This is a genomic window from Pseudomonas sp. Z1-14, from assembly GCF_051132005.1.
Taxonomy (GTDB): Bacteria; Pseudomonadota; Gammaproteobacteria; order Pseudomonadales; family Pseudomonadaceae; genus Aquipseudomonas.
In genome coordinates this window covers 1-57,468 of the sequence record NZ_CP071646.1, presented here as the reverse complement: position 1 = coordinate 57,468, position 57,468 = coordinate 1, and the positions used below count along the sequence as shown (strand labels likewise).

The 57,468-nt window shown below is 62.3% G+C and carries 50 protein-coding genes (1 of these 50 only partly in view); 30 read left to right on the top strand and 20 right to left on the bottom strand.

Annotation, left to right across the window (positions count from 1 at the left end; translation table 11 throughout):
- From J3P89_RS00250 to tagH, 10 genes are all read right to left on the bottom strand, one after another.
- Window positions 1-827 carry the 5' portion of an FtsX-like permease family protein gene (locus tag J3P89_RS00250; RefSeq protein ID WP_434696419.1) on the bottom strand. Its footprint begins 370 nt before the window's first position, so 827 of the gene's 1,197 nt are visible here — the first part of the coding sequence; it begins with the start codon at window positions 825-827; its stop codon lies beyond the left edge, outside the window.
- Entirely contained in the window at window positions 827-1,543 is a 717-nt protein-coding gene (locus J3P89_RS00245) for an ABC transporter ATP-binding protein (RefSeq protein WP_434698073.1), read from the bottom strand. The genes J3P89_RS00250 and J3P89_RS00245 overlap by 1 nt, the downstream gene beginning before the upstream one ends.
- Window positions 1,543-4,629, bottom strand: coding sequence for a protein kinase domain-containing protein (locus J3P89_RS00240; RefSeq protein ID WP_434696417.1), 3,087 nt, complete (start codon window positions 4,627-4,629; stop codon window positions 1,543-1,545). The genes J3P89_RS00245 and J3P89_RS00240 overlap by 1 nt, the downstream gene beginning before the upstream one ends.
- Window positions 4,626-5,357, bottom strand: coding sequence for a PP2C family protein-serine/threonine phosphatase (locus tag J3P89_RS00235; protein ID WP_434696416.1), 732 nt, complete (start codon window positions 5,355-5,357; stop codon window positions 4,626-4,628). Before J3P89_RS00235 ends, J3P89_RS00240 begins: the two co-directional genes overlap by 4 nt.
- Window positions 5,358-6,011, bottom strand: a complete 654-nt coding sequence (gene tagF, locus J3P89_RS00230; protein ID WP_434696415.1) for a type VI secretion system-associated protein TagF — start codon at window positions 6,009-6,011, stop codon at window positions 5,358-5,360.
- A complete protein-coding gene (tssM, locus tag J3P89_RS00225) occupies window positions 6,008-9,508 on the bottom strand; it encodes a type VI secretion system membrane subunit TssM (protein WP_434696414.1) in 3,501 nt (1,166 codons plus the stop codon). Before tssM ends, tagF begins: the two co-directional genes overlap by 4 nt.
- Window positions 9,505-10,815 (bottom strand): DotU family type VI secretion system protein, encoded by a 1,311-nt coding sequence (locus J3P89_RS00220; protein ID WP_434627072.1) that lies wholly within the window; start codon window positions 10,813-10,815, stop codon window positions 9,505-9,507. The genes tssM and J3P89_RS00220 overlap by 4 nt, the downstream gene beginning before the upstream one ends.
- Window positions 10,816-10,821: 6 nt before the next feature.
- Window positions 10,822-12,156 carry a type VI secretion system baseplate subunit TssK gene (gene tssK / locus J3P89_RS00215; protein ID WP_434696413.1) on the bottom strand — a complete coding sequence of 445 codons (1,335 nt, stop codon included), beginning with the start codon at window positions 12,154-12,156 and terminating at the stop codon, window positions 10,822-10,824.
- Window positions 12,157-12,171: 15 nt separating this feature from the next.
- Window positions 12,172-12,678 (bottom strand): type VI secretion system lipoprotein TssJ, encoded by a 507-nt coding sequence (tssJ, locus tag J3P89_RS00210; RefSeq protein WP_434627070.1) that lies wholly within the window; start codon window positions 12,676-12,678, stop codon window positions 12,172-12,174.
- A gap of 68 nt (window positions 12,679-12,746) precedes the next feature.
- The gene (gene tagH / locus J3P89_RS00205) at window positions 12,747-14,189 is read right to left on the bottom strand and encodes a type VI secretion system-associated FHA domain protein TagH (protein ID WP_434696412.1); all 1,443 of its coding nucleotides are present in this window, start codon (window positions 14,187-14,189) and stop codon (window positions 12,747-12,749) included.
- 404 nt (window positions 14,190-14,593) lie between these two features.
- Between tagH and tssA the strand changes: the two genes are divergently transcribed.
- From tssA to J3P89_RS00150, 11 genes are all read left to right on the top strand, one after another.
- Window positions 14,594-15,619 (top strand): type VI secretion system protein TssA, encoded by a 1,026-nt coding sequence (gene tssA / locus J3P89_RS00200; RefSeq protein WP_434696411.1) that lies wholly within the window; start codon window positions 14,594-14,596, stop codon window positions 15,617-15,619.
- A gap of 81 nt (window positions 15,620-15,700) precedes the next feature.
- Window positions 15,701-16,216 (top strand): type VI secretion system contractile sheath small subunit, encoded by a 516-nt coding sequence (gene tssB / locus J3P89_RS00195; RefSeq protein ID WP_186633609.1) that lies wholly within the window; start codon window positions 15,701-15,703, stop codon window positions 16,214-16,216.
- Window positions 16,217-16,228: 12 nt separating this feature from the next.
- A complete protein-coding gene (tssC, locus tag J3P89_RS00190; RefSeq protein WP_305497874.1) occupies window positions 16,229-17,725 on the top strand; it encodes a type VI secretion system contractile sheath large subunit in 1,497 nt (498 codons plus the stop codon).
- A gap of 228 nt (window positions 17,726-17,953) precedes the next feature.
- On the top strand, window positions 17,954-18,442 hold the full coding sequence (locus J3P89_RS00185; RefSeq protein WP_186615146.1) for an Hcp family type VI secretion system effector: 489 nt from the start codon (window positions 17,954-17,956) through the stop codon (window positions 18,440-18,442).
- An 82-nt stretch (window positions 18,443-18,524) separates the two neighbouring features.
- Entirely contained in the window at window positions 18,525-18,977 is a 453-nt protein-coding gene (locus J3P89_RS00180; protein WP_434654680.1) for a type VI secretion system amidase effector protein Tae4, read from the top strand.
- Window positions 18,977-19,402, top strand: coding sequence for a hypothetical protein (locus J3P89_RS00175; RefSeq protein WP_434654678.1), 426 nt, complete (start codon window positions 18,977-18,979; stop codon window positions 19,400-19,402). The genes J3P89_RS00180 and J3P89_RS00175 overlap by 1 nt, the downstream gene beginning before the upstream one ends.
- Window positions 19,396-19,908, top strand: a complete 513-nt coding sequence (gene tssE, locus J3P89_RS00170) for a type VI secretion system baseplate subunit TssE (RefSeq protein WP_305497870.1) — start codon at window positions 19,396-19,398, stop codon at window positions 19,906-19,908. Before J3P89_RS00175 ends, tssE begins: the two co-directional genes overlap by 7 nt.
- On the top strand, window positions 19,905-21,764 hold the full coding sequence (gene tssF, locus J3P89_RS00165) for a type VI secretion system baseplate subunit TssF (RefSeq protein WP_434696410.1): 1,860 nt from the start codon (window positions 19,905-19,907) through the stop codon (window positions 21,762-21,764). Before tssE ends, tssF begins: the two co-directional genes overlap by 4 nt.
- Entirely contained in the window at window positions 21,728-22,780 is a 1,053-nt protein-coding gene (gene tssG / locus J3P89_RS00160) for a type VI secretion system baseplate subunit TssG (RefSeq protein WP_434696409.1), read from the top strand. Before tssF ends, tssG begins: the two co-directional genes overlap by 37 nt.
- Entirely contained in the window at window positions 22,773-25,463 is a 2,691-nt protein-coding gene (gene tssH, locus J3P89_RS00155) for a type VI secretion system ATPase TssH (RefSeq protein ID WP_434627058.1), read from the top strand. The genes tssG and tssH overlap by 8 nt, the downstream gene beginning before the upstream one ends.
- Window positions 25,464-25,619: 156 nt before the next feature.
- Window positions 25,620-27,560 (top strand): type VI secretion system tip protein VgrG, encoded by a 1,941-nt coding sequence (locus tag J3P89_RS00150; RefSeq protein WP_434696408.1) that lies wholly within the window; start codon window positions 25,620-25,622, stop codon window positions 27,558-27,560.
- A 192-nt stretch (window positions 27,561-27,752) separates the two neighbouring features.
- Here J3P89_RS00150 and J3P89_RS00145 read toward each other — a convergent pair whose 3' ends face one another.
- From J3P89_RS00145 to J3P89_RS00135, 3 genes are read right to left on the bottom strand one after another with little or no spacing between them, the layout of a single operon-like run.
- A complete protein-coding gene (locus tag J3P89_RS00145; RefSeq protein ID WP_434654671.1) occupies window positions 27,753-28,016 on the bottom strand; it encodes a hypothetical protein in 264 nt (87 codons plus the stop codon).
- A gap of 19 nt (window positions 28,017-28,035) precedes the next feature.
- Window positions 28,036-29,301, bottom strand: a complete 1,266-nt coding sequence (locus tag J3P89_RS00140) for a PAAR domain-containing protein (RefSeq protein WP_434696406.1) — start codon at window positions 29,299-29,301, stop codon at window positions 28,036-28,038.
- A 54-nt stretch (window positions 29,302-29,355) separates the two neighbouring features.
- Complete coding sequence (locus J3P89_RS00135) at window positions 29,356-29,790, bottom strand: DUF1795 domain-containing protein (protein WP_434570845.1); 435 nt, start codon at window positions 29,788-29,790, stop codon at window positions 29,356-29,358.
- A gap of 245 nt (window positions 29,791-30,035) precedes the next feature.
- Here J3P89_RS00135 and J3P89_RS00130 point away from each other — a divergent pair, with 245 nt between their 5' ends.
- Window positions 30,036-31,967, top strand: a complete 1,932-nt coding sequence (locus J3P89_RS00130) for a type VI secretion system tip protein VgrG (protein WP_434696405.1) — start codon at window positions 30,036-30,038, stop codon at window positions 31,965-31,967.
- A gap of 31 nt (window positions 31,968-31,998) precedes the next feature.
- Window positions 31,999-32,433 (top strand): DcrB-related protein, encoded by a 435-nt coding sequence (locus J3P89_RS00125; protein WP_434696404.1) that lies wholly within the window; start codon window positions 31,999-32,001, stop codon window positions 32,431-32,433.
- Window positions 32,434-32,611: 178 nt separating this feature from the next.
- Here J3P89_RS00125 and J3P89_RS00120 read toward each other — a convergent pair whose 3' ends face one another.
- The 3 genes from J3P89_RS00120 to J3P89_RS00110 all read right to left on the bottom strand — a co-directional run bounded on the left by J3P89_RS00120 (window position 32,612) and on the right by J3P89_RS00110 (window position 34,220).
- On the bottom strand, window positions 32,612-32,821 hold the full coding sequence (locus tag J3P89_RS00120; RefSeq protein WP_305497851.1) for a hypothetical protein: 210 nt from the start codon (window positions 32,819-32,821) through the stop codon (window positions 32,612-32,614).
- Between the two features lie 114 nt (window positions 32,822-32,935).
- Window positions 32,936-33,586 carry an HAD family hydrolase gene (locus J3P89_RS00115; protein WP_434696403.1) on the bottom strand — a complete coding sequence of 217 codons (651 nt, stop codon included), beginning with the start codon at window positions 33,584-33,586 and terminating at the stop codon, window positions 32,936-32,938.
- Between the two features lie 88 nt (window positions 33,587-33,674).
- Window positions 33,675-34,220, bottom strand: coding sequence for a gamma carbonic anhydrase family protein (locus J3P89_RS00110; protein WP_186643364.1), 546 nt, complete (start codon window positions 34,218-34,220; stop codon window positions 33,675-33,677).
- A gap of 99 nt (window positions 34,221-34,319) precedes the next feature.
- Between J3P89_RS00110 and prlC the strand changes: the two genes are divergently transcribed.
- From prlC to J3P89_RS00090, 4 genes are all read left to right on the top strand, one after another.
- Window positions 34,320-36,371 (top strand): oligopeptidase A, encoded by a 2,052-nt coding sequence (prlC, locus tag J3P89_RS00105; protein WP_434696402.1) that lies wholly within the window; start codon window positions 34,320-34,322, stop codon window positions 36,369-36,371.
- Window positions 36,368-36,646 carry a YheV family putative zinc ribbon protein gene (locus tag J3P89_RS00100; protein ID WP_018600854.1) on the top strand — a complete coding sequence of 93 codons (279 nt, stop codon included), beginning with the start codon at window positions 36,368-36,370 and terminating at the stop codon, window positions 36,644-36,646. Before prlC ends, J3P89_RS00100 begins: the two co-directional genes overlap by 4 nt.
- 118 nt (window positions 36,647-36,764) lie before the next feature.
- Entirely contained in the window at window positions 36,765-38,777 is a 2,013-nt protein-coding gene (locus J3P89_RS00095) for a M3 family metallopeptidase (protein ID WP_434696400.1), read from the top strand.
- A 286-nt stretch (window positions 38,778-39,063) separates the two neighbouring features.
- Window positions 39,064-41,076: a M3 family metallopeptidase gene (locus J3P89_RS00090; protein WP_434696399.1), complete on the top strand. Its 2,013-nt coding sequence runs from the start codon at window positions 39,064-39,066 to the stop codon at window positions 41,074-41,076.
- Here J3P89_RS00090 and J3P89_RS00085 read toward each other — a convergent pair.
- Window positions 41,052-41,732, bottom strand: a complete 681-nt coding sequence (locus tag J3P89_RS00085) for a phosphatase domain-containing protein (RefSeq protein WP_434696398.1) — start codon at window positions 41,730-41,732, stop codon at window positions 41,052-41,054. The two genes, J3P89_RS00090 and J3P89_RS00085, sit on opposite strands and share 25 nt — an antisense overlap.
- 183 nt (window positions 41,733-41,915) lie before the next feature.
- Here J3P89_RS00085 and J3P89_RS00080 point away from each other — a divergent pair, with 183 nt between their 5' ends.
- The 3 genes from J3P89_RS00080 (at window position 41,916) to J3P89_RS00070 (ending at window position 45,527) form a co-directional block, all read left to right on the top strand.
- Window positions 41,916-42,974: a PA0069 family radical SAM protein gene (locus J3P89_RS00080; protein ID WP_434696397.1), complete on the top strand. Its 1,059-nt coding sequence runs from the start codon at window positions 41,916-41,918 to the stop codon at window positions 42,972-42,974.
- A 201-nt stretch (window positions 42,975-43,175) separates the two neighbouring features.
- Window positions 43,176-43,907, top strand: coding sequence for a carbonic anhydrase (locus J3P89_RS00075; protein WP_305497838.1), 732 nt, complete (start codon window positions 43,176-43,178; stop codon window positions 43,905-43,907).
- 90 nt (window positions 43,908-43,997) lie between these two features.
- A complete protein-coding gene (locus J3P89_RS00070) occupies window positions 43,998-45,527 on the top strand; it encodes a SulP family inorganic anion transporter (protein WP_434696396.1) in 1,530 nt (509 codons plus the stop codon).
- 170 nt (window positions 45,528-45,697) lie between these two features.
- On the opposite strand, the gene J3P89_RS00065 is transcribed toward J3P89_RS00070, so the two are convergent.
- Complete coding sequence (locus J3P89_RS00065) at window positions 45,698-46,348, bottom strand: hypothetical protein (protein WP_434570825.1); 651 nt, start codon at window positions 46,346-46,348, stop codon at window positions 45,698-45,700.
- Window positions 46,349-46,722: 374 nt separating this feature from the next.
- Here J3P89_RS00065 and coxB point away from each other — a divergent pair, with 374 nt between their 5' ends.
- The 4 genes from coxB (at window position 46,723) to J3P89_RS00045 (ending at window position 51,103) form a co-directional block, all read left to right on the top strand.
- Window positions 46,723-47,850 carry a cytochrome c oxidase subunit II gene (gene coxB / locus J3P89_RS00060; RefSeq protein ID WP_434570823.1) on the top strand — a complete coding sequence of 376 codons (1,128 nt, stop codon included), beginning with the start codon at window positions 46,723-46,725 and terminating at the stop codon, window positions 47,848-47,850.
- 82 nt (window positions 47,851-47,932) lie between these two features.
- Window positions 47,933-49,525, top strand: a complete 1,593-nt coding sequence (ctaD, locus tag J3P89_RS00055) for a cytochrome c oxidase subunit I (protein WP_305497829.1) — start codon at window positions 47,933-47,935, stop codon at window positions 49,523-49,525.
- Window positions 49,526-49,639: 114 nt separating this feature from the next.
- Entirely contained in the window at window positions 49,640-50,191 is a 552-nt protein-coding gene (locus J3P89_RS00050; protein WP_434654645.1) for a cytochrome c oxidase assembly protein, read from the top strand.
- A gap of 24 nt (window positions 50,192-50,215) precedes the next feature.
- The gene (locus tag J3P89_RS00045) at window positions 50,216-51,103 is read left to right on the top strand and encodes a cytochrome c oxidase subunit 3 (protein ID WP_305497825.1); all 888 of its coding nucleotides are present in this window, start codon (window positions 50,216-50,218) and stop codon (window positions 51,101-51,103) included.
- 24 nt (window positions 51,104-51,127) lie between these two features.
- On the opposite strand, the gene J3P89_RS00040 is transcribed toward J3P89_RS00045, so the two are convergent.
- Window positions 51,128-51,331 carry a twin transmembrane helix small protein gene (locus J3P89_RS00040; protein WP_305497823.1) on the bottom strand — a complete coding sequence of 68 codons (204 nt, stop codon included), beginning with the start codon at window positions 51,329-51,331 and terminating at the stop codon, window positions 51,128-51,130.
- A gap of 70 nt (window positions 51,332-51,401) precedes the next feature.
- Here J3P89_RS00040 and J3P89_RS00035 point away from each other — a divergent pair, with 70 nt between their 5' ends.
- The 5 genes from J3P89_RS00035 to J3P89_RS00015 are packed head-to-tail and all read left to right on the top strand — an operon-like array spanning window position 51,402 to window position 55,307.
- A complete protein-coding gene (locus tag J3P89_RS00035; protein ID WP_434696395.1) occupies window positions 51,402-52,139 on the top strand; it encodes an SURF1 family protein in 738 nt (245 codons plus the stop codon).
- Window positions 52,105-52,698, top strand: a complete 594-nt coding sequence (locus J3P89_RS00030; RefSeq protein ID WP_434654641.1) for a hypothetical protein — start codon at window positions 52,105-52,107, stop codon at window positions 52,696-52,698. The genes J3P89_RS00035 and J3P89_RS00030 overlap by 35 nt, the downstream gene beginning before the upstream one ends.
- A 10-nt stretch (window positions 52,699-52,708) precedes the next feature.
- The gene (locus J3P89_RS00025) at window positions 52,709-53,788 is read left to right on the top strand and encodes a COX15/CtaA family protein (RefSeq protein ID WP_434696394.1); all 1,080 of its coding nucleotides are present in this window, start codon (window positions 52,709-52,711) and stop codon (window positions 53,786-53,788) included.
- Window positions 53,776-54,675, top strand: coding sequence for a heme o synthase (cyoE, locus tag J3P89_RS00020; RefSeq protein WP_305497816.1), 900 nt, complete (start codon window positions 53,776-53,778; stop codon window positions 54,673-54,675). The genes J3P89_RS00025 and cyoE overlap by 13 nt, the downstream gene beginning before the upstream one ends.
- Window positions 54,672-55,307: an SCO family protein gene (locus J3P89_RS00015; RefSeq protein WP_434696393.1), complete on the top strand. Its 636-nt coding sequence runs from the start codon at window positions 54,672-54,674 to the stop codon at window positions 55,305-55,307. Before cyoE ends, J3P89_RS00015 begins: the two co-directional genes overlap by 4 nt.
- Before the next feature lie 233 nt (window positions 55,308-55,540).
- On the opposite strand, the gene J3P89_RS00010 is transcribed toward J3P89_RS00015, so the two are convergent.
- Window positions 55,541-56,314, bottom strand: a complete 774-nt coding sequence (locus J3P89_RS00010) for a helix-turn-helix domain-containing protein (RefSeq protein WP_434696391.1) — start codon at window positions 56,312-56,314, stop codon at window positions 55,541-55,543.
- An 88-nt stretch (window positions 56,315-56,402) separates the two neighbouring features.
- Here J3P89_RS00010 and J3P89_RS00005 point away from each other — a divergent pair, with 88 nt between their 5' ends.
- Entirely contained in the window at window positions 56,403-57,287 is an 885-nt protein-coding gene (locus J3P89_RS00005; protein WP_434696390.1) for an alpha/beta fold hydrolase, read from the top strand.
- Window positions 57,288-57,468: the final 181 nt, after the last annotated feature.

Sequence of the window (57,468 nt, the reverse complement as noted above, 5' to 3'; positions counted from 1 at the left end):
CCGGCGATGATCCAGAACACGATCGACAGGTTGCGGCTCAACGATTGCACTTGTGCGATGGTCTGGGCCTGGGTCGACACCAGCAGGTTCTGTCCGGCGAAGTACTGACGCAGCGGCTCGACATCGCCGAGGCTGCGGGCATACAAACGAAACGCCGGATAAACCCGCTGCCCAGCGTCGCCCAGCGCATCGCCAGGCCAGCCGAACGCGGGCACGGCGCGGCCGTCACGGTAATCCTCGGCCGCCTCGAGCAATGTCAGTGGCGCGAACAGACCGTCCCGGGCGAAGGCTTCCAGCGGCAGCACCTGCAGCACCTGCACCCGTGTGCGCTGCGCCTCGCTGCGACCGGCCACCTGCCGGCCGAAACTGGCCTGCAACCAATCGCCAGACCTGGCGCCGAGTTTTTCCGCGGCGGTCTGGCTGAGCACCACTTGCTCCAGGCCTTGCGGCACCGGCAGTTGATCGAACAGCGGATCGCCCAGCGCCGTGGGAATCATTTCGACCGTGACCGCCGAAGCCTCGTTGCTCAGGTCCGCCGTGGCCGCGATCTGCCGGGTGCGCGGCAAGGCGAAAGCCACGTCGTTGCGCTGCCCCAGTTGTTCGACGAATCCGGCGCTGAAACGGCCGCCGCCCAAGGGGATAATTTCCCGGGTCGCGGGGTCACGTTCCAGGCGCTCGGTCAGACTGCTGACCAGACCGAACTTCAGGCCGAACAACACCAGCAATGGCGCCACCACCGCGACCAGCGCCAGCACCGAACAGGCCGACAGCCAGGCGTCGTTGCGATAATCCTGCCAGGCCAGGGAAGCCACCAGCGCGCCGCGCATCAGCAAGCCTCCCCAAGGGTGGCGGTGACGCCGCCGTCCGTGTCGCGACGGCAGCTGATGCGTCGCACCTGCAAGCCGCTGGCGCGGGCCAGTGCCTCGTCATGGGTGGCAACGACGCAGCACACACCCTGCTCGCGGGCCTGGGTCACCAGCAACTGCATGACGCGCTCGGCGTTCAACGGGTCCAGCGCGGCGGTCGGCTCATCGGCCAATAGCAGGCGCGGGCCATGGGCCAAAGCGCGGGCGCAACTGACCCGCTGGCGCTGACCCACGGACAGGTCCGTCGGTTTCTTGTCCAGTTGATCGGCGATGTCCAGTTGTCCAGCCAGGCGCGTCACGCTGCCGTCATCCTTCAAGCCCAGCAATTTGCGCGACAACGCGATGTTGCCGCGCACGTCCAGGAAGCCCAGCAGGCCTCCGGTTTGCAGAACATAGCCCAGGTGACGGCTGCGCAGCTCGGCCAAGGTGTCCTGTTGCGACGCACGCCACAGTTTGGCGATGTCCAGCGGTGTATTGGCGGGCGTGAAATCGAATTGCCCGGCCTGATCCGGCGCCAGCACCAGCGCGAGCAAGTCCAGCAGAGTGCTCTTGCCGCAGCCGCTGGGGCCGACCACCGCCAGCTGTTCACCGCCACGCAGTTGCAGCCGTGGAATCACCAGGCTGTAGCGCTGGCTGCCGGAGCCCCGGCTTTTGTGCACGGCGTTCAGGTTCAGCATCACGGCAGCGTCGACAACGGAACGCGGTACAAGGCATCGCCCGGCTCGGCATCGCCGAAACGCACCCAGTTGGCGAGATCGTTGTGGAAGGTTTCGTAGAGACGGATCTTCGACTCCAGCTCGTCGATGAAATCTTCCTGCTCGGCCACGCTCAAGGACAGCCACAGGTCCTGGGTCATGTTCAGCGATTTGCTGCGGTACGGCAGCCCTTCCAGGTACTCGCCGAGGATGCCGCCGGTGGCGAGATTGCCGCCCTTGCGCAGGGCCGACGGGTCGCGGCTCATGTAGGCGCTGGCACTGGCGATTTCCTGGAAGAAATCCTTGGGCGAACTTTGGGTCTTGCGGGCCGCGTCGACGATCAGCTTCAGCGATTGCTGCAGGTCGTTGAGCTGCAGCTTGGTCAGCATCACGCAGACCTGGAACGCCGGCAGCGCCGGGTTGGTCAGGTCGCGGTCGGCGGTCCAGGCGCTGACCAGTTGCGGCGCCTGGCTGGCGCTCTTGCGGCCGAGGAAATCCATGTGCATGGCGTAACCGACCGCCGCCGACTTGTCCGCCAGGCTTGGCGCGGCGCTGAGCAGCGGCACGCTTTGCGGCTTGTTGCTGCGCACCTGGTGCACGAGATCGGCGAACACCGAACCGATCTCGTCGACCCGCTCGCCGAACTTGCGCACGTCGGCGCCCGGCACCGGGATGTACAGGTCGCCGATCTGTGGATTGGCGTCGGCCGTCAGGGTGCGGTACTGGGTCTGGGCGCCGGCGTGGGTTTTCTTGCCGGCGTCGCTGAGCAGGTGCAGGGCGTAGATCTTGATCTGCTTGCCCAACGCGGCCTGGCGCACTTCGGCCTCGTTCATCTGCGTCGCGGCAAACGGGTCGTTCTTGCGCAGGGCACCGGCATCGGTCACCAGCAGGATCAGGCGCCCGCCGTAACCGGACCAGTCCATGCCTTCCACGGCTTCCATGACCCCGGCAAACGCATCCTCGTTGAACGAATGGCTCGACACGGTAGACGCCTTGACCTGCCGCGCCATCTCCAGGAAGCGTTGCGGGTCGCGACCCTGCTCCAGCGTGATCAGAGTCTTGGCGGTGTACTCCAGGCCTGGGGTTTTCTTGATGCTGCTGCGGAAACCGACCATGCCGAAGCTGACGCTGTCCAACTCGCCACGTTCGCCGATGCGGGTCTGCAACTGATGCACCACGTCGCGGACCTGATCGATATAGGGCTGCATGGACACGGTGGTGTCCACCACCAGCACCACGGCGGTACGGAACGCGTCGGCATTGGCGGAGGTGATCGGCGTGTTGGTCGCGGCCTTTTGGGTGTTGCCGGGGTCGATGGAGGCAACGTTCAGCAACTGCACCGGCTGGCCGTTGTCGTCGAAGCTTTCACGCGAATCGAAGATCGGCAACAGGTAGAACTGGTTTTGCGGTACGGCGCTGGCGGCCGGTTCCAGGGCCAGCACTTGCTGGTTGTCCTGAGGGCTTTGCTGGGCCTTGAGCAACGCATTTTTCGCGGCCGAAGGGTTCGCCAGGAGCTTTTCCACTTCGCCGGGCTGGCGCAGGAACATCACCGGCGCACGGCCGGAGCGTTCGGTGAACTTGAGCACCAGGCTCTGTTTCCAGTCGCTGACCTGGGCGGCGGGCAACCAGCCGTCGCTGCGCCCGTCGGTGGCCGCGCCGACCCGCACCCAGGCGCTGCCATCCACGTCTTTGCGCTGATACACATACAACACCGAGAACGCCGGCAGCGACTTGCCCGCTGCGGCGCCCGGCGCGTCGGCGAGTTTCGCCCCCGGCTTGCTGAGCACACGCTGAAATAGGGTTTTCTTGCCGGCCATCAGCAATGGTCGCTGGCCGCCATCGGCCTCGGTCGCCACGGGGGGCTGAGCCGGAGGGGCGACGGGTGGCTTGACCGCCGGCACTTCCGGGGCCTTCGGTGGCTTCACTTCCGGTGGTTTGACCGAGGTGGTCGTAGCCACCGGCGTCTTCACTTTTTTGCCATTGTCACCGGCCAACCACCAATAACCTGCGCCGCCCAAGGCCAGCGCCACGGCGACCGCAACGGCGGCCAGGGCGAACACCGGCCGCTTGCGCTGCTCCGGCACCGTCGACTGAGGCGTCGGTTTTACCGGCGGCGGGATCGGCTTGGGCTGCGGTTGTGCGTAAGCCGGGCCACTGGGAATGTCGATGGACATAGGCGTCAGGCCGGCCAAGTCATCCACCGGAGGCGGCGCGGCAGGCAGTTCAAACGACAACGGCCGGATCAGCGTCGCTTCCGACGATTCCTCTGGCAGGTTATCCAACGCGCGCAGCAACGCAGTCGCATCCGGGAAACGCTCCGCCGGATCCTTTGCCAGCAGTTTGCGCAGCACTTCCTGGTAACGACCGTGGTGCACCGGCAACTCCGGCAGCGGTTCGGTCAGGTGGGCCAGGGCCGTGGACAGCGCGTCGTTGCCGATATACGGCAGCTTGCCGACGAGGATCTCGTAGAGCACCACGCCCAGGGCGTACAGGTCGGCTCGGCCGTCGATGTCTTGCCCACGGGCTTGCTCAGGGCTCATGTAGCTGGGCGTGCCAACCGCGAAACCGGCCTGGGTGAATTGGGTGCGATCGTCCAGGGACTTGGCGATGCCGAAGTCCGACAGTACCGCCGTGCCATCGGCGCGAAACAGGATGTTGGCCGGCTTGACGTCACGGTGCACCAGGCCCAGCCCATGGGCGTAACCCAGGGCCGAAGCGATCTGGCGGATGTAGGTCAGGCCCTGCTCCGGCGTCAGGCCCGCGGCGATGCGTTCCTTGAGCGTGCCGTTGGGCAGGTATTCCATCGCCATGTAATACAGCTCACCGACATTGCCGATGTCATGGATGGTGACGGTATGCGGGTGCGACAGGCGCGCCAGGGTCTTGCCCTCGCGCAAGAAGCGCTCGCAGAAAGTCGGGTCGGCCGCCAGCGCCGCGGCCATGACTTTCAACGCGACCTTGCGCTCAAGCGAACGCTGGGTCGCCAGGTACACGCTGGCCATCGCGCCTTCGCCGATCTCGCCATCGATGTCGTAGCCGGGGATGACAATATTCAGGGGCAAGCTCATGACGGCACCTTCACAACGACCACGGTGATGTTGTCCGGCGCGCCGCGCATCAGACCCAGGGACACCAGGCTGCTGGCGATTTCGCCGGGCTCGTCGTGGCTCAATACTTCTCGGATTTCTTCGTCCTCGACGGTCTTGGTCAGGCCGTCGCTGCACAGCAGGTAGCTGTCGCCGGGCACCAGCAGCAGCTCGGTCATCGCCAGGTTCAGTTGCGCCTCGACGCCGATGGCGCGGGTGACAATGTTGGCCCGCGGATGCACGCGAGCTTCGGCCTCGCTGAGCAAGCCGCTGTCCTGCAGATCCTGGACGTAGCTGTGGTCGCGCGAGATGCCTTCCAGCACGCCGTCGCGCAAGCGGTACAAGCGGCTGTCACCGGCCCACAGGCACATGCCGTGCAGGTCGCGCGTGGCCAGCACCACCACGGTGCTGCCCATCATGGTCACGCCACGGTTGGCGGTTTCTTCGCGCACGGCGGCGTTGACCCGCAGCAGGTCGCTTTGCAGCGCCGCGATGTATTCGTCCAGCGAGCGGCCCACCGCAATGCTACGCAGGCTGTCGACAATCAGGCTGCTGACGTAGTCGCCCGCCGCGTGCCCGCCCATGCCGTCGGCGACCACCCACAAACCGTTTTCCGGCAGGTCCAGACAGGCGTCCTCGTTGACCTGGCGGACCATGCCGACATGGCTTTTGCTTGCAGACTTGAAGGCTTTTCCAGCACTTGGACGCATCTACACAACACCTTCTTGGCCGAGCAAAAATTGCGCAAAATCAGCGGCGGCCGGCAGTCCCTGGCACCGCATCAAACCGGGTGCGATGCGCTCCGAACCCTGGCCCCACCACAGGCTGACGCCTTCGCAAGCCGACTCGGCGAGGGCGCTCGTTCGCCGCTGCGAATCGGTGGCATCGAAGCGATGCAGGCTGGCGAAGCGACTGCTCGGGGTGCGCGGCAGGTACATCGGGCCATCCAGGGTTTCCAGCTCCGCGTTGAAGGCTTCGAAACTGGCCTCCACGTTCAGTGTGCTCAACAGCAGGTTCTCGACCCGCTCGAACCAGTCGTCCGCGCCGCCGACCACCGAGGCCGGGTCGGCATCCGGGTCGAGCAACGCTGCAACGGTCAGCGGGAAATACCGCCCGACCCGGTCAATGCTAGGCATCACCACGCCAACCGCAGCGTCCGGCCCGCAAACGCCGGGCGCGACCATGAAGCGCCACAGCGGGCTGACCAGATAGGCATCCAGCCAACGCTCGCCGAGGCTGGCCTGGCTGGCGAGCAAACCCGCCGCCAGCCATGAGTCCCACGGGCCGATAAAACTCTGCGGCAAGCCACGGCTGACGAAGTCCCCACGGCTGGCCAACTTTCCATAGAACCCCGCTGTACTCATAACCGCTCCGGCAGGCTGAAGCCACTGAGTACCCGGCTCTTGAACGGGTTGAAGGCGCTGTTGGCCCGCAACTCGTAGGAGGCGCTGGCGCCATCGACCCGCAGGCGCAGGTTGAAGCGATCCGGCGAGTTGCCGGCGGTCAGGTCCGACTGCTCCAGCAAGCGGAACCAGGCCCATGGCCCATCCAAGGTGATGCCGGAACGACCGCTGGACGACGGCGGCATGATCGAGATGCGCACCACACCGATGCTGCCCGGGTTCGGCCATTGCATGGCGGTCGGCCGGCTCGGGCCGTGGTCGTAGCTCAACTGCTGGCCGTCGAGGTCGAGCAGGAATTGGGTGATGGTCGAATCCATCGCCACCGGCTTGAGCTCGAAGCGCACCATCGGCTGCGTGCCGCCGGAACGGAAGAACGCATCGCGAATGGTCGCCGCGCGCTGGAAGGTTTGCAGCACACCCGGAGCGATGCCGAGCTTCTGCGCTGCGCCCGGCTGCCAACGCCAGGTCGGGGCCGAGGTATCGACGTAGGGTTGCAGGTACTTGCGGAAATAGTTGTCCATCACCCCGCCGACGCCGAAGAACTGGCCGAAGTCATCGAGGGTCGCGTCCCGCGCGCTGCCCGGGGACATCGGATAACGCCCGGCCAGGGATTGGCGGTAGATATTCACCACTTCGCTGGTCCAGGCAGCATTCAACTGATTGCGTACGCCGCCCATCATGGTGTTGGTGGTGGAGTTGACCACCGACTTGACCAGACCCTGCACCAGCGGCGGCTGGCGTTCGGCGTTGAGGCTGACGCGGGTGGCGGCGGCCGACGCCTGGTTCTTCGCTTCGCCGAGCAAGGCGTCGCCACTGGCGCCGACCATGGCGCTGACCTGCACATACAGGGCGTTCATGTCGGACAGCAAGCCGTCGATGGCCGCCGGTTCGCCTTCGCTCTTGCTGACGATGCTGTTGAGCTCGGCGAAGTGCGCGGTGATCGGGTCATCGCTGGTTTGCGGCGCGTTTGGCGTTGCCTGCTCCTGGCCGAGCAAGCTGCCGAGGCGCTCCTTGAGCTTGTCCACGCCGTCGCCCGCCGGTACGCCTTGGGCGGCGAGCAGGCGTTCGTCCTGTTGCAGGTCGGTTTCCTTCGCCACCGCCACCAGCAGCTTTTTCAGCGGCGAAGTCGGGCCGGAAAGCACCCGCAGCACATCGGCGGCCTGGGCCACGCTGGTGATTGGCACGAAGTCGATGTCGGCCAGCAATGCGTCCCACTGGCGCTGGTAATCCTGGAAGTACAGGCGCCGCACATCGGCGGCGAGGCTGGCGACGTTCTGCTGATCGGCCTGCTCAAAGCCCAGCACCCATTGCTCTTCAGCCAGGGTGCCGGTCTGGCTCAGGCTGGAGAGCAAAAAGCCCTGACGGTAACCCTTGACCGTGAAGAAGCCGCTCAGCGGCTCGCCCAACGGCTTGCCGCTCTTGCGGCTGAACACCAGCGCGGCGTCACGCCCGGCGGCTTCGTTGATGCGGAAGTCGGGGATGCCGTCGGGCAGCTTCTGCCGTTTGATGCGGTCGTAGACGCGCTGGGCCACCGGCAGTTGTTGCAGCTGGCGGCGCAGGTCCTCGATCAGGCGTGGGTCCAGGCGCGCGGTCGGCGGACGCCGCTCGAACAGCGCCTGCAAGTGCCCGGTCAAAGCCTGACGCTGTTCGGCCGGCAGGTCGCGCGGCAGGCTGCGGTCCCAATCGAGGGCGATCCAGGCCTTGATGAAATCGGCGTCGTAATGCTCGTTGTCCGCGAGCATCAGGTAGGCCTTCAGCCCCTCGTAAAGGAAGTCCGAGTTGCCGCCGCCGTGCAGTTGCTCTTCGATGCGCGTCAGCAGGCGCGGCGCAAACACCGCGATCAGCAGTTTGCGATAGACGCTACCGGACTCGGCTTCGAGCATGTCGCCCTGATACAGGCCCAGGCCTTCGGCCCAGTCCGGAGCATCGTCGGCCAGATGCTTCACGGCGTTGAGCAGCGGCAATACCGCGAGTACGTCGCGCTGGGCCGGGCTGAGGTTCTGCACGGTCTGGCCCAGCGGCGCGACCTTCTGGTCGACCTGGGCGATGTAGGCCTGGTTGGCGCGGTAGCTGACCCACCACAACGTGCCGACCACCAGCACCACCAGCACGGTAGACGCCAGCACGCCACGAGCGATCCACTTGCGCCGGCGCTCGACTTTCGGGTCCACCCCCACCAGCCCGCGCTCGGCGAAGGCCACGGCGCTGAAGAGTTTTTCGATGAAGTAACTGCGCCCGGTACCGGTCTGGCGCGCCAGGTGCTGGCGGTCCAGGTTCATGCTTTGGGCCATGGAGCCGATCAGGCGATCGATCGGGCTGCCTTCCTGGGTGCCGCTGGTGAAATACACGCCACGCAGCAACACACGCTCTTCGAACGCATTGGGTTTGAACACCCCGTCGAGGAAACTTTGCAGGCAGTCCTTCAACGCCCCGAACTGCTGCGGGAAGCCGTAGATCAGGTCGCGCCGCGCCGGGTCGCGTTCCTGTTGCAGGCGCTCGACCAGGCGGTCGTTGAGGCGCTGCTCAAGCAGGGCGAATTCGCTTTGCAGGTGCGCCAGCGGGCTGTCGTTGCTCTTGCCATCGTCCAGGGTGAAAGTCATGCCCCAGACCTGGGCACGCTCTTCCTTGCTCAGGTTGTCGAAGTACTCCATGAACCCCGGCACCAGGTCGAGCTTGGTGAGCATCAGGTAAACCGGGAAACGCACGCCCAGCTGCGTGTACAACTCCTGGATCCGCAGGCGGATTGCCGCCGCGTGGGCGGCACGTTCGGCGTCGCTGCCCAACAGCAGGTCCGAAAGGCTGATGGCGATGAACGCGCCATCGATCGGGCGTCGCGCCCGCTGTTTTTTCAGCAGGCCGAGGAAGCCCAGCCACGCGGCCTTGTCGACGGTCGCATCGCTGTCCTGGGTGGTGTAGCGACCGGCGGTGTCGAGCAACACCGCCTCGTCGGTAAACCACCAGTCGCAGTTACGCGTGCCACCGACACCGCGCACCGCGCCGGCGCCCAATTGCGCCGCCAGCGGGAAATGCAGCCCTGAGTTGACCAGTGCGGTGGTCTTGCCCGAGCCCGGTGGGCCGATGATCACGTACCACGGCAACTCGTAGAGGTTACGGCGCTCGTCACCGCCCAGCTTGGCTTTCTTGAGCAGGGCCAGGGCCTCGTCCATGCGCTGGCGCAAGGTTTCGAGCTCTTCGGCGGTGGCGATGCTGGTCGGGTCCGGCGGAGTCTGCGCGGCCAGGCTGCGCATGACTTCGGCGGCCTGCCGGCGGGCCTGGATGATGCGGAACAGGCGATAGGCGATCCATACCGCAAACACCAGGATGATCAGCGCCCAACGGCGCCCTTCAGGCACCAGCCAATCGAGCAGCGGGCCGACGAACCAGATGATCAGGCTCAGGGCGATCAGCCCCAGCAACGGGATGACCCAACGGGTCATGAAACTGAAAAACGCCTTCACTCGACCCCCTCCGCCAATACTGTGATTTCAACCCGACGATTGCGCGCCCGCCCCTCGGTCGTGGCGTTGGACGCCAACGGCTCGGTGTCGCTGCGGCCTTCGGCGCTGAAGCGCTCGGGCTGGCCGGTCTTGGCCGAAAGAATGTCCAGCACCGACCTGGCCCGTGCTTCGGACAAGGCCCAGTTGGACGGAAACCGCAAGGTGGCGATCGGGCGATTGTCGCTGTGGCCGGTCACCAGCACCTGGCCCTTGACCTTGCGCACGGCATCGGCGATGCGCAGCATCAGCGGCTGGAAATCATCCTTGATGCTGGCGCTGCCGGAGGCGAACAGTTCATCGCCACGGATCGTCACTACCGAGCGGTCGACGGCATCTTCCACAGCAATCCGGCCGGCCCTGATTTCATCGGCGAGGAACCCGGCCAGGCGCGGACGTTCGATCACTTTCGGCTGGACCACCGGACGGTCGATGGTCTGCACCGGAATTTCGCCGAGGAAATGAATGTTCTTGAACACTGGCTCGGCATCGGCGGCCAGCTTCATGCGCAGGCCGAACAGCAACGCCAGCAACAGGGCAATGCCAATGGCCACGGCGATCCATGGCGGCATGAACTGCGCCAGGCGATCGCGGGCCACGGTGACCCCACGCCAGTGCGGCGACAGCTCGCGTTCGTAGTCGCCACGGGCGCTGCGGATGACCGCTGCGGTGCGTTCGCGCAGCGCTTCCAGTTGGCTGCGGCCGTCGTTCATGACCCGGTAGCGCCCTTCGAAACCCAGGCACATGCACAGGTACAAAAGCTCCAGCAGGTACAGACGCTCGCGCGGGCTTTGCAGGCAGTGCTCCAGCAGCTGGAAGACTTTCTCGCCGCCCCAGGCTTCGTTGTGCACAGTGATCAACAGGCTCTGCTTGCCCCAGTCGCTGGTGCCGCCCCAAGGCGTGCTCAGCACCGCCTCATCCAGCGCGGTGCACAAGGCGTAGCGGGCCAGCAAGACGTCGTTGCGCACCACGCCGGCGGCTTCGGCGCGCTCTTCGAACTGGCGCAGGTAGGCCAGCAATTGGGCGCGCAAGCTGGCCGGAGCCGGGTGGGCGATGGTGCTGCGCAAGCGCGTCAGCAGGGCCAGCAGCGGGCCGGCGGCGCTCTCCAGCGGGTTGAGGCCCTGGGCCTTGCCGGTCAACAGCGGCGCGGCCGGCATCGACAGCGGCGCCGTCGCGGGTGCCGGTTGCGGACGCCCCGGGTCCGGGCGGAAAGGGTCCGCGCCACGGCCACCGGGGGTCGGCATGAACTGGGTACGATCGTCGTTGCTCATCGCGGTTTATCCTCGGATCGCCCAGAAAGCCAGGTTCAGCCCCGGGAACTGGCCGGCGATGTGGAACGCAAAGCCGCCGGAGTTGCTCAACTGTTGCCAGTGATCGCTGCCCCGGTCCAGCTCGTAATAGGTGGATCCGGCGTGGTACGGAAGTTGGCGTGGCGCCACCGGCAACGGCAGCAGGCCAATGCCCGGCAGTTGCAGGTTGACCAGGTCGCGAATGTGCTCCACCGAGCCGACTTTGCTCTGCTGGCCGAAGCGGCCGCGCAGGGTTTCGGCGGGAACGTCGGCGCGCACCACGAGAATGAAACTGGCGCTGTCGAGCAGGGTCTTGTCGGCCAGCATCGCCACATGGATGCCGTAGGCTTTCTCGACAATCGGAATCGGCGTGGCCTTGCTGTCGATGAGCATCGACAGGGCCTCGCGCAAGGCTTGCATCACCGGCGTGAAACTCAGCACCAGGTCATCGTGCTGGTACTGCGGATATTCCTGCGGGCGGCGGCCGGATGCGGTAAAGGTCGAGAACTCCCCGGCCAGGCTCACCAGCTCGCTGTAGAAACGCTCGGGATGCAGCGGACTCAGCTGACTCAGGTGCTGGATCAACGGCTGCGCGCGGTTGACCAGTTGCAGCAGCATGAAATCGGCAATCTCCGAGGCCCCACCCGCGCCGGAGGCCACGACCCGCCCGGCCAGGGCTTCGCCGCGCTGGTGCAGCAGGCCCAGCAGCTCACTGCGGAACGCTGCCAGTGACTTCGAAGCCGCTACGTCCAGCAGCGGCGGGATGTAATTTTCATCCAGCACCAGGGCGCGATCGGCGCGTTTTTCCTTGATGCGCACCACGCCAATCGCGGCGTAATCGCCGATGCCATCCTGGGCGGTCAGCAAACGCAGCGCCCGGGAACCCACGGCCACCGGTGCGCGGTTTTCGAACGGCGCATTGTCATCACGCACTTCGCAGACCTGGCTCACGTAGCGCGCAGCGCCCAAGGGCTCACCTTCGTCCACGGTGTCGCGGGCGCCGGCGCGCTTGAGCGGCAGGGCCAGGTACACCAGGCCGTCACGCAGGTTGTCGTCAATGTTCAGCGGCGTCGGCGCAACGTCGTCCTGGGGAATATTGAACGGCGTGCCGTCGGGCAGCAGGCCCTTGGCCGAGATGATCGCCAGCTTGCCCTGGGCCAGCAGGCCCTGATCGGTCAGCAATTCGGAAAAACCCCAGGCGCCTGCCGACAGTGGACGGCTGCGGGAATCGATGAGGTTTTCCAGGTAACGGTCATGCTGCTGGAAGTGCTGCGTTCCAATGAACATGCCTTCCGACCAGACCACGCGATTGTTCCAGGACATGGGGGCTCCGATTGCTTATTGGGCAGGGCTGGATGGGGGGACGACGACGGCGCTGCGCACGGCACGCACATCGAGGCTGATCTGGTATTCGGTGTATTGGCGCGCCGGGACATTCATCACCGTGCGCCACAGCGACTGGTCCAGCTCGCGATAGCCCACCAGGATTCCGATATGCCGGGTGGCCGGGTCGAGATCGCGTTGCAGGCTCAGTTGCTGGTCCGGCTGGATCAGCACTTCGTCCTGGTCGATCAGGTCAGCCCCCAATGTCGCCTGCGCCCGTTCGGCCAGGGCGAAGTAGTCGGCGCGGGCGAAGGTGGCGGCGTTCTTCAACTCGAAAATGCGCACCCGTACCGGCGCCGGCTGGCCGCTGGCGCCGGGGTTGAGCCCGGCGATGGCGTGGAAGTGCAACTCGACGGCGGCGGTGTCGGCTTCAGCCTCTTCGGGCTGGGGAGCGGCCGCATCCTTGGCGCACGCCGTCAGCAGAAGTGCTGTGGCGACTGCGAGTAAAAACCTGGGAATCATCCTGCGTCCTCAATGACGTTTGAGCTATCCGTTGTGTGCTTGAAAAGTGTTGTCTGGCCCGGTGCCGCTCAACGACGTCGCTGTCGCGTGCTGTGTTCTTCGTAGGCGCGGCTGAACTCCCGACCGAACAGGTCCTGGAAGTCTTCCTGGGCCTCCCGGGAAATGTTGCTGTAGAGCTCGGTGAATTGCTGCCAGTACTGGGCCTGGCGCGACCCGCTGAAAATCCCCGACAACCCGCCGGGCTTGCCCATGCGCTCTTCCAGCTGGGCCGGCTCGAAACGCGCCAGCAGATGCTTAATGGCCGCTTCCACACCGGCCATCACCGCCAGTTGATGCGCGCGTAAATCGTCAAAGCTGTCGCGCACCGCCACGTCCGGCGCCATGAAGGCCTGGTTGCCGTGGCGCAACAGCAACAGCAGGGCTTCGTCGACGTTCGGGGCAAATTTGAGCGGGTTGTTTTCCACCGGTTGGATCATTGTCTGCTGGATGCGGAACTCACCCTTGAGGCTGCTGCGGGCGCGCAGCACATCGATCAGGCCCTCGACCATCAATCGATAGCTGCGCCCGATGCTTTCCATCTGCGCCTCAGCCTGGACTTTGTCCAGGCGCAACTGATCCAGCCCGGCGCCGCGCAGGAACGCTTGCAGCAGGTCGGGGCCAGAGGTGTCGGTTGGGGTAGCCGTCGGCTCGACGCGGCTGACCGGCGCTTCGCGCGGTGGCGCGGGCTCGATCGGCGCAACGACTTGCGGGATCGGCGGCGCGGGAACGGGCTCGATCACAGGCAATGGCGGCACGGAAACCGGCTCCGGCAGCGGCGCGACGGGAATCGGCGCAACCGGCGCAGGCGTGTCGCTGAACAGGTCCCAATCATCCGGGATAACCGGAGCAGGCGTCATCGGCAGCGGTTGGACCACTGACGGCGGACTCGGGCGAGGAATCGGCGTGGGCGGGCGGAAATCATGTTGCTCGGCCGGAACGTGATCGGGCTGGGTGGCTGGGGGGACGCTGCTCGGAGCAAGGAAGTCGAACAGGTCCGGCAGCGTGTCCATGGACGACACACCCTGGAAATGCGCAGGCGTGGCCACGGGTATCGGCGCCGGCGTATTCACGGCGGCACCCTGGCGCCCCATCAAGGCTTCGAAGCTGCTGGGCGCTTCGGCGAACGGATTGCTGTCGGTGACCGGCAGGCTGAAATCCACGCGCGCCTGGATCTCGTAATCACCGATGCGAATGACTTCGCCATCCTGCAGCGGCTCGCTGTTGCCTTTGCGCAGGCGAATGCCGGCCTTGACCAACTCCACGCCATTGGTGCTGTTATCGGTCAGATAATAGCGCCCGTCCTTGTATTGGATAACGCAATGTTGCCCAGAAACCAGGCGCTCCGGGTCGGGCAATACCCAGTCATTATCGGAATTACGGCCAATTGCCATCACCCCTTGGTTCAGGGTCTTTTCAGAACACTGTCCAGGGGTAATCTTGTGATAACTAGTGATAGTCAAACACAGCGGCATCTTGCCTCCTTGCTGATTACTTCTTTTCGCCGACGGAACAATGGACCTGAGCCCCCGGCTGCGCGCTAAAAACCTTGCAAACAACCCGGAACGGCGTTTTGCCAGCATGATTGCTGATCTTAACCGGCCTGCGTGACAAAAAAACCTGCATCGGTGCCTGCTTCGACCTACCAGTCGCGCGGGTTGTTAAGCACCTCACAACTGTCACATCGGCGAAATAGCTTACCTTGACAAGGGATAAGTACTACACCAAAAATGCACAACTTCTTGAATATACATGATGGCACTTTAAGATCATCTCGCACTTATAGCGCCATTACGGTCAAGGAACATGTGAAGTTTCATCCGAAACTTTCATGTGCACTGCCCGACTTCTTCAGCGGGTGATAGGGAGATCGATCCAAGTGGATGTGCCTTTGCTGCTCGCCGCCGTTTCCGCGAATTCGCCTTGCGGTGAAGACCTGGAATATGACGCGGATTTCTTGCGCCTGGAACGCGACTCCCGAGGCCAGCCCGAGCGCAGCATGGGCGACTCGATTCTGCCTGCAGAACCCCCTGAATGGCGCAGCATCCAGCAGCAAAGCCTGGACCTGCTCGCGCGCAGCAAAGACCTGCGCATCACCCATTTCCTGCTGCAAAGCTCCCTGGCCCTGGAAGGCATTCCCGGCCTGGCCCGTGTATTGACGCTGATCAACGAGCTGCTCAAGCAATACTGGGCCGACCTGCACCCGCGCCTGGATGCCGATGATGACAACGACCCCACCGTGCGCATCAATGCCCTCGCCGGCCTGACGTCGGACGTCACCATCCGCCTGCTGCGCGAAAGCATCCTGGCTCGCTCGCGCACGTTCGGCAACGTCAGCCTGCGCGCCGCCGCCAACGCCAGCGGCTTGCAAAGTTTCCCTGATGAAAGCCTCGGCGCCGAACAACTCGCCGGCGCCCTGCTCGACAGCGATCCCGAGCAGCTGGAAGTCATTCGTGCCGCCCTGCTGGAAGCCCGCAGCGCCGCCGAAACCATCGAACAGCAAGTCAGCGACCAGGTCGGTTCCGCCCAAGGCGTGGACCTCGGCCCGCTGAAACAACCGCTGAAGATGGCCCTGCAAATTCTCGGTCAGTTCGCCCCGCAGAGCGGCGACAGTGCCCTTGCCGATCCCGTCGAAACCGACAACGCCGCGCCGGTTGAATACGCCAGCGCACCCAGCACGCCGCGCAGTACCGTCGCCGGAGAAATCAACAACCGCGACGATGTGCTGCGCAGCCTGGACCGGATCCTGGCGTACTACACCCGTCATGAGCCCTCCAGCCCGCTGCCGGTGCTGTTGAACCGGGCGAAGAATCTGGTGCACGCCGATTTCGCGGCGATCGTACGCAACCTGATTCCCGACGGCATGAGTCAATTTGAAAACCTGCGCGGCCCGGAAAGCGAATAAAAAGCGAGCGGATCACGCAGTCACGTCATAGGTACCCCCGATGACGCCAACACCGTCGCTCAAGCGACCAGGAGCAGCAACGTGGCGAAGCAAAGTTCTCAGAAATTCATCGCGCGCAACCGCGCGCCTCGAGTGCAGATCGAGTACGACGTCGAGCTCTACGGCGCCGAGAAAAAGGTCCAGTTGCCCTTCGTCATGGGGGTAATGGCGGACCTGGCCGGCAAGCCCGCGGAGCCTCTGGCGCCGGTGGCCGATCGCAAGTTCCTCGAGATCGACGTCGACAACTTCGACTCGCGTCTCAAGGCCATGCAGCCTCGCGTGGCGTTCCATGTGCCTAACGAACTGACCGGCGAAGGCAACCTGAGCCTGGACCTGACGTTCGAAAGCATGGACGACTTCAGCCCTGCGGCCGTGGCCCGCAAGATCGATTCGCTGAACAAGCTGCTCGAAGCGCGCACTCAACTGGCCAACCTGCTGACCTACATGGACGGCAAAACCGGCGCCGAGGAAATCATCATGAAGGCGATCAAGGACCCAGCGCTGCTGCAGGCCCTTGCCAGCGCGCCGAAGCCCGCCGATGCAGAGCCCAAGGCTTAAGGACAAACGATCATGAACGATTTGGTACGCGACAATCAGCCCCAGAACCTGGGCGCCACCGAAGAAACCAGCGAGTTCGCCTCGCTGCTGCTGCAAGAGTTCAAGCCCAAGACCGAACGCGCCCGCGAAGCCGTCGAGACCGCCGTGCGCACGCTGGCCGAACAGGCCCTGGCGCAGACCGACCTGGTGTCCAACGACGCCATCAAGTCGATCGAGTCGATCATCGCCGCGATCGACGCCAAGCTCACCGCCCAGGTCAACCAGGTCATCCACCACCCGGACTTCCAGCAACTGGAAAGCGCCTGGCGTGGCCTGCACTACCTGGTCAACAACACCGAGACCGATGAGCAGCTCAAGATCCGCGTGCTCAACATCTCCAAGACCGACCTGCACAAGACCCTGAAGAAATTCAAGGGCACCGCGTGGGACCAGAGCCCGCTCTTCAAGAAGATGTACGAAGAAGAATACGGCCAGTTCGGCGGCGAGCCTTACGGCTGCCTGGTCGGCGACTACTACTTCGACCAGTCGCCACCGGACGTGGAACTGTTGGGCGAACTGTCGAAAGTCTGCGCCGCCATGCATGCGCCGTTCATTGCCGCCGCCTCGCCAACCGTCATGGGCATGGGCTCGTGGCAGGAACTGTCGAACCCGCGCGACCTGACCAAGATCTTCACCACTCCGGAATACGCCGGCTGGCGTTCGCTGCGTGAATCGGAAGACTCGCGCTACATCGGCCTGACCATGCCGCGCTTCCTGGCGCGCCTGCCGTATGGCGCCAAGACCGATCCGGTGGAAGCCTTCGCCTTCGAAGAAAGCACTGACGGCGCCGACAGCTCCAAGTACACCTGGGCCAACGCCGCCTATGCGATGGCCGTGAACATCAACCGCTCGTTCAAACATTTCGGCTGGTGCTCGCGCATCCGCGGCGTGGAATCGGGTGGTGAAGTGGAAAACCTGCCGGCCCACACGTTCCCTACCGATGACGGTGGCGTGGACATGAAGTGCCCGACCGAAATCGCCATTTCGGACCGCCGTGAAGCGGAACTGGCGAAGAACGGTTTCATGCCGCTGCTGCACAAGAAAAACACCGACTTTGCCGCCTTCATCGGCGCCCAGTCGTTGCAGAAACCGGCCGAATACGACGACCCGGACGCCACCGCCAACGCCAACCTGGCCGCGCGCCTGCCGTACCTGTTCGCCACCTGCCGTTTCGCCCATTACCTGAAGTGCATCGTGCGCGACAAGATCGGCTCCTTCAAAGAGAAGGACGAGATGCAGCGCTGGTTGCAGGACTGGATCCTCAACTACGTCGACGGTGATCCGGCGCACTCCACCGAGACCACCAAGGCCCAGCATCCACTGGCTGCCGCCGAAGTGATCGTCGAAGAAGTCGAAGGCAACCCGGGGTACTACAACTCCAAGTTCTACCTGCGCCCGCACTATCAGCTCGAAGGGCTGACCGTGTCGTTGCGCCTGGTATCGAAACTGCCGTCGGCCAAGGGCGCGTAAGGATTTACTGAGCGGTACGCAATGGAAAAATGTGGGAGCGAGCCTGCTCGCGAAAGCGGTGCATCAGTCGCCACTTGTGTTGCCTGAGACATCGCCTTCGCGAGCAGGCTCGCTCCCACAGGGGATCTTCAGTGGGTTGGAGAACACCCTGGTTCCGGTCGGCAACAAAAATTTTCGCAAGGTCAGCGTCAACCAAACAATGTGGTAAAGACCACACAGGGAGAAAACATGGCTGTTGATATTTTCATCAAGATCGGCGACATCAAGGGCGAGTCCATGGACAAGGTCCACAAGGATGAGATCGACGTCCTGAACTGGAGCTGGGGCATGTCCCAGACCGGTAACATGCACGTCGGCAGTGGCGGTGGCGCGGGCAAGGTGAGCATCCAGGACCTGTCGCTGACCAAGTACGTCGACAAGGCTTCGCCGAACCTGATGATGCACTGCGCCAGCGGCAAGCACGTCGACAAGGTCAAGCTGACCGTGCGCAAGGCCGGCGGCGAAAGCCAGGTCGAGTACATGATCATCAACCTGGAAGAAGTGCTGATCACTTCCCTGAGCACCGGCGGCTCGGGCGGCGATGATCGCCTGACCGAAAACGTCACCCTGAACTTCGCCAAGGTGCTGGTGGACTACCAGCCACAGAAAGCCGACGGCACCAAGGAAGGCGGTCCGGTCAAGTTCGGCTGGAACATCCGTCAGAACGTCAAGGTGTAATCGAACACGCCCCCGGCGCCACGCGCCGGGGGTGTTTTGGTGCTTGCTCGCAACCCATCCTTTCCCTTCCGGTGTCTGAGTCATGGCCAAGCCTGCGTTTATCAATTTGTGGAAAGCCTATTCCGATTTGCTGGCCACCCATCCCGACGCGAAACCTTGCGACGGCCCTTGGGCAAACCAGTGCGCGATTCGCATGAGCCTGACGCTCAATGCGGAGAAGACCATCAAGGTCAACAAATCCACCTACACCGAACCCAAGTGTGCCCATGAACACGCCAGGGGCGCCGAATCGCTGGCGAACTGGTTGTGGAAGCACCATTTGGGACGTCCGACCATCCTCAGCAATAGCGCCGCCGACCGGCAGAAGTTGATGGGCAAGACCGGGTTGATTTTCTTCAAGGATTGTTTCCAACAGTCAGGAGAGACCCCGGAAGGTCGTAGCGGCGACCATATCGATCTATGGAACCGTGGCCTGACCCAAACCAGCGACCTGTTCTACCGTTCCAAGAAGGTCTGGTTCTGGGAGCTCATCTAATGAACAAGCCTCTGCTCGCCCTATGCCTGGCGACAAGCCTGATCAGTCTGAGCGCATGCGCCGAGCATGCCGATACGCTGACCACGCAAGCCGATTTTGTTGGTCAGCAGCTCAAGCTAGTCGACGAGCAAGGCCAGTGCACACTGGTAAAACCTGACCAGAGTCGCATGAAACTGGACATGGAATGGCCTTGCGGCTTTAGCCTGGATAAACAGCAGAAACTGCGCGTGGAAATGTTCAACGACATCCCTATATTCGCGGTTTGGCGCAGCGAACACATGCCAGCCCCCAGCCGCGACTGCCTGAGCAAAATGCAGGCTATTCGTCAGACAGCAAAAGGTTTTGAGGCGGGAATGGTCAGCCTTTATGCGTCTTGCGGCTCCGGCGGAGACCAAAAAATGTATGTGGCACCCTTTACGTGGTAACCGAAATCGCCACCCGCGATCGCCTGCAACCGTCCCTGCTGGACCGGCTGACCGACGACGATCCGAGCAACCCGAAGGAAAGCGCCGACAAGCGCGTGCTGTCCCTTACCCAATTAAAAGCCTCGGTGCTGCGTGACCTGGCGTGGCTGCTCAACACCACGTCATTGCTCGACGCCGATGCCACGCTGCACACCCCGGCGGGCACCTCGGTGGTGAATTTCGGGCTGCCGGCGCTGGCCGGCAACAGTGCCTCGAACATCGATGTGCCCGCGCTGGAAACCTTGATCCACCAGGCCATCGCCACGTTCGAGCCGCGTATCTTGCGCCACACCCTGCGCGTGCGCGCCCGGGCAACCGCCGAGATGAACCATAACGCCCTGAGCTTCGAGATCGAAGGCGATCTCTGGGCCCAGCCGGTGCCGCTGCGCCTGATGCTGCAAACTGACCTGGATCTGGAGACCGGCCACGTGCGCGTGGTCAACGCCGACCAGCGGAGACGCCCATGAACCCGCGCCTGCTGGAGCTGTACAACCAGGAGCTGCACCACGTGCGCGAAAGCGCGGCGGAGTTCGCCCAGGAATACCCGAAGATTGCCAGCCGGTTGTCACTGGCCGGCATGGACTGCGCCGACCCGTACGTCGAGCGCCTGCTGGAAGGCTTCGCTTATCTGACCGCACGGGTGCAGCTCAAGCTCGACGCCGAATACCCGACGTTCACCCACAACCTGTTGGAAATCGCCTATCCGCATTACCTGGCACCGACGCCGTCGATGACCGTGGTGCAGATGCAGGCCGACCCGGACGAAGGTTCATTGAGCAGCGGTTTCCCGCTGCCCCGTGACACCGTTCTGCGCGCCGCCCTGGGTCGTGAATCCCAGACCTGCTGCGAGTACCGTACCGCCCACGCGGTGACGTTGTGGCCGTTGCAGGTCAGCCAGGCCGAGTACTTCGGCAACCCGTCCGCGGTACTCGGGCGCCTGGCCGCCAGCGAACCGAAAGCCAAGGCCGGCCTGCGCCTGACCCTGCGCACCGGCGCCGAACTGCCGTTCAACAGCATGGCCCTGGAGAACCTGCCGCTGTACTTGAGCGGCGCCGACGAACAGCCCTTCCGCCTCTACGAACAACTGTTGGGCAATGCCTGCGCGGTGTTCGCCCGCCAGCCCGGCGGCAACTGGGTCGAACGGTTGCCGCAGGATGCGTTGCGCGCGCAAGGCTTCGATGACGCCGAGGCCGCGCTGCCGGTAGTGTCGCGGGCGTTCCAGGGTTATCGCCTGTTGCAGGAATATTTCGCCCTGCCGCACCGCTTCCTGTTCGTCGATTTCACCCAGCTCGGCCGCGCGGTCAAGCGTTGCGACGGTCAGGAGCTTGAGCTGATCGTGCTGTTCGACCGCCACGATCCGAGCCTGGAAGGCAGCGTCGGCGCTGCGCAGTTCCTGCCATTCTGCACGCCGGCGATCAATCTGTTCCCCAAGCGCCTGGACCGCATTCACTTGTCGGACCGGGTCAACGAACATCATGTGATTGCCGACCGCACCCGGCCGATGGACTTCGAAGTGCATTCGCTGACCGGGCTGGCCGGCCACGGCACCGGTCCAGAGCAGCCGTTCCTGCCCTTCTACGCCGTGCGCGATCCGTCCCGCTATGGCCGCGACAAGGCCTATTACACGGTGCGCCGCGAACCGCGCGTGCTGTCCAGCGATCAACGCCGCAACGGCCCGCGCTCGACCTATATCGGCAGCGAGACCTTCGTCAGCCTGGTGGACAGCCAGCAAACGCCTTATCGCCACGACCTGCGTCAATTGGGCGTAACCGCGCTGTGCACCAACCGTGACCTGCCGCTGTTCATGAGCGTGGGCAACGGCAAGACCGACTTCACCCTGGCCGACAGCGCGCCGGTTGGCGCGGTGCGCTGCGTCGCCGGACCGAGTCGTCCACGGGCGAGCCATGCCCACGATGCCAAGGCCTGGCGGCTGATCAGCCAGCTGTCGCTGAACTACCTGTCCTTGAGCGAACAAGGCCAGGGCGCGGCCGCCCTGCGCGAACTGCTGCGCCTGTATGGCGACAGCAACGATGCGGCGCTGCAATTGCAGATCGAAGGCCTGCGCGAAGTCAGCAGCAAGGCCTGCACCCGGCGCCTGCCGATGCCCGGCCCGATCGTATTTGGTCGCGGCCTGGAGATCACCCTGGAATTCGATGAAAACGCGTTTCGCGGCACCGGGGTGTTCCTGCTCGGCGCGGTGTTCGAACGCTTCCTGGCACGCTACGTGTCGATCAACAGTTTTACCGAGACGGTGATCCGTACCACCGAACGCGGCGAGATCATGCGATGGAAAGCCAAGCCCGGACGTCGTCCGACCCTGTGAGTACCCTGGAAGCGATGCACCAGGAACCCTGGGAATACGACTTCTTCCAGGCGTTGCGGCGCATCGAGTGCGAATCCCCCGAACTGCCGCGCCTGGGCCATTCCCTGCGCCTGGCCGATGATCCGCTGCGTCTCGGGCAACAGGCCGAGTGCACCTTCGCCCCGGCGACCCTGGCCTCGGTGCAACCGGGCGTCGACGGTGCGCCGGCGCGCCTGGAGCAGTTCTTCTTCGGCCTCGGCGGCCCCAACGGCCCGATGCCGTTGCACCTCACCGAATACGTGCGCGAACGCCAGCGCAACAATGGCGACAGCACCAGCAAACGCTTTCTCGACGTCTTCCATCATCGCCTGCTCAGCCTGTTCTACCGGGCCTGGGCCGAAGCACGGCCGACGGTCAGCCACGATCGCCCGGACGATGATTACTGGTCGGCGCGCCTGGCGGCACTCAGCGGCCGGGGCATGCCGAGCCTGCTCAACCAGGGGCTGATTCCCGATACGGCGAAGCTGCACTACAGCGGTCACCTGTCGGCGCAAACCCGCTACCCGGACGGTTTGAAAGCGATCCTCAGCGAGTACTTCGGCCTGCCGGCGGAAATCGAAGAATACGTCGGCCAATGGCTGGAACTGCCGGAGCGCAGCCGCGTTGGTGTCAGCGCCCATCAACTGGGCGTGGACTTCTGCCTGGGCCGCTACGTTTGGGATCGCCAGCACAAATTCCGCATTCGCCTGGGGCCGCTCAAGCTCGTCGACTACATGGGCATGCTGCCCGGCAGCCAACCGTTCAATGAGCTGGTGGCGTGGGTCGCCGAATACCTGGGGCACGAACTGGACTGGGACCTGAACCTGGTCCTGGAGCAGCCCGAAGTGCCCGCACTACAACTCAATGGTCGTTTCCGCCTGGGTTTCAACACCTGGCTGGGACGCCCTGAAAAAGATGCCAACGATCTAATACTGGCCCGGCATTACGCCGAACAGGCCAACACCTCACAGACCTCAAGGAGCCATGAGCATGGGTGAAATCAGTCGCGCCGCGTTGTTCGGCAAACTCAACAGCGTGGCCTACAAAGCCATCGAAGCCGCCACCGTGTTCTGCAAGTTGCGCGGTAACCCTTATGTGGAACTGGCCCACTGGTTTCATCAATTGCTGCAACTGCAGGACTCGGACCTGCACCGCATCATCCGCCAGTTCAACATCGAGCCGGCACGCCTGGCCCGCGACCTGACCGAGGCGCTGGATCGCCTGCCACGGGGGTCGACCTCCATCACCGACCTGTCTTCCCACGTGGAAGAAGCCGTGGAACGCGGCTGGGTCTACGGCAGCCTGATGTTCGGCGAAAGCCAGGTGCGCACCGGTTACCTGGTGCTGGGCATCCTCAAGACGCCGAGCCTGCGTCATGCGCTGCTGGGCCTGTCGTCGGAGTTCGACAAGGTCAAGGTCGAAGCCCTGAGCGAACGGTTTGACGAATACGTCGGCGACTCGCCGGAAAACGCCCTGACCGCCAGCGACGGCTTCAACGCCGGTGCCGTGCCCGGCGAAGCCAGCGGCGCGATGGCCCCCAGCGCCATGGGCAAGCAGGAAGCGCTCAAGCGCTTCACCGTCGACCTCACCGAGCAGGCCCGCAGCGGCAAGCTCGACCCGATCGTCGGCCGTGACGAAGAGATCCGCCAACTGGTGGATATTCTCATGCGTCGTCGGCAGAACAACCCGATCCTCACCGGTGAAGCCGGCGTCGGCAAGACCGCCGTGGTCGAAGGTTTTGCCCTGCGCATCGTCGCCGGTGACGTGCCGCCTTCGCTCAAGGACGTGGAGCTGCGCAGCCTCGACGTTGGCCTGTTGCAGGCCGGCGCGAGCATGAAAGGTGAATTCGAGCAGCGCCTGCGTCAGGTCATCGAAGACGTCCAGGCCTCGCCGAAACCGATCATCCTGTTCATCGACGAAGCCCACACCCTGGTGGGTGCCGGTGGCGCCGCCGGTACCGGCGACGCGGCCAACCTGCTGAAGCCGGCCCTGGCGCGTGGCACCTTGCGCACCGTCGCCGCCACGACCTGGGCCGAGTACAAGAAGCACATCGAAAAGGACCCGGCCCTGACCCGGCGCTTCCAAGTGGTGCAAGTCGCCGAGCCGTCGGAAGACAAGGCCCTGCTGATGATGCGCGGCGTGGCCTCGACCATGGAAAAACACCATCAGGTGCAAATCCTCGACGAGGCCCTGGAGGCCTCGGTCAAGCTGTCTCACCGCTACATTCCCGCGCGCCAGTTGCCGGACAAGTCCGTGAGCCTGCTGGACACCGCCTGCGCCCGCGTTGCCATCAGCCTGCACGCCGTGCCGGCCGAAGTGGACGACAGCCGCCGGCGCATCGAAGCACTGGAAACCGAACTGCAGATCATCGCCCGTGAACATGCGATCGGCATCGCCATCGGCACCCGCCAGACCCAGACCGAAAGCCTGCTCGCCGCCGAGCGCGAACGCCTGGCCGAATTGGAAAGCCGTTGGGCCGAAGAGAAAACCCTGGTCGACGAATTGCTGGAAACTCGCGCTACCCTGCGCGAGCGCGTCGGCCTGGTGGACAGCGAGAACGGCAGCGAAGCTTCCGACAACGACAGCCATGCCCTGCGCGAGAAACTGGTGGACCTGCAACAGCGCCTGACCGCCCTGCAAGGCGAGACCCCGCTGATCCTGCCGACCGTGGATTACCAGGCCGTGGCCTCGGTGGTCGCCGACTGGACCGGAATCCCGGTGGGCCGCATGGCCCGCAACGAACTGGAGACCGTGCTCAACCTCGACCAGCACCTGAAAAAACGCATCATCGGCCAGGACCATGCCCTGCAGATGATCGCCAAGCGCATCCAGACCTCGCGCGCCGGCCTCGACAATCCGAGCAAGCCGATCGGCGTGTTCATGCTCGCCGGTACCTCCGGCGTGGGCAAGACCGAAACCGCCCTGGCCCTGGCCGAAGCCATGTACGGCGGTGAACAGAACGTCATCACCATCAACATGAGCGAGTTCCAGGAAGCCCACACCGTGTCCACCCTCAAGGGTGCGCCACCGGGTTATATCGGTTATGGCGAAGGCGGCGTGCTGACCGAAGCCGTGCGGCGCAAACCGTACAGCGTGGTGTTGCTGGACGAGGTGGAAAAAGCCCACCCGGACGTGCACGAGATTTTCTTCCAGGTGTTCGACAAAGGCGTGATGGAGGACGGCGAAGGCCGGGTGATCGACTTCAAGAACACCTTGATCCTGCTAACCACCAACGCCGGCACCGAGCTGATCGCCCAGGTCTGCAAGGACCCGCAGAACGTGCCCGAGCCGGAAGAAATCGCCAAGGCCCTGCGCCAGCCGCTGCTGGAAATCTTCCCGCCGGCGCTGCTCGGCCGCCTGGTGACGATCCCCTACTATCCGCTCAGCGACGAGATGCTCAAGGCCATCACCCGCCTGCAACTCAACCGCATCAAGAAGCGCGTGGAGAGCACTCACAAAGTGGCCTTCGATTACGACGACGCGGTGATCGACCTGATCGTCTCGCGCTGCACCGAAACCGAAAGCGGCGGGCGCATGATCGACACCATCCTGACCAACAGCCTGCTGCCGGACATGAGCCGCGAGTTCCTGACTCGCATGCTCGAAGGCAAGGCCATGGCCGGCGTGCGGATCAGCGCCGTGGATAACGAACTGAAGTACGATTTCAGCGACGCGGCCTGACCTCAGGAAACACCGCATAACCCCTGTGGGAGCGGGCTTGCCCGCGAATGCAATCTGTCAGTGCCATTGATGTTGGCTGACACAACGCCTTCGCGAGCAAGCCCGCTCCCACATTAGATTGTGTTCCTTCAGCTACTAACCTGCACGAGACCCCCAATGCTATTCAACCAAGCCTCCCGCCTGGCGAAAATCACCAGCCCCCTCGGGCCCGAGGTGCTGCTGCTCAAGGACATGGGCGGCGGTGAAGAGTTGGGGCGGTTGTTCAACTATGAGTTGCAGCTGCACTCGCTGGACAATGCCATCGACCTCAACCAGGTGCTGGGTAAACCCATGTGCGTCAGCCTGCAGTTGGACGGTGGCGGCGAGCGCTATTTCCACGGCATCGTCGCGCGCTTCAGCCAGAACATCGACCAGGGCCAGTTTGCCAGTTACCAGGCCACGCTAAGGCCCTGGCTGTGGCTGCTGACGCGCACCTCAGACTGCCGGATTTTCCAGAACCTGACGGTTCCGCAGATCATCAAGCAGGTGTTCCGCGACCTGGGTTTCTCCGACTTCGAAGACGCCCTCAGCCGGCCGTACCGCGAGTGGGAGTACTGCGTCCAGTACCGTGAGACCAGCTTCGATTTCGTCAGCCGGCTGATGGAGCAGGAAGGCATCTACTACTTCTTCCGCCATGAACAGGGTCGCCATGTGCTGGTGCTGGCCGACGCCTACGGCGCCCATGCTCAAGCGCCCGGCTACGGCTCGGTGCCGTATTACCCGAAGAACGAGCAGCAGCGTGAACGGGATCATATCCACGACTGGCACCTGGCCCAGGAAGTCCAACCGGGTTCGCTGGAGCTCAACGACTACGACTTCCAGCGTCCCAGCGCGCGCATCGATGTACGTTCGGCCATGCCGCGCCCGCACACCGCTGGCGACTATCCTCTGTATGACTATCCCGGTACCTATGTGCAGAGCGAGGACGGCGAGCACTACGCCCGCACCCGCATCGAAGCCTTGCAGACCCTGCACGAGCAGGTCGAGCTGGCGGGCAACGCCCGAGGCCTGGGCTCGGGGCATTTGTTCAGCCTGACCGGCTTCAGCCGCCAGGACCAGAACCGCGAATACCTGATCGTCGGCGCGCGTTATTACCTCTCTCAGGAAAGCGGCGAGAGCGGCGTCGGCGCACCTTCGGCACAGTTCGAAAGCAGCCTGACCTGCATCGACGCCCAGCAAAGCTTCCGCCCGATGGCAATCACCCACCGCCCCATCGTCAAGGGGCCGCAGACAGCTTTGGTGGTCGGACCCAAGGGCGAGGAAATCTGGACCGACCAGTTCGGCCGGGTGAAGGTGCACTTCTATTGGGATCGCCACGATCAATCCAACGAAAACAGTTCGTGCTGGATTCGCGTGTCGCAGGCTTGGGCCGGAAAGAATTGGGGCTCGGTGCAGATCCCGCGCATCGGCCAGGAAGTCATCGTCAGTTTCCTTGAAGGGGATCCTGACAGGCCCATCGTCACCGGTCGTGTGTATAACGCCGAACAGACCGTCCCCTATGCGTTGCCCGCCAATGCCACCCAGAGCGGTACCAAGAGTCGTTCGAGCAAGGGCGGCACGCCGACGAATTTCAACGAAATCCGCATGGAAGATAAAAAGGGCGCCGAGCAACTTTACATCCACGCCGAGCGCAACCAGGACATCGCCGTGGAAGTGGATGAAAGCCACTGGGTGGGTCGCGATCGTCGCAAGAATATCGACCGCAACGAAACCGTACGCATTGGCGAAGACCGGCTGCGGGCCGTACAGCGCAACGACACGTTGCTCGTCGGCGGGGCCAAGAGCGACAGCATCGCGACCCAATACCTCATCGAGGCGGGTTCGCAGATTCGGCTGGTGTGTGGCAAAAGCGTGCTGGAGTTCAACGCCAGTGGCGAGATCAATATCTCCGGCACCGCGTTCAACCTCTACGCCAGTGGCAACGGCAACATCGACACCGGCGGCCGCCTTGACCTCAACTCCGGTGGCGCCAGCGCCGTGGACCCCAAGGGCAAGGGCATCAAGGGCGTGATCGAGGCGGCGGTGAAAGCTTTGTTTCCGGCGAAGGCCAAGCAGTGAGGTTCACCGCAGAACAACCCCAGCCTGACTCCCTCAAGAAAAACGCTGATCCCGTGGCGAGGGAGCTTGCTCCCGCTTGAGTGCGAAGCGCTCACAAAAGGGGCTGCTACGCAGCCCAGCGGGAGCAAGCTCCCTCGCCACGGGGTATCTACGGACCTAGTGAAAACTGCGACCCACCGGCCCTTTCGGCGGTCAGATGGCTGTGCCGCGCTTCGTTCCCGGTTGAATGATCAACAGCTCGTCCAACTCACGTTTTCTGCAACGCGACACAAAAGGAAGCGCAGCTTCCGGGTCACGCTTGAACAGCTCAAAGGTCGCCTGATTAATTTCGTAATATTCCTCGTAGTCAGCCATGCCATTGCTGACCGGGATGGAGACATAAAACCGACCCGAATCCTGTTCTATGCCCACGGAAAACATGTGTTCGCGACTGACTAGGACATCTTGAAACTTCATGGTTTGACTACCTCTACGGTCATAATGCCGTCCAACTGAAATCTTTGGGTGAGATGCCCCCGGCGTCGATGACCGCTTCGCTGGCACCGGTCGGCAGCTTGCCGCCTGGAATCCAGAATTCGTTAGCGCCGGCCTCATTGCCCGACGGAATCCGCAGGTTCATGTCTTTAGGTGCGGGAATATCGACCCGGACAAGGGTACTACTTTCCAAGGTATTTTCTGGAAGCCCAAGCGCCTTCTCCAATGCCCTCTTATCGCCCTTGGCATTGGCAACCAATTGATCGGCTTCAGCTTTGGGCATGAGGAACGTCGTGCCGTCGCGCTGGGCGATGCCGTACTTGTCCAGGTTGTTCTTCGTGGTGAAGCGCGAGGCACCGTTCTCGAACTGGGCCAGATGTTCTTTCACATACTGCGGTGACAAATACTTGTGGGCTTCGGGTCGAGACCCCTTCGGCATGGCCAGGATATCGGCCTCGGTCACGCCAGGCTTGTACTTGGGCGGCGGCAGTTCGGCAGGCTTGGCCGCCTTCGCCATTTTCGGGCTCAGCCCCAGCATCGCCATTCCGGCGACGCCTTGCAGCAGGTCACGATAGCCTGGCCCCAGACGGTCGCCTAAATCGCCGAGAAGCTCCATGCTTCCCACGATCAGGCCGCCCACCACGACGAATTCGACGAGAACGGCAATACCCGCCATTGCGGCCATCACCAATGCGGCGCCCGCCGCCAGCAACCCCAACACTTCCAACCCGGAATGCATCCAGCCTTCGAGGTCGAGCACAAACGCCACCGACACCGTCGGCCCACCGATGAAGGTGTTCGGGCTGCCCGTCTTGATATGAGCGCCGCAGACCATCTTGCTGTGCAGGCGCGCGGCCGGTTTGCCGTTGATGAACACCGTGGCGCTGCCTTCGGCGATCAGCACCGGAAAGGGCCAGATCGGATGATTCATTGGCAGGCCGGTGCAGGAGGAGGCGATGTCTTCGCCCGCCCGCATGGCATTTCGATCGTTGATATATACGTTGAAGCTGCCCATTATCAACGCCCCCGTGGTCGGCTCGGGCAGGTTGAATATGGTGGACAGGCCCTTGACGATCTGGAACATCGACAAGCCGCCAGCCGCGATCGAGCCGGCCATGATCGCCAGCGCCACACCGCCCGTGGCAACCGTCGCGGCGACGACCGCAGCGCCGAGCAAGGCGCCGGCCACGGCTCCGGCGACCATCGCGGCCAACCCGAACCCGTGGGCTATTTCGTCACCCAGCCGGGCTGCTGCCTGTGCATCCATCGCGGGAATCTACCTCACTGTTTGGTCTGACTGCGCAATGGCACGTATCGAATCTCAGGCAATCGGAGGCTGTGGCTTGAGCGAATGCATCGCCAGCTTCCAGGCCGGCTCGTGATAGGCGAAGTCGTTGGGTGTGGTGGTCAAGGTGGTGATCAGCACGGACGGCTTACGCTCGATGAACACCTGGCGCAGCATCAGGTCGCGTCCTTCGCGCTGCCAGGTGTAATCCAGCAAGGTGGTGGTGTGTCCATGCAGCACCGTGTCCCAGCGCTGAACCAGCTTGAAGCCCGGCAATTGCTGCTCCGCGCTTTTGAGTTGGCGGTCCACGTACTCGGCAAAGGGAGCGTCACCCTGGGTGGCATCGCGGCTGATGACGAAACTGGCCTCTTTGGCGGGTCCCACTGCCGGCAGCTTGAAAATGTTGATGCTCTGGTCCTGCCAGGTATCGGGGATTTCGAGATCGGCTTCTTGAATGCGGTATGAGGTCACGGTAATCGCTTTCCATGGACATGAGGTGACGCGTGGAGGAGCAGATATTCGGGTAATGCCTGGCAACAATCAAGAACCGGGTTCCTCTCCTCCAGGTAACCCTCTACATTATGCGATCAGCGTCACCACTCTGGCGATTCACGCCTCTGCAGAAGCCGTCGAAGGGCATATTCTGTTGATTTTTTGAATCAGACGATTGCAGTCTTCGCCAGCATAAGGGACTGCGGCAGCGATAAGGACAACCGATGCTATTCAACCAAGCCTCCCGCCTGGCGAAAATCACCAGCCCCTTGGGACCCGAGGTGCTGCTGCTCAAGGACATGGGCGGCGGCGAAGAGCTGGGGCGGCTGTTCAACTATGAGTTGCAGCTGCACTCTCTGGACAACGCCATCGACCTCAACCAGGTACTCGGCAAACCCATGTGCGTAGGCCTGCAGTTGGACGGTGGCGGCGAGCGCTATTTCCACGGCATCGTCGCGCGCTTCAGCCAGAACATCGACCAAGGCCAGTTTGCCAGCTACCAGGCCACGCTAAGGCCCTGGCTGTGGCTGCTGACGCGCACCTCCGACTGCCGGATTTTCCAGAACCTGACGGTTCCGCAGATCATCAAGCAAGTGTTCCGCGACCTGGGTTTCTCCGACTTCGAAGACGCCCTCAGCCGCCCTTATCGCGAGTGGGAGTACTGCGTCCAGTACCGTGAGACCAGCTTCGATTTCGTCAGCCGGCTGATGGAGCAGGAAGGCATCTACTACTTCTTCCGTCATGAACAGGGTCGCCATGTGCTGGTGCTGGCCGACGCCTACGGCGCCCATACCCAAGCGCCCGGCTACGGCTCGGTGCCGTACTACCCGAAGAACGAGCAGCAGCGCGAACGCGATCATATTCATGATTGGCACCTGGCTCAGGAAGTCCAACCGGGGTCGCTTGAGCTCAACGACTACGACTTCCAGCGTCCCAGCGCGCGCATCGATGTACGTTCGGCCATGCCGCGCCCGCACACCGCTGGCGACTATCCTCTGTATGACTATCCCGGTACCTACGTGCAGAGCGAGGACGGCGAGCACTACGCCCGCACCCGCATCGAAGCCTTGCAGACCCTGCACGAACAGGTCGAGCTGGCGGGCAACGCCCGAGGCCTGGGCTCGGGGCATTTGTTCAGCCTGACCGGCTTCAGCCGCCAGGACCAGAACCGCGAATACCTGATCGTCGGCGCGCGTTATTACCTCTCTCAGGAAAGCGGCGAGAGCGGCGTCGGCGCACCTTCGGCACAGTTCGAAAGCAGCCTGACCTGCATCGACGCCCAGCAAAGCTTTCGTCCGATGGCGATTACCCACCGTCCGATCGTCAAAGGGCCGCAGACCGCATCGGTGGTCGGGCCCAAGGGCGAGGAAATCTGGACCGACCAGTTCGGCCGGGTGAAGGTGCACTTCTATTGGGATCGCCACGATCAATCCAACGAAAACAGTTCGTGCTGGATTCGCGTGTCGCAAAGCTGGGCCGGGAAAAACTGGGGCTCGATGCAGATTCCGCGTATCGGCCAGGAAATCATCGTCAGCTTCCTTGAAGGCGACCCGGATCGACCGATCATCACCGGCCGTGTCTACAACGCCGAGCAAACCGTGCCTTACGACCTGCCTGAGAATGCCACCCAGAGCGGCATGAAAAGCCGTTCGAGCAAGGGTGGCACGCCGGCAAATTTCAATGAAATCCGCATGGAAGACAAGAAAGGCGCCGAGCAGCTTTACATCCATGCCGAGCGCAACCAGGACACCGTGGTCGAGGTGGATGAGAGCCATTCGGTCGGCCACGACCGCACCAAGAGCATCGGCCACGACGAAACGGTGATCATCGGCAACAACCGCCTGCGCATCGTCAAGCAGGAGGACATCCTGTCGGTGGGCCAGCGCAAGACCGACAGCATCAGCCAGAGCTACGTCATTGAAGTGGGCGAGAACCTGCGCCTGGTATGCGGCGAGAGCATCCTGGAGCTCAACGCCAGCGGTCAGATCAACCTGACCGGCGTGCAGATCAGCTTCTACGCCAGCGGCGATGCCGAGTTCAACACCGGCGGTGTGCTGCACCTGAACAACGGCGGCGGCCCCGGTGCCACGCCGGACGGCCAGGGCGTCAAGGCCAGCATCGATGCCAACGTCGCTGCCGCCTTTCCCAAAGGCTAACCCAAAGGCTAACTTCGAGACCTGATGCGCCATGACTTACCGTTTGAATGAATTTCAGCTCCAGCTGCCGCCCAGCGAGTTGCTCGACGCCTCGATCAACATCCTCAAGTTCCCCGAACTAGGCACGTCCCTGATCGTCAGCCGCAGCCTGCTCGCCGAAGGAGAAACCCTGCAAAGCAACCTCGACGACCAGATCAAGCGCCTGGAAAAGCAGGTCCAGGACCTGCGCTGCCAACCCGGCGCCACGTTACGCGTGGGGGCTCGGCAGGAAGTCGAAGCCATCGAGCTACGCAGCCAGTTCAACAAGGGCAACGAAAAGGTCTTTCAGTATCAGCTCGCCCTGGTACTGCCGGGCACGCGCACAATGCTCGCCCTGAGCTACGTCAAGGCCGAGAAGCTGGGCGACGCCGAAGCGGCGCATTGGGCGACGATCAAGGGGTCGCTGGTGTTTGACGCGCCGGAGTGAACAACGCCGGGCTCGCGTGGCGAGGGAGCTTGCTCCCGCTGGGGCGTGGCGCGGCCCCAAAATCCGCCGGGCGTGGGGCTTCAGGCACACCTTATCCGCTGGTTTTACGACTGCTTCGCAGCCGAGCGGGAGCAAGCTCCCTCGCCACAGGGGTCCACCATGTCCCGGATTTATTATTTCATTTTATCGTTGCGTCCCTGACCGGCAGAGTCCTTTGTGCCACCGGGCGACGCTCGCGGCGCTCTACCAGCATTTCATCGGCCACTTCAGCCGCACTCTCCGCAATCAGCTCGGGCCGACGGCCCGGCAACTGCTGCATCACTTGCGGCAAGGCGCTGACGAAATACATATCCCAGATCACCTGCTCCGTTTGCGAGAGCTGAATCATGCCGTTCTCCTTGCTCGATGAATAAATTTTCTGCAGAGAACCTATGCCCGGTGGCAGGTGCTAACAATCAGACGATTCCTCAGAGCACGTCGGACCTTTCCTAGAGTGGCGTTTTCAGCCCCGTAAAAACGCTTGGTGCAAGTCCTTCAGCGTCTGGAAATGATGTACCGGGTTCTCCGCGCTCAGCTCCTCGAAACTGCCGAACCCATACCCCACCGCCGCCGCGTCCAGGCCATTGCTGCGCGCGCCGATCAAGTCGTGTTTGCGATCGCCGATCATCAGGGTGCTGGCCGGGTCGAGGCTTTCTTCGGCCATCAGGTGGGCGATGAGCTCGACCTTGTTGGTACGGGTGCCGTCCAGTTCGCTGCCGTAGATAACTTTGAAGTGCCGGGCGAAATCGAAATGACGGGCGATTTCCCGGGCGAAAACCCAGGGCTTGGACGTGGCGATGTAGAGCTGTCGGCCTTGGCCACCGAGCGTCTCCAGCAGCGGCACGACACCGTCGAACACGCGGTTTTCGTACAGACCGGTGACCTTGAAGCGCTCGCGATAGAAATTCACCGCGTCCCAGGCTTTCGCTTCATCGAAGGCATAGAACTGCATGAAGGCTTGCAATAACGGTGGGCCGATGAAATGTTCGAGACGGGTCAGGTCGGGTTCGTCGATGCCCAGTTTGCCCAGGGCGAACTGGATCGAACGGGTGATGCCCTCGCGCGGGTCGGTAAGCGTGCCGTCGAGGTCGAAGAGTATGGTCTGGTAGTGCATGGCTGGTCCTGAGGAAGTAAGTGGGGCTGCTACGCAGCCCAGCGGGAGCAAGCTCCCTCGCCACGAGAATAAGGGCCTGGCAAATCACTCAAGGCTGGTCGTAGCCTTCGGCCAGATGCAAATCCTTGAGCTTCACGTAGTTCGCCGCGCTGTAGGTGAAAAAGGCCCGCTCTTTGTCCGTCAGCGGCCGGACCTGCTTCACCGGGCTTCCCACATACAAAAAGCCGCTCTCCAGGCGCTTGCCCGGCGGTACGAGACTACCGGCGCCGATAATCACGTCGTCCTCGACCACCGCGCCATCCATGACAATGCTGCCCATGCCGATCAGGATCCGGCTGCCCACCGAGCAGCCGTGGAGCATGACTTTGTGGGCGATGGTCACGTCGTCGCCGATCAGCAAGGGGAAGCCATCGGGATTGAACGGCCCGGCGTGGGTGATGTGCAGCACGCAGCCGTCCTGGACGCTGGTGCGGGCGCCGATGCGGATGCGGTGCATGTCGCCGCGAATGACTGTCAGCGGCCAGACAGAGCTGTCTTCGCCGATCTCGACGTCGCCGATCACCACCGCGGTGCTGTCGACAAAAGCGCCCCGGGCAAGCCGCGGGCTGTGGTTCTGGTACGTTCGAAGGGTCACGATAGGCTCTCTCTTGTCCGATGATAGGCGCTGCTAGCTGCGGTGAACGTCGATTGTAATTAAGATGGGCCCATGTTTCTTCCAGCCAAGGTGCCAACCGTGAGCGTGAACAACCCTCTTTTGCAGCCCTACGACCTGCCGCCATTCTCGGCGATCCGTGCCGAGCACGTGCAACCGGCCATCGAGCAGATCCTGGCTGACAACCGTGCCGCCATCGCCGAGATCCTCAAGACCCAAGTCAAACAGCCCACCTGGGCCGGCCTGGTATTGGCAATGGATGAGCTCAATGATCGCCTAGGCGCGGCCTGGAGCCCGGTGAGCCATTTGAACGCGGTGCGCAACAGTCCCGAGTTGCGCGAAGCCTACGAGGCTTGCCTGCCGGCGCTGAGTGCCTATTCCACCGAGCTGGGCCAGAACCGCGAACTGTTCCAGGCGTTCGAAGCCCTGGCGAACAGCCCCGAGGCCGCCGGTTTCGACGTGGCCCAGAAAACCATCCTGGAACATTCGCTGCGCGACTTCCGCCTGTCGGGCATCGATCTGCCGCCCGAGCAGCAAAAGCGCTACGCCGAAGTGCAAAGCAAGCTGTCCGAACTGGGCAGCCGCTTTTCCAACCAGTTGCTCGACGCGACCCAGGCCTGGACCAAGCATGTCACCTCTGAGGCCGCCCTCGCCGGCCTGACCGACTCGGCCAAGGCGCAGATGGCCGCCGCGGCCCAGGCCAAAGGCCTCGACGGCTGGCTGATCAACCTGGAGTTTCCCAGCTACTACGCGGTAATGACCTACGCCGAAGACCGCGCCCTGCGCGAAGAAGTCTACGCCGCCTACTGCACCCGCGCCTCGGACCAGGGCCCGAACGCCGGTCAGAACGATAACGGCCCGGTGATGGAGCAGATCCTCGACCTGCGCCAGGAACTGGCCCAGTTGCTGGGTTTCGCCAACTTCGCCGAATTGAGCCTGGCAACCAAGATGGCTGAATCCAGCGATCAGGTGCTCAGCTTCCTGCGCGACCTGGCCAAGCGCAGCAAACCGTTCGCCGCCCAGGACCTGGAACAATTGAAAGCCTTCGCCGCCGAACAGGGCTGCCCCGACCTGCAAAGCTGGGACAGCGGCTTTTATGGCGAAAAACTCCGCCAGCAACGTTACAGCGTCGCCCAGGAAGCCCTGCGCGCCTACTTCCCTATCGACAAGGTACTGAGCGGCCTGTTCGCCATCGTGCAACGCCTCTATGGCATCGAGATCGCTGAACTGAAGGGTTTCGACGCCTGGCATCCGGACGTGCGCCTGTTCGAGATCAAGGAACACGGCCAGCACGTCGGGCGCTTCTTCTTCGATCTGTACGCGCGCCCCAACAAGCGTGGCGGCGCCTGGATGGATGGCGCCCGCGATCGTCGCCGCACCCTTGATGGCGCGCTGCAAAGCCCGGTCGCCAACCTGGTGTGCAACTTCACCCCGGCCGACAGTGGCAAGCCGGCGTTGCTGACCCATGATGAAGTGACCACGCTGTTCCACGAGTTCGGCCACGGCCTGCATCACCTGCTGACCCGCGTCGACCATGCCGGCGTATCGGGCATCAACGGCGTGGCCTGGGACGCCGTGGAGCTGCCGAGCCAGTTCATGGAAAACTGGTGCTGGGAGCCTGAAGGCCTGGCGCTGATTTCCGGTCACTACGAAACCGGTGAGCCATTGCCCCAGGACCTGCTGGAGAAAATGCTCGCGGCGAAGAACTTCCAGTCCGGCCTGATGATGGTCCGCCAGTTGGAATTCTCGCTGTTCGACTTCGAACTGCACGCCACCCATGGCGATGGCCGCAGCGTGCTGCAAGTGCTCGAAGGTGTACGTGACGAGGTGTCGGTGATGCGTCCGCCTGCCTACAACCGCTTCCCCAACAGCTTTGCGCATATCTTCGCCGGCGGTTACGCGGCGGGTTACTACAGCTACAAATGGGCGGAAGTGCTGTCGGCCGATGCGTTCTCCAGATTCGAAGAAGACGGCGTGCTCAACGCCGACACCGGTCGCGCCTTTCGCGAGGCGATCCTGGCGCGCGGCGGCTCCCAGGAGCCGATGGTGCTGTTCGTCGACTTCCGTGGCCGCGAGCCTTCGATTGACGCACTCTTGCGCCATAGCGGCCTGAGCGAGGACGCGGCAGCATGAGTGAGGGGCCTGTGATTACCAAACGACGCTTCATCGCCGGGGCAGTCTGCCCAGCGTGCAGTGAGCCGGACAAGTTGATGATGTGGAATGAAGACGGCGTGCCCCATCGCGAGTGCGTGGCTTGTGGTTATTCCGACACGCTCAACGAACAAGGCCTGTCGGTGCCCAAGGAATTGGGCACCCGGGTCAATACGTCCGCTTTGAAAGCGCCGGACGCCAAGGTCCAGGCGGTGCAGTTCTTTCCCAACCCCAAGTTGAAGAAAAAAACCGACTGAAATCTTCGGCATCACCTTCCGGGCCGCCCGGCCCGGAAGCGATACATATATACCTCAGGGCGCCCTGCCTTCTTCTTCAGACTGGTCCGACACGTCCACAATGAAAGGAAGCGTCCCGATGCCAGATGCAGACAATCCCCTACTGCAAGCTTACGACCTGCCGCCCTTCGCGCGCGTCCAGGCCGAACACTTCTCCCCGGCTCTCGACCAGATAATCGCCGAAAGCCGCGCCAAGGTCGCTGAGATCATTACCAGCCAGACAATCCTCCCAACCTGGGACGACCTCGTCGTGGCGATGGATGAAGTTCACAGCCGGCTGGAGGGTTTTCGCTATGTGCTACACCGCCTGACCTTGACCCGGACAGGCGAAACCTGGCAGCAGGCATTGCTCGATTGCGGGCCGCGATTGCGCGACTTTCGAGTCGGACTGCAACAAAACGCCGAGCTCTTCCAGCTCTACCAGCGCTTGGCGAACAGCGAGATAGCCAGGAATTTCGAACGGGCGCGCACAAGAGTCCTGGAAAAAATCCTGCGGCAGTTTCGTGAAAACTTGCCGGAGAACACGGGGGGTGACTTGAACCTGATAAAGGTTCGCATTCGAAAAGCTGAAGATACTTTTCTGGACCTGCTGTACAAGGCCAATAAAGGCTGGAGCGTAGCCATTGACGATGAAGCCCAGCTCAGCGGCTTGCCGGCGGCATTCAAACAGCGCATGGCCAATCAGGCAGGCGAGGCTGGGCTCACGGGATGGCTACTAACCCTTGACCGAGAGTCACATCGCATCGTCACGCACTATGCCGATTATCGCTTTTTGCGCAAGGTGACCGACATGGCCTACAGCACGCGCGCTTCTGATCAAGGACCGCATCCCGTCCGATTCGACAATGGCCCCGTCCTCAAGCAACTGCTGGACGACCGGCACGAATATGCAAAACTGTTGGGCTACACGGATTTCGCTCAATTGGCGGTCGCGTCGGAGCAGGCCGAGTCCACCGAACAGGTCCTGGCTTTCCTGGACAACCAACTCCAGTCGCAGCAGAGCACCTTCAACCTGGAAGCCGAGCAACTCAAGGCTTTCGCCAGGAAACAAGGTTTAGGCGAGCCCGAACCTTGGGATTACCGGTACCTGGCGGAAAAACTCCGTCGGCAGGCGGCAGGCATCTCGCAGGAAGAATTGAGTGCCTGGTTTCCATTGGAGGCGGTCTTTTCCAAGCTGCTGGTGATGGCGTCAGATCTATTTGCAGTGAACTTCATCGAACGTAAGGAGGTGGGCACCTGGGCTCCTGACGTGCGTCTTTTTGAAGTCTCTGAGGGCGGAACGCCCATTGGTTATATCTATTTCGATCTGTTCGAGCCTGCTAACGGGATGGGCTTTCCTCATACCACGACCATTCGCGACCGGCTGATGACCGCCGAAGGCCGGCCCCGAAATCCCATCGCCGTCCTGCATGGCTCGTTGCCGCGGGGAACAGACGAGAACCCGACGTTGCTCGACCATCAGCAGCTACGCATTCTGTTCCATGAGTTCGGCCAATGCCTGCATCAGGTCTTGAGCCAGGCAGCCTATCGTGATGTCTCGGGCATCAACTCGGCATCCCGCGATACAGCCGAATTTGCCGGGTGTCTGCTGGAAAAATGGTGCTTTTCCAAGGAATGCCTGATCCGCGTATCGGCGCATCATCAAACCGGAGCAGCACTACCGGACGAGATGGCCGATCATTTCATTAGGCTCATCACCACCCAGGTCAGCTGGCAAACCGCCACCGAACTGCGCAACGCACTGCTCGATTTCGAGTTGCACCGCACCCACGCTGATGGGCGCAGCGCTCAGCAGGTATTCGAGCAGATTAGCGAAAAGGTCAGCCATTTGCCTGTGGTAGCCAATGCTCGCCTGGCCAATGGGCTGGACTACATGGCGGCGGGCTATGCCGCAACACTGTACGCCGACCCGTGGTCCAACGCCCTGGCCGAGAGCGTGTTCCAGAGGTTCCAGCGCGACGGATTGTTCGACGCGCAGACCGGCAAGGCGCTTCGCGAATACATATTCGGGACGGGCGACTCGCGGCCGTTGTCCGAATCCATAGCCGCCTTCCTCCGCGCTACCGATCAGCGTGGAAGAGGCAAAATCTAAGAATCGAGCTGACGCGCCGTAATCGTTGAATTGACCCAACTTTCAACGAGCACAGCGCAAAGACGCTGATACGGCAATCGCCATTTCTCAGAGCCATACGGAGTCTCTCGACATCGGCTTGCATCGCAGTTCGTCCCCAACCCGAAGCTGAAGAAAAAAACCGACTGAAACCTTCTGCATTACCTTCCGGGCCGCCCGGCCCGGAAGCGATACATATATACCGCAGGGTGCCCTGCCTTCCTCTTCAGACTGGTCCGACACGTCCACAATGAAAGGAAGCGTCCCGATGCCAAATGCAGACAATCCCCTGTTGCAAGATTACGACCTGCCGCCCTTCGCGCGCGTCCAGGCCGAACACTTTTCCCCGGCCCTCGACCAGATAATCGCCGAAAGCCGCATCAAAGTTGCCGCGATCATTGCCAGCCAGACCCCCTTCCCAACCTGGGACGACCTCGTCTTGGCAATGGACGAAATCCACACGCGGCTGGAGGGTTTCGGCTATCTGCTGAACCGCCTGACCTCGACCCGGGCAGGTGACGCCTGGAAGCAGGCCTCGCTCGACTGCGATGTACGGTTGCGCGACTTTCAGGTCGGGCTGCAACAGAACACCGAACTGTTTCAGCTCTACGAGCGCCTGAACAACAGCGAGATAGCCAGGAATTTCGAAGCGGCACGCAAGAGGGTCCTGGAAAAAATTCTGCTAGAGTTCCGTGAAAACGCGCCAGTGAACACAGAGGGCGACCTGAGCCTGGTTCAGGTTCGTATTCAAAACGCCGAAGGCCTGTTTATGGAACAGCTGGAGTCGGCCAACAATGCCTGGGACATCCTCATTGACGATGAGGCCCTGCTCAGCGGCTTGCCGGTGGCATTCAAACAGCACATGGCCCACCTGGCCCGCAAGGTCGACCGCACGGGATGGCTGCTGACCCTCAATGAAGAGTCGCATCGCATCGTCACCCGCTACGCCGATAATCGGTTGTTGCGCCAGCAGATCCACGAGGCCTACAGCACGCGTGCTTCCGATCAAGGACCGCAAGCCGGGCAGTTCGACAATGGCATCGTCCTCAGGCAGCTGCTGGACGATCGGCACGAGTACGCGAACTTGATGGGCTATACGGATTTCGCTGAATGGGCGGTCGCGGCAGAGCAGGCAGGGTCCGCCGAACAGGTACTGGCTTTCCTGGACAACCAGCTCCAGTCGCAGCAGGGCACCTTTTGTGTGGAGGCCGAACAGCTCAAGGCCTCCGCCAGGGAACGAGGCCTCAGCGAGCCCGAACCTTGGGACTACCAATACCTGGCGGAAAAACTTCGCCAGCAGGCAGCGGGCATTTCCCAGGAAGTACTGAGTGCCTGGTTCCCACTGGAAGCGGTCTTTTCCAAGCTGATGGTGATAGCGTCGAATCTATTCGCTGTAAATTTCATCGAACGCCAGGATGTGGTCACCTGGGATCCCGACGTGCGTCTTTTTGAGGTATCGGAGAGCGGAACGAGCATCGGTTATATCTATTTCGATCCATTCAAATCAGATGACCGAGGAGGTTTCTCTCACACCACGACCATTCGCGACCGTCAGATTACCGCCGAAGGCGTGCTCCGACGCCCTATCGCCGTCCTGCATGGCTGGTTGCCACGGGGGACAGCAGCGAACCCGACCCTGCTCGACCATCTGCAGCTACGCATCCTTGTCCATGAATTCGGTCATTGCCTGCATCAGGTCTTGAGCCAGGCAGCCTATCGGGACATATCGGCCATCATCAAGTTATCCCGCGATACGGTCGAATTCGCCGGTTGCCTGCTCGAAAAATGGTGCTTCGCCAAGGAGTTTTTGATCCGCATATCGGCGCATCATCAAACCGGAGCAGCCTTGCCTGACGAGATGGCCGATCAGTTCATGAGGCTCATAAGCACCCAGGCCAGTTGGGAAACCGCCAACGAGTTGCGCAACGCGCTGCTGGATTTCGAGTTGCACCGTACCCACGCCGATGGACGCAGCGTCCAGCAAGTCTTCCAGCAGGTCAGCGAAAAGACCCGCCACTTGCCGGTAATTGCCAATGCACGCCTGGCCAACGGGCTGGACCATATGGTGACGGGCTACGGCGCAAGAGTGTACGCCTACTCGTGGTCCAAGGCCCTGGCCGAGTCGGTTTTCCAGAGGTTCCAGCGCGACGGGATCTTTAAAGCGACGACCGGCAGGGCGCTTCGCGAACACATATTCGGGCGGGGCGACTCGCGGCCGTTATCCGAATCCATAAGCGCCTTCCTCAGCGCGACCAATCAGCGTGAAGGAGCCAATGACTGAGGATCGAGGTGACGCGCCGTGGTCGTTGAATTGACCCAGCCTTTCAACGAGCACAGCGCAAAGACGCTGGTACTGCAATCGCCGTCTCTGAAGGCAACACGGAGCTTCTCGACATCGGCTTGCATCATGTAGCGAACCCCGTCCTTGAAGTGATGGCTGTCGCCGAAACCGCCTTCGGTCATTTCCTCCAGGGCGTCTTCCTTGCTCCAGCCCTGCACAACCACCCGGTACATGGCGGCCATCAAGCCGGTACGGTCCGAGCCGTGCTTGCAATGCATGAGCACCGGCCCCCTGGCTTGCCCGTCCTGGATGGCGCGCAGGGCCTTGAGAACATCACTGTCGTCGACGTGATTGGTGCGATAGGGCAGCTGCACTTGCTTGATGTCAGGCGCGGACAACCAGTTCGCGTCCGAATCAGGCAGAAAATTGATGACTGTGCCGATATCGAGTTTCGCCAACAGGGGCAAGGCACCGCCGTCCGGCAAGGAACTGCGGTAGAGCGTAGGCGACATCTGGTAGAGGTCGTAGCGTTTTTCCACGGGCTGGGCCCATTCGCCGGGCCTGGCCTCGGCGCCGGTGGCGGCCTGGGCGGCGGAGTCGACCAGCGCGACGAGCAACGCCAGGCAAAGCAGGGAACGCAAACAGAGCTTGAGCATGAGGAGCAACCGCCGACCAAGGATTTTGAAGTCGTCAGTTTCGGTTCGCCTCGGTTAAAAGCCTGTGAGCAAGACGTCAAAGCGCCGTGAACCAGGGCCTGCTTTTCCTGAACCGCCAAACGGCACTGGCTTGAATCGACGGCAGCGAATACTGTATGCGCATACAGCTTTCGGAGTATTCCCATGTCCGTCTCACTTCCGCCCCGTGGCCGCGGCACCGCCACCAACCCGCACAACCGCTTCGCGCCGAGCCGTTCGGTGGCCGAGGACGATGGCTGGTATCAGGAAGTTCCACCGACCCAGGGCACCGAGGTGCGCATCGAAACGGCCAAGACCATCATCACTCGAAACACCTCCACGGATATCCCTTTCGATCGTTCGATCAATCCTTATCGAGGCTGCGAACACGGCTGCATCTACTGCTATGCGCGCCCCAGCCATGCCTACTGGGACATGTCGCCCGGGCTGGATTTCGAAACCAGGCTGATCGCCAAGACCAACGCCGCCGATGTGCTGGAAGAGCAACTGTCGCGGCGCGGCTATCAATGCGCGCCGATTGCCCTGGGTTCCAATACCGATCCCTACCAGCCGATCGAACGCGAACAGCGCATCACCCGGCGGATTCTCGAAGTGCTGCTGCGCTATCGGCACCCGGTGACAATCGTCACCAAGGGTTCATTGATCCTGCGCGACCTCGACCTGCTGACCGAACTGGCAGAGCAACGCCTGGTACATGTGATGATCAGCCTCACCACGCTGGACGACGAACTCAAGCGCATCCTCGAACCCCGCGCGGCGGCGCCGAAGGCCCGGTTGCGGGCGATAAAGGTCATGCGCGAGGCGGGCATCAACGTCGGCGTGCTGTGCGCGCCGATGATCCCGATGATCAACGACAGCGAGATTGAAAGCCTGCTGACCGAAGCCCACGCTGCCGGTGCGCAGAATGCCGCCTACGTCATGTTGCGCCTGCCGCTGGAAGTGGCGCCGCTGTTCGAGGAGTGGTTGCAGGCGCACTACCCGCAGCGCGCCGCCCATGTGCTGAGCCTGGTGCGCCAGAGCCGCGGCGGCGAACTGTATGACAGCCGGTTTGGCGTGCGGATGCGCGGCGAAGGCCCGTTCGCCGACCTGCTGGCCCAGCGCTTCGCCAAGACGCTCAAGCGTTTGGGCCTGAACCGACGAGATGGTTACAATCTTAACTGCGATGCCTTCTGTCCGCCCGGCCGACAGATGTCGTTGATTTGATTAAAGTTGACCTTGGAACGGGCACTGGACATGAACTGCGCCAGTGTTTCGCCACCCCTGGAATCGTTGTCCTAGAGCCTTCGATTCAGTTTGAGTTAAGTTTCGGCCGCTACCTTGTTCAGCGAGTGACTGACGGGTCGAGCTTCGATCCGGATGTTTTTTAACCAGCCACTGACGTCGTAACCGTCAAGAGGATGAATCATGAGTGACAAGGATAAACAGCCGTTGGCTGCGTCGGCTTCAGCCCAACCCGAGGCGGAAACCGCCGATGCAGCGCTGCAGCACATTGTTGACGGCTTTTTGCATTTCCATCACGAGATCTTTCCCCAACAGGAAGAACTCTTCAAGAAACTCGCCACCGCCCAGAAACCCCGGGCGATGTTCATCACCTGCGCCGATTCGCGCATCGTGCCCGAGCTGATCACCCATAGCTCCCCAGGCGACCTGTTCGTGACCCGTAACGTCGGCAACGTCGTTCCACCGTACGGACAAATGAACGGCGGCGTTTCCACCGCCATTGAATACGCCGTGCTGGCCCTGGGTGTGCAACACATTATCGTTTGCGGCCATTCCGATTGCGGCGCCATGCGTGCGGTGCTCAACCCCGACACCCTGGAAAAAATGCCGACGGTCAAGGCCTGGCTGCGCCACGCCGAAGTCGCCAAGACCATGGTCCACGACAACTGCCCGTGCGGTGACGAAAAGCAGACCATGCCCGTCCTCACCGAAGAGAACGTGATCGCCCAGTTGCAGCATTTGCGAACGCACCCTTCGGTGGCCTCTCGCATGGCCAGCGGCCAGTTGTTCATCCATGGCTGGGTGTACAACATCGAGACCAGCGAGATCAAAGCCTTTGATGCGGACCAGGGTTGTTTCCTGCCGCTCGATGGCAGCCATCCGATACCGGTGGCGACGCCCAAAGCGCGCTTCTAACCGCTCCTAAACATCCTTGTGTGGTCGAGCCTCCCGCCATTTGCGCGGGCGGGCCTTGCCATGCCTGAAGAAAATTTCGGGAGAGTCGCCATGCGTGCTGCTCAATTAAAAGCTGTTCTGCCACGGGAGCTCCTGGCTTCGGTGGTTGTATTCCTGGTGGCGCTGCCCTTGTGCATGGGCATTGCCATTGCATCGGGCCTGCCACCCGCCAAAGGCTTGATTACCGGTATCGTCGGTGGTTTGATCGTGGGCTTCCTGGCTGGCTCCAAGCTGCAAGTCAGCGGCCCGGCGGCCGGTTTGGCGGTGCTGGTCTTCGAACTGGTGCGCCAGCATGGCGTAGCAATGCTCGGGCCGATCCTTTTGCTGGCCGGGCTGCTGCAACTGCTGGCCGGGCGTTTTCGCCTCGGTTGCTGGTTCAGGGTCACCGCGCCTGCCGTGGTCTACGGCATGCTGGCCGGTATCGGTGTGCTGATCATCTTGTCCCAGGTCCATGTCATGCTCGACGCGGCGCCCAAGCCTTCCGGGCTGGATAACCTGGCGGCGTTCCCGGCGGCAGTGGCCCAGGCTCTACCTTCGTTCGGCTGGCAGGCCGGTTTGCTCGGCCTGTCGACGATCGCGGTGATGTGGCTGTGGGAAAAGTTTCGCCCCCATAGCCTGCGCTTCGTTCCTGGCGCCCTGCTCGGCGTGGGCCTGGCAACGGTTGCCAGCCTGCTGCTGGCGTTGCAGGTCAAGCGCGTGGAGGTTCCGGAAAACATGGCCGAAGCCATCGACTGGCTGCGCCCGACGGATTTGCTGAACCTGGCCGACCCCTCCGTGTTGATCGCCGCGTTCGCGGTCGCTTTCATCGCCAGTGCGGAAACCTTGCTCTCGGCGGCTGCCGTCGATCGCATGCACAGCGGCGAGCGGGCGGATTTCGATCGTGAACTGTCCGCCCAAGGTATCGGCAACATGCTCTGTGGCCTGCTCGGTGCCTTGCCGATGACCGGCGTGATCGTGCGCAGCTCAGCCAACGTCCAGGCCGGGGCGACCACACGGATGTCGACGATCTTCCACGGTTTGTGGTTGCTGCTCTTCGTGCTGCTGCTGTCCAGCGTGCTGCAAAGCATCCCGGTGGCGAGCCTGGCGGGTGTGCTGGTCTACACCGGTTTCAAACTGGTGGATATCAAGGCGTTCCGTGGCCTGGGCCGTTATGGCCGGATGCCGATGTTCACCTACGCCGCGACGGCGCTGGCGATCATCTTCACCGACCTGCTGACCGGCGTGCTGATCGGTTTTGGCCTGACCCTGGTGAAACTGGCGTGGAAAGCCTCGCGCCTGAAGATCAGCCTGATCGACTTGCCCCAGGACGGCGAGATGGAACTGCGCTTGGTGGGTGCGGCGACCTTCCTCAAGGTTCCAGCCCTGACCCAGGTGCTGAACACCATTCCCGAAGGCGCGACGGTGCATGTGCCGCTCAACAACCTGAGCTATATCGACCATTCCTGCCTGGAATTGCTCGAAGAATGGAGCCGGGCGAATGCCAGCAAGGGTTCGAAGTTGTTGATCGAATCGCGCGGGCTCAAGCGCCGGTTGGAAGGACGCTTGCGCACGACCGTGGGGGTTGGCGCAGCCTCTGCCTGATATCTCACCCCATAAGGGTTGGGTGTAGGGCACATGATTCATGAACACCACAGATCCAATGTGGGAGCGAGCTTGCTCGCGATAGCGGTGTGTCAGTCAACTACGATTTTGCTGATCCGACGCCTTCGCGAGCAAGCTCGCTCCCACAGGGTTTGATGTGTGCCTATAGATCAAGCAGCCGGCTGATCCAGCTCCAGCCCGACGCCCAAGCGGCGGGACATGCAGGGCCAGCGCTTCCAGGCCGCGCCGGTTTCCGGGCTGCTGAGCTTCTCGCGGTAGGTTTCCACCGACTCCAGTGCAAACGTCTCGTCGTTGAGCATCTCGTCGAACGCGTGGTGCACCACCTCATCGAGTTGGTTGGCAAATTCCTCACCGATCAACTGATGGGCAATCAGATTGGCAACCGTCATGTCCAGGGGGATCAGCGGCTGGCCGAAATGCTTGATGTACAGGTCGTTGACCTCCTCGACAAACCGGTGCGCCAGATAGGCTTCGTCGAGCAGGCTGTTGAGCCCGACATGCCCGGCCATGATCGTCGGAGGCTGGAGGAAATACTGCTCGGCAATTTTCAGTACGGGCTTGATCTGCGACTCGATACCCGCCTCCCTGGCGACGTCATTGGCTGCATCCAGCAGGTCAGGCACTTCGTTGATATAGGCTGCGACAAACCGCGCCAGAACGTCGTTGGCGTTCGCGTCCGGGAGCTGGATGGCGGGGTGCAGCGTCGGTAACTGGGCCGTCAACTGACGACTCAGCAGGCCGGTCTCGGCCTCGTGCTGTTGGGCTTTTTGGATCTGCTCGCGCAATGCGGCGGTGTTCATGACAACTCCAGGAAACAACAGGCAATGAAATAGGAATGACATAACTTAGCTGGCGCATAAAAACTCCTAAGACCTATTTTTCATAACTGCCTCATCCTTGATACGTCGCCGTTATATCGGTTTGCCATCACTCTGCTGCGCATCCTTCTCCATTCGTGGGCTCTGGCGCAAGTCCCAGCTGTTTCAAACGATTTACGCCGTCGCGTTGCGAGGTTGCGGGTGCTGTCTATACTCGGTTTGGAATGGAGTTAGCCGATGACACCCGATTGCATGTGCAGCAAGGCGCGGCGAGTCAAGTAAGCAGTCTGGAATGCCGATCCCTTGCCGCAGGCGTTACGCCTACGGGATAACAAGAACGATAAGGGGAACCCGCAATGACGCGACATCCACACGTATGGATGGGCCTCCTGTTGTGGTCGATTTTCAGCCAGGCGCAAGCGGCCTGGACTGTGAATATGGCGCCTGGAGCGACACAGATCAGCAACGCAGTGTTCGACCTGCACATGACCATCTTCTGGATCTGTGTGGTCATTGGCATCATCGTCTTCGGCGCCATGTTCTGGTCGATGATGATGCACCGCCGCTCAACCGGGCAGAACGCCGCCCACTTCCACGAAAACACCCGCGTGGAAATCCTCTGGACCATCGTGCCCTTCCTGATACTGGTGGCCATGGCGGTTCCCGCCACCGCCACGCTGATCAAGATGTACGATTCCAGCGAGTCGGAGATCGACGTCCAGGTCACCGGCTACCAATGGAAGTGGCACTACAAATACCTGGGCCAGGACGTCGAGTTCTTCAGCAACCTGGCCACGCCTGCCGAACAGATCCACAACCAGAGCACCAAGGGCGAGCACTACCTGCTTGAAGTCGACAAGCCGCTGGTGCTGCCAGTCGACGCCAAGGTGCGCTTCCTGGTGACCTCCGCCGACGTGATCCACTCGTGGTGGGTGCCGGCCTTCGCCGTCAAGCGCGACGCCATTCCGGGGTTCGTCAACGAAGCCTGGACCCGCGTCGACAAGCCCGGCATTTATCGCGGCCAGTGCGCCGAGCTGTGCGGCAAGGACCATGGTTTCATGCCGATCGTGGTCGAGGTCAAGAGCAAGCCCGACTACGAAAAATGGCTGGGCGAACGCAAGGCCGAAGCCGCGCAGCTCAAAGAGCTGACCAGCAAGGAATGGACCCTGGAAGAACTCAAGGAACGCGGCGACAAGGTCTACCACACCACTTGCGTGGCCTGTCACCAGGCCGAAGGCCAGGGCCTGCCGCCGATGTTCCCGGCGCTTAAGGGCTCGAAAATCGCCACCGGGCCGATCAAGGATCACTTGAACATTGTCTTCCACGGCAAGCCCGGCACCTCCATGGCCGCGTTCGGCAAACAGCTATCGGAAGTCGATATCGCCGCGGTCGTGACCTATGAGCGTAACGCCTGGGGCAACAACAAGGGCGACATGGTTACGCCTAAAGAAGTGCTGGAACTCAAACAGGCGGATAGCCAATGAGCCGCCCTGACGTCTGTTCCCGCAACCGGTCGGGGCTCGTTGCCCCGCGCCGACCAGCCCATTCGTTCGAAGGAGACAGGACATGAGTGCTGTGATCGATGACCACGGTCATGCCGGCGCCGACCACGCCCACGGCCCCGCCAAGGGCCTGATGCGCTGGGTACTGACCACCAACCACAAGGACATCGGCACGCTGTACCTGTGGTTCGCGTTCTCCATGTTCCTGCTGGGCGGCTCGTTCGCCATGGTGATCCGCGCCGAGCTGTTCCAGCCCGGCCTGCAGATCGTGCAGCCGGAATTCTTCAACCAGATGACCACCATGCATGGCCTGGTGATGGTCTTCGGCGCGGTGATGCCGGCCTTCGTCGGCCTCGCCAACTGGATGGTCCCGCTGATGATCGGCGCGCCGGACATGGCCCTGCCGCGGATGAACAACTTCAGTTTCTGGCTGTTGCCGGCGGCGTTCCTGATGCTGGTCTCCACCCTGTTCACACCGGGCGGCGGACCGAACTTCGGCTGGACCTTCTACGCGCCGCTGTCCACCACCTATGCGCCGGAAAGCGTGACGTTCTTCATCTTTGCCATCCACCTGATGGGCATCAGCTCGATCATGGGCGCGATCAACGTGGTCGCCACCATCCTCAACCTGCGCGCCCCCGGCATGACGCTAATGAAGATGCCGCTGTTCGTCTGGACCTGGCTGATCACCGCTTTCCTGCTGATTGCGGTGATGCCGGTGCTGGCCGGCTGCGTGACGATGATGCTGATGGACATCCACTTCGGCACCAGCTTCTTCAACGCCGCCGGTGGCGGTGACCCGGTGCTGTTCCAGCATGTGTTCTGGTTCTTCGGCCACCCCGAGGTGTACATCATGATCCTGCCGGCCTTCGGTGCCGTCAGCTCGATCATCCCGGCGTTCTCGCGCAAGCCGCTGTTCGGCTACACCTCGATGGTCTACGCCACGGCGGCCATTGCCTTCCTCTCGTTCATCGTCTGGGCGCACCACATGTTCGTGGTCGGCATCCCGCTGGTGGGCGAACTGTTCTTCATGTACGCCACCCTGCTGATCGCCGTGCCCACCGGGGTGAAGGTGTTCAACTGGGCGAGCACCATGTGGCAAGGCTCGCTGACCTTCGAGACACCGATGCTGTTTGCCGTGGCGTTCGTGATCCTGTTTTCCATCGGCGGTTTCTCCGGGCTGATGCTGGCCATCGCGCCGGCGGACTTCCAGTACCAGGACACCTACTTCGTGGTCGCGCATTTCCACTACGTGCTGGTGCCGGGTGCGATCTTCGGGATTTTCGCCTCGGCCTACTACTGGCTGCCGAAATGGACCGGCCACATGTACGACGAAACCCTCGGCAAGCTGCACTTCTGGCTCTCGTTCATCGGCATGAACATGGCGTTCTTCCCGATGCACTTCGTTGGCCTGGCGGGCATGCCCCGGCGGATTCCCGACTACAACCTGCAGTTCGCCGATTTCAACATGGTCTCGTCCATCGGCGCGTTCATGTTCGGCACCACGCAGATCTTCTTCCTGTTCATCGTGATCAAGACCATCCGTGGCGGTGAACCGGCGCCGGCCAAGCCGTGGGATGGCGCCGAAGGGCTGGAATGGAGCGTACCGTCGCCAGCGCCATATCACACCTTCACCACGCCGCCGGAAGTGAAATGAATGTGGGAGCGGGCTTGCTCGCGAAGAACGATGACACGGTGTTCCTGTTAGACCGTAGCGCCTGCTTCGCGAGCAAGCCCGCTCCCACAGAGTTATCTGTAGGGGTTCAGAATCATGGCTGACTCGATCTCGCTGAAAAAACTGGTCACCCGCCTGTTGCTGGTGGTGGTGGCCATGTTTGCCTTCGGGTTTGCCCTGGTGCCGATCTACGACGTGATGTGCAAGGCGTTCGGCATCAACGGCAAAACCGGCGGGCAGTACACGGGCGAGCAAACCGTTGATGAATCGCGGCAGGTCCGGGTGCAGTTCTTGTCCACGAATTCGGTGGACATGGTCTGGGACTTCTACCCAAGGGGCGACCAGTTGGTGGTCAAGCCGGGCGCGGTCAACGAGATGGTATTCATCGCCCATAACCCCACCGATCGGCCGATGAGCGCCCAAGCGGTGCCGAGCATTTCGCCGAGCAACGCCGCTGCATATTTCCACAAGACCGAATGTTTCTGTTTTACCCAGCAAGTGCTGCAACCCGGAGAACGCATCGAAATGCCCATGCGCTTCATCGTCGACCGGGACATGCCCAAGGAAGTGAAGCACCTGACGCTGTCCTACACGCTGTTCGATATCACCGCTCGTCATCCACCGGTGGCTGTAAACACTGACCGATAGCGTGCCCGATAAGGAGAACAATAAATGGCAACTCATGAGCACTATTACGTTCCGGCCCAGAGCAAATGGCCGATCATCGCCACGGTCGGGATGTTCGTCACGGTGTATGGCCTGGCGACCTGGTTCAACGACCTGAAAGCGGCGCGCCCGGATTCCCACGGCCCGCTGATCTTTTTCGTCGGCGGCCTGCTGCTGGCCTACATGCTGTTCGGCTGGTTTGGCGCGGTCATCAAGGAAAGCCGCGCCGGGCTCTACAGCGCACAGCTCGATCGCTCATTCCGCTGGGGCATGAGCTGGTTCATCTTTTCCGAGGTGATGTTCTTCGTCGCCTTCTTTGGCGCGCTGTTCTACGTGCGCGTGGTGTCGGCCCCCGGCCTGGCCGGCGAAGGCAGCAAGGGCCTGTCGGAAATGCTCTGGCCGAACTTCGAATACGTCTGGCCGTTGCTGAACAACCCCGATCCGAAACTCTTTCCGGCGCCCAAGGACGTCATCAGCCCGTGGGGCTTGCCGCTGCTCAATACCATCCTGCTGGTCAGCTCCAGCGTCACCGTCACCATCGCCCACCATGCCCTGAAGAAAGGTCATCGCGGCGCGCTGAAAATCTGGCTGGCGATCACCGTGCTGCTGGGTTGCGCCTTCCTGGGTTTCCAGGCCGAGGAGTACATCCACGCCTACAAGGAACTGGGCCTGACCCTGGGTTCGGGGATCTACGGCGCGACGTTCTTCATGCTCACCGGCTTCCACGGCGCCCACGTCACCATCGGCACGATCATCCTGTTCGTGATGCTGATGCGCATCATGCGTGGGCATTTCGACAACGAGCATCAGTTCGGCTTCGAGGCCGCGAGCTGGTATTGGCACTTCGTCGATGTGGTGTGGATCGGCTTGTTCTTCTTCGTCTACATACTCTGAGGCAACCGTTACCAAGGCGGCTCTTTACCAAGGAGCATGCGACACCAACTGGCCGCTGAAAAAGCCCCAGGCGATCAAGCCGACGGTGACGACGGCCAGGCTGACGCGAATCGCCAGGGCGATGACCAGGCGATTGGAATTGCTGTCGTCCTTGACCAGAAAAAACAAGCCGCTGAACAGGCTGGCAATCGTGGCGATCAGCATCAGGACGATGGCTGCTTTTAGCATCAGGAACACTCCGGGGGAACGCGATGCACGTGAGTATAGCTATCCCGTTCTACAGCTTTCGGGCGGCGCCATGAAAGGCTTCCGGCCGGGTCTCGTGCCGTCGCTGGTGGTGGCCGTGCTGGTGCCGGTGATGGTGTGCCTGGGGTTCTGGCAATTGAGCCGGGGCGAGCAGAAACGCCTGCTCATGGACACCTACGCCGAGCGCCGCGTGGCCAAGCCGATGGACAGCGTGGAGCTTTCGCAAACAGAGGGTCCGGCCTTTCGTCTCGTCAGCCTGCACGGCCAGTTCGACGCCGAACACAGCCTGCTGCTGGATAACCGCCAGCACGACGGCAAGGTCGGCGTCGAACTGCTGCAACCGTTCCTCGACCACGCCAGCGGGCTGTGGTTGCTGGTCAATCGCGGCTGGCTGCCCTGGCCTGATCGCCGTACGCCGCCAGTCTTCAGCACGCCGGAGCAACCCATCGACCTGCAAGCCTGGGTCTACGTCGCGCCCGGCGCCACGTTCCAACTGCACGCCGACCCGGCCAGCGCCCCGTGGCCGCGGCTGGTCACCGCTATCGAACCGCAGAAGCTCTGGGCCGAACTGGGCCGCGGCGGCTTCGCCTACGAATTGAGGCAACAAAGCGGCCCTGGCGCCTACCGGACCGATTGGCCGGTGGTTGCCATGGGCCCGGAAAAACACCTTGGTTATGCCGTGCAGTGGTTCGCCATGGCGGCGGCGCTGTTCGGCCTTTTCCTTTATCTCGGATGGCACAACGCAGGGAGACACCATGGGAAGCACCATGAATCCAACCAACATGTCTGACGCGCCCGACGCACGCCGCCGGCGCAAGGGGCGCGTGCAATTGCTGTTGATTGTGCTGGGCGTGGTCGGCCCGATGATCCTCGCCACCGGCATGTACAAGTTCCAGTTCTGGGTCCCGGACAGTCGCAGCTATCACGGCGAGTTGATCGGCAACGGCCAGTCCCGCGCGGACATCGGCGTGCAGGCCGACGAGCAGCGCTGGCAGATTCTGGTAACAGCGCCGCAGGAGTGCTCGGTGGATTGCCGGCAACTGGTGTACCTGGCCCGGCAGGTGCAGATCGGCCTGGGTCGCGAGGCCGGCCGCGCCAGCCATGCCCTGGCGATAGCGCAACCGCTGGAGGCGGAATACGACGCCCAACTGCAGCGCGAATATCCGCAACTACAACGTTATCCGCTGGACCTGCCGGCCTATCAGAAAGGCGCCCAGGGCTCCGGCGGCGCCCAGCTGTGGATCATCGACCCCCACAGCAACCTGGTGCTGCGCTACGACGCCCGGGTCAAGGGCAAGGACCTGCTCAACGACCTGCGCCACCTGCTGAAATTGTCCAACATCGGATAAGGGCATCGACATGGCCAAGCCTGGATTTCGCCTCGCGCTGTTTGCCACGTTGCTGGCATTGATTGTCGTACTGTTGGGCGCCTACACCCGCCTGACTCACGCCGGCCTCGGTTGCCCCGATTGGCCCGGTTGCTACGGTTTCATCAGCGTGCCCAAGGGCGAAGCCCAGCTGGCCCATGCCGAGTTGCATTTTCCCGACACCCCGGTGGAAGCCCATAAAGGTTGGAACGAAATGGTCCATCGCTATTTCGCCGGTGCGTTGGCACTGATGATTGCCGCGCTGGCCGCCCGCGCCTGGACGAACCGCCGCCACCCCGGCCTGCCATTAAAACTGCCACTGTTCCTGCTGGCGGTGGTGTTCGCCCAAGCGGCGTTCGGCATGTGGACCGTCACGCTCAAGCTCTGGCCGCAAGTCGTCACCGGGCATTTGCTGGGCGGGTTCGCGACGTTGAGCCTGCTGTTTTTGCTCACGCTGAGATTGTCCGGCGTGTTGCCGGCGCTGACCGTGCCCAAGCGCCTGCAACACTGGGCCACGGCTGGGCTGTTGCTGGTGATCGGCCAGATCGCCCTGGGCGGTTGGGTCAGCTCCAATTACGCCGCGGTGGCCTGTATCGACTTTCCTACCTGCCACGGCCAATGGATGCCGCCCGCCGATTTCGCCAATGGTTTTCACCTGACCCAGCACATCGGCCCGAATTACCTGGGCGGGCAACTGGACAGCGACGCCCGCACCGCCATCCACGTGACCCACCGCATCGGCGCCTTGCTGGTGACGGTGGTGCTGCTGGGGCTGGCCTGGCAGCTCAAGACTGTGGGCATGACCCGACTGGCGGGACTGGTCCTCGCCGCACTCGCAGCGCAAATTAGCCTGGGTATAAGCAACGTCGTGTTTCATCTGCCGCTGCCGGTGGCGGTGGCCCATAACGCTGGGGGCGCCGCGCTGTTGCTGAGCCTGGTGCTGGTCAACTATCACGCCCGGACCAGCCTGGTCCGGGTACGGCATCAGGTCCCGCTGCGCTGGCGCTTCAATCCGCCTGAACACGGCGTCGGCCCCATCACGATCAAAGGAGAGATGCCATGGCAACCCTGACCGGTACACGCCACAGCCAGGCGATCTGGCGCGATTACCTGGAGCTGACCAAGCCCAAGGTGGTGGTACTGATGCTGATCACCTCGCTGGTCGGCATGTTCCTCGCGACCCGTGCCGGAGTGCCCTGGACAGTGCTGGTGTTCGGCAACCTGGGAATTGCGCTGTGCGCCGGTGGCGCGGCGGCGGTCAACCATGTGGTGGATCGGCGTATCGACGCGGTGATGGCGCGCACCCACAAGCGGCCATTGGCCGAGGGCCGGGTCTCGCCGGCCGCCGCGCTGACGTTCGCCCTGGCACTGGCGCTGGCTGGCCAGGCGATGCTGCTGGTCTTCACCAACCCGCTGACCGCCTGGCTGACCCTGGCCTCGCTACTCGGCTACGCGGTGATCTACACCGGGTTCCTCAAGCGCGCCACACCTCAGAACATCGTCATTGGCGGCCTCGCAGGCGCGGCGCCACCGTTGCTGGGCTGGGTCGCGGCCACCGGTCACGTCAGCGCCGAACCGTTGCTGCTGGTGTTGATCATCTTCGCCTGGACCCCACCGCATTTCTGGGCCCTGGCGATCCATCGCAAGGAGGAATACGCCAAGGCAGACATCCCGATGCTGCCGGTGACCCACGGCGAGCACTACACCAAGATCCATATCCTGCTGTACACCCTGGTGCTGCTGGCGGTCAGCCTGATGCCGTTCGTGATCCAGATGAGCGGGTTGCTGTACCTGGCGTGCGCGCTTGTACTGGGCGCCAGGTTCCTGCAATGGGCCGTGGTGCTGTACCGTGGCAGTCGGCCGCACGCGGCGATCAACACGTTCAAGTACTCTATCTGGTACTTGTTCCTGCTGTTCATCGCCCTGCTTGTAGATCACTACTTACTGTTGAGCCTATGACCCGAACCCAGAAAACCGTCTTCATCCTCGTGGCCGTGATCGCACTGATCCTCGGCCTGACCATCAATAAGGTGCTGTCCGGCAAAGGCCAGGGCGACCCGACCGCACTGATTGACGCCGGCATCATCCTGCTGCCGCAAAGCCGCAACCTGCCGGACGTGAAAATGACCGACCAGGACGGCCAACCAGTGACGATGAACGAGCTGAAAGACAAATGGAGCCTGCTGTTCTTCGGTTACACCTTCTGCCCGGACATCTGCCCGACCACCCTCGCCCAGCTGCGCCAGATCAAGAGCGAGCTGCCGCCCGAGGCAGTGGCCAAGTTGCAGATCGTGCTGGTGAGCGTCGACCCGAACCGCGACACGCCCAAGCAACTCAAGCAGTACCTGGGTTACTTCGACCCGCAGTTCATTGGCCTGACCGCCGCCTCGGTGCAAGACCTGCAAAAGCTCGCCAACGCGGTGAGCATCCCGTTCATCCCGGCGGACACCAGCAAGCCCAACTACACCGTCGACCACAGCGGCAATCTCGCCGTCATCGGCCCGGACGGCACCCAACGTGGGTTTATCCGTGCGCCGTTGAATAATCAGAAGTTGGTGGCGCAGTTGCCGGAGATGCTGAAACACAAATAAACGATGCAAGACCTGTGGCGAGGGAGCTTGCTCCCGCTCGGTTGCGCAGCAGCCGCAAGACCGGACGATACGGTTTGCCTGAAGAAATGCAGGGGCCTGCTGCGCAGGCCAGCGGGAGCAAGCTCCCTCGCCACAAAAGCTGCTCTGCGCCAGGTCGCTTTACAGACCCTGACTCTGTTCTTGATGGTGGCTTTGAGATCGACGCAATGTGTAGCGAGGATCATAAAGGCTGTTCACAGGCGGTTGGAAAAGAGGATGCGTAGATCATCACCAGCAAGCACGTCAGTCGGCTTGACCCCCAGTAGCTTGCGGCAACTGTTGCTGAAGTGGGCTGAGTCGCTGAACCCCGCCATCTGCGCGGCTTCGGTGAGCGATAGCCCCTGGCTGACAAAACTGACCAGCGCGCGCAGACGCAGCCACACCCGGTAGCGCCTCAGCGGCAGCCCCATGGCCTGGTTGAACAGTGCAGAAAGGCGGCTTGGCGACAGACAAACGAGGGCCGACAGTTCCCGGGTGGTGAAATTGCGCTGGGGCTGCGCCTGCATCGCATCCAGCACCTTGAGTACCCGTGGGTCTGCGTGGTTCGACTCGCCCGTATCGGGCAGCAAACGCATGGCGATTTGCCCGAGAAGGGCTTCGCCTTCCTGCACATCGCGGCCCGTCAACCCTTTGAGTTCCGTCAGCCAGTTGCCAGCGCTCGGCCCGGGATCGCTCAAGTGCTCGGTAGATAGGTTGTAACGCAGCAGCAACTGCTGGTAGAGGCGGCTCTGTTTCTCAAAGAACAACACCGCCACAGGTTGCCCGGCAAACGCCAAAGCATGCGCGACACCTGCTGGCACGAATAACTGATCGTAACGCTGCCATGGGCTTGCGTCGGTGCCCCGTGCCTGAATCGGCGCCTGTAACCCCAGGCATAGAGCGCTGGCGCTATGTCGATGGAGGCTGATGTCGGGTAGCGGCCCGACATACAGGGTGAGCTGATTGCCCAGGATCAAAAAATTCTGCACGGCGTCCTCAAGTCAGTTGGTTCTTACAAGTCGCTCGCCCTGTCTGCCACTACATTGGCCGAAACTCCACAGCACTTGAGGCAGCACAATGAATGCATACACCAGCGGCTTCCTTGCCGCACCGCATCAATTCATCAGTATCGAAGGGCTGCGTTTTGGTTATCGCGACTATGGAACAGGTCCGGTACTGCTGATGCTGCACGGCTGGCCACTTAATGGCGATACCTTTGCGCCGTTGGTCGATGCGCTTGCCTCAGGCTTTCGTTGCATTGTGCCGGATCTCCCTGGCGCAGGCATGACGGCCTGGTCAACAGAACATGATCTGAGCCCCGCCGGCCAGGCGCGTCTGCTCCAGGGTTTACTTGCGGCCTTGGGCATTGCGCAGGGCTATAGCCTGTTGGGTAATGACAGCGGCGGTATCGCCGCCCGCTACCTTGCACTTTGGGACGCCAGCCGCGTGGCCAAGTTGATTCTGCTCAATAGCGAAATACCTGGGCATCGCGCACCCAACCAGCGTCTGTACAAACAACTGGCGCGTTGGTTACCGGGATACGGCGCGCTTGCTCGCATCCAGCTAAGAAGTGCTGCCTATCTGTGTTCGAAGCGGGGGTTTGGCGGAACGCTCTACGATCACCAGCACTTGCTCGGCAGCTTTCATCGGCGCTTTATCGCGCCGCTGATCCAGTCCGCGCAGAGCATGGAGCAAGCCCGGTGCGCCTTTATCGCAGTGCTTGATTGGCCGCAGCTCGATGCCTTGAGCCGCCTTCATGGCCAGATCGAGGCACAGACCTTGCTGATCTGGGGGCGGCAGGACGATATCTTCCCTGAGCCGTATGCCATTGAGATGAGCCGAAGCTTTGCCAACCTTGGCGGCTTTATCAGCATCGACAAGGCCAAGTTGTATGTTCATGAAGACCAACCAGAGCAGGTGATTCAACACCTCAAGGTCTTTCTGTTGGCAAAGCAGGAGTAGGGTGGAGTGATACCGGAGCTGGGCTCCTGGTTCGCCGACTTTGGCTTAAGCACACCCAGAGTGAAGCGCAGAGCGGTGACTGCCGGTCAGTTAAGCCACAAACCTGTGGGAGCAAAGCTTGCTCGCGATGACGCCAGCCCAGACACCGCCCGTGGCGAGGGAGCTTGCTCCCGCTCGGCTG

Excerpts from the sequence above, each read along its gene's own strand:
- J3P89_RS00245 (WP_434698073.1), bottom strand. The coding sequence starts at position 1,543 with ATGCTGAACCTGAACGCCGTGCACAAAAGCCGGGGCTCCGGCAGCCAG.
- J3P89_RS00240 (WP_434696417.1), bottom strand. The coding sequence starts at position 4,629 with ATGAGCTTGCCCCTGAATATTGTCATCCCCGGCTACGACATCGATGGC.
- J3P89_RS00235 (WP_434696416.1), bottom strand. The coding sequence starts at position 5,357 with ATGCGTCCAAGTGCTGGAAAAGCCTTCAAGTCTGCAAGCAAAAGCCAT.
- tagF (WP_434696415.1), bottom strand. The coding sequence starts at position 6,011 with ATGAGTACAGCGGGGTTCTATGGAAAGTTGGCCAGCCGTGGGGACTTC.
- J3P89_RS00220 (WP_434627072.1), bottom strand. The coding sequence starts at position 10,815 with ATGAGCAACGACGATCGTACCCAGTTCATGCCGACCCCCGGTGGCCGT.
- tssK (WP_434696413.1), bottom strand. The coding sequence starts at position 12,156 with ATGTCCTGGAACAATCGCGTGGTCTGGTCGGAAGGCATGTTCATTGGA.
- tssJ (WP_434627070.1), bottom strand. The coding sequence starts at position 12,678 with ATGATTCCCAGGTTTTTACTCGCAGTCGCCACAGCACTTCTGCTGACG.
- tagH (WP_434696412.1), bottom strand. The coding sequence starts at position 14,189 with ATGCCGCTGTGTTTGACTATCACTAGTTATCACAAGATTACCCCTGGA.
- tssC (WP_305497874.1), top strand. The coding sequence starts at position 16,229 with ATGAACGATTTGGTACGCGACAATCAGCCCCAGAACCTGGGCGCCACC.
- J3P89_RS00185 (WP_186615146.1), top strand. The coding sequence starts at position 17,954 with ATGGCTGTTGATATTTTCATCAAGATCGGCGACATCAAGGGCGAGTCC.
- J3P89_RS00180 (WP_434654680.1), top strand. The coding sequence starts at position 18,525 with ATGGCCAAGCCTGCGTTTATCAATTTGTGGAAAGCCTATTCCGATTTG.
- J3P89_RS00175 (WP_434654678.1), top strand. The coding sequence starts at position 18,977 with ATGAACAAGCCTCTGCTCGCCCTATGCCTGGCGACAAGCCTGATCAGT.
- tssF (WP_434696410.1), top strand. The coding sequence starts at position 19,905 with ATGAACCCGCGCCTGCTGGAGCTGTACAACCAGGAGCTGCACCACGTG.
- tssG (WP_434696409.1), top strand. The coding sequence starts at position 21,728 with ATGGAAAGCCAAGCCCGGACGTCGTCCGACCCTGTGAGTACCCTGGAA.
- tssH (WP_434627058.1), top strand. The coding sequence starts at position 22,773 with ATGGGTGAAATCAGTCGCGCCGCGTTGTTCGGCAAACTCAACAGCGTG.
- J3P89_RS00150 (WP_434696408.1), top strand. The coding sequence starts at position 25,620 with ATGCTATTCAACCAAGCCTCCCGCCTGGCGAAAATCACCAGCCCCCTC.
- J3P89_RS00145 (WP_434654671.1), bottom strand. The coding sequence starts at position 28,016 with ATGAAGTTTCAAGATGTCCTAGTCAGTCGCGAACACATGTTTTCCGTG.
- J3P89_RS00140 (WP_434696406.1), bottom strand. The coding sequence starts at position 29,301 with ATGGATGCACAGGCAGCAGCCCGGCTGGGTGACGAAATAGCCCACGGG.
- J3P89_RS00130 (WP_434696405.1), top strand. The coding sequence starts at position 30,036 with ATGCTATTCAACCAAGCCTCCCGCCTGGCGAAAATCACCAGCCCCTTG.
- J3P89_RS00125 (WP_434696404.1), top strand. The coding sequence starts at position 31,999 with ATGACTTACCGTTTGAATGAATTTCAGCTCCAGCTGCCGCCCAGCGAG.
- J3P89_RS00120 (WP_305497851.1), bottom strand. The coding sequence starts at position 32,821 with ATGATTCAGCTCTCGCAAACGGAGCAGGTGATCTGGGATATGTATTTC.
- J3P89_RS00115 (WP_434696403.1), bottom strand. The coding sequence starts at position 33,586 with ATGCACTACCAGACCATACTCTTCGACCTCGACGGCACGCTTACCGAC.
- J3P89_RS00100 (WP_018600854.1), top strand. The coding sequence starts at position 36,368 with ATGAGTGAGGGGCCTGTGATTACCAAACGACGCTTCATCGCCGGGGCA.
- J3P89_RS00095 (WP_434696400.1), top strand. The coding sequence starts at position 36,765 with ATGCCAGATGCAGACAATCCCCTACTGCAAGCTTACGACCTGCCGCCC.
- J3P89_RS00090 (WP_434696399.1), top strand. The coding sequence starts at position 39,064 with ATGCCAAATGCAGACAATCCCCTGTTGCAAGATTACGACCTGCCGCCC.
- J3P89_RS00085 (WP_434696398.1), bottom strand. The coding sequence starts at position 41,732 with ATGCTCAAGCTCTGTTTGCGTTCCCTGCTTTGCCTGGCGTTGCTCGTC.
- J3P89_RS00080 (WP_434696397.1), top strand. The coding sequence starts at position 41,916 with ATGTCCGTCTCACTTCCGCCCCGTGGCCGCGGCACCGCCACCAACCCG.
- J3P89_RS00075 (WP_305497838.1), top strand. The coding sequence starts at position 43,176 with ATGAGTGACAAGGATAAACAGCCGTTGGCTGCGTCGGCTTCAGCCCAA.
- J3P89_RS00070 (WP_434696396.1), top strand. The coding sequence starts at position 43,998 with ATGCGTGCTGCTCAATTAAAAGCTGTTCTGCCACGGGAGCTCCTGGCT.
- J3P89_RS00065 (WP_434570825.1), bottom strand. The coding sequence starts at position 46,348 with ATGAACACCGCCGCATTGCGCGAGCAGATCCAAAAAGCCCAACAGCAC.
- coxB (WP_434570823.1), top strand. The coding sequence starts at position 46,723 with ATGACGCGACATCCACACGTATGGATGGGCCTCCTGTTGTGGTCGATT.
- ctaD (WP_305497829.1), top strand. The coding sequence starts at position 47,933 with ATGAGTGCTGTGATCGATGACCACGGTCATGCCGGCGCCGACCACGCC.
- J3P89_RS00050 (WP_434654645.1), top strand. The coding sequence starts at position 49,640 with ATGGCTGACTCGATCTCGCTGAAAAAACTGGTCACCCGCCTGTTGCTG.
- J3P89_RS00045 (WP_305497825.1), top strand. The coding sequence starts at position 50,216 with ATGGCAACTCATGAGCACTATTACGTTCCGGCCCAGAGCAAATGGCCG.
- J3P89_RS00040 (WP_305497823.1), bottom strand. The coding sequence starts at position 51,331 with ATGCTAAAAGCAGCCATCGTCCTGATGCTGATCGCCACGATTGCCAGC.
- J3P89_RS00035 (WP_434696395.1), top strand. The coding sequence starts at position 51,402 with ATGAAAGGCTTCCGGCCGGGTCTCGTGCCGTCGCTGGTGGTGGCCGTG.
- J3P89_RS00030 (WP_434654641.1), top strand. The coding sequence starts at position 52,105 with ATGGGAAGCACCATGAATCCAACCAACATGTCTGACGCGCCCGACGCA.
- J3P89_RS00025 (WP_434696394.1), top strand. The coding sequence starts at position 52,709 with ATGGCCAAGCCTGGATTTCGCCTCGCGCTGTTTGCCACGTTGCTGGCA.
- cyoE (WP_305497816.1), top strand. The coding sequence starts at position 53,776 with ATGGCAACCCTGACCGGTACACGCCACAGCCAGGCGATCTGGCGCGAT.
- J3P89_RS00015 (WP_434696393.1), top strand. The coding sequence starts at position 54,672 with ATGACCCGAACCCAGAAAACCGTCTTCATCCTCGTGGCCGTGATCGCA.
- J3P89_RS00005 (WP_434696390.1), top strand. The coding sequence starts at position 56,403 with ATGAATGCATACACCAGCGGCTTCCTTGCCGCACCGCATCAATTCATC.